Origin of the sequence: Hylemonella gracilis ATCC 19624 (assembly GCF_000211835.1) — a bacterium.
Classification (GTDB): Bacteria; Pseudomonadota; Gammaproteobacteria; order Burkholderiales; family Burkholderiaceae_C; genus Hylemonella; species Hylemonella gracilis.
Genome location: NZ_AEGR01000006.1, coordinates 1 through 57,671 on the forward strand (window position 1 = coordinate 1; position 57,671 = coordinate 57,671).

A 57,671-nucleotide genomic window follows, 5' to 3' on the forward strand; every position below is an offset into this window, starting at 1 on the left:
CCCTCGCGGGCTGGCTCGGCCATTGCGCGCGCGCGCGCCTTCGCCGAGCCACTGCTGGCCGGAGAGACGCTGGAGACCGGTGAAAACACCTTGGCCCATGCCGACGCCGTGGCGTCCATCTTGCGGACCATCGGGGGGGCAGAGGCCATGCAGGCCGCGACCTACCTGGTCTACGCCAGCGCCTACCTGAACAAGCCGCGCGAGGTCATCGCACAGGCTTTTGGCGAGAGTTACGCCGCGCTGGCGGTAGAGACCACGCAACTGGTGGTGGTGCAACGCCAGGCGCGCGCCAAGGCGCAGCGCGAGTTGCTCGAAAAAACAGGCAGTGAAGCCGCGGGCATGGATCTGGGGGCCGTCCAGATCGAGAACGTGCGCAAGATGTTGCTGGCGTTCTCGCGTGACCTGCGCGTGGTCCTCTTGCGCCTTGCCTCTCGCCTGCAAACCTTGCGCTGGTTCGCGGCCAGCAAGCGGCCTCTGCCGCCCGGACTGGCGGCGGAGTCGCTGCATGTCTTCGCGCCTTTGGCCAACCGATTGGGCATCTGGGAGATCAAGTGGGAGATGGAAGACCTGGCCTTCCGCTTCCTGGAGCCCGACACCTACAAGCACATCGCTCGCTTGCTTGACGAAAAGCGCATTGAACGCGAGGCGTACGTGGCGCAACTGCGCGACACCATCGAGCGTGAGCTGCGCGCCCAAGGCATGGAAGTCGAGGTGCAGGGGCGCCCCAAGCACATCTACAGCATCATCCGCAAGATGCGCGGCAAGTCATTGGACTTCGACCGCATCTACGACGTGCGCGCGCTGCGGGTGGTCGTGTCGGACGTGCCAGCGTGCTACGCCGCCCTGAGCTGGGTGCACAGCCACTACACCCCCGTGGTCGAGGAGTTTGACGACTACATCGCCCGCCCCAAGCCCAATGGCTACCAGTCGCTGCACACCGTGGTGCGAGATGCGGAGGGCCGTGCCATCGAAATTCAGATCCGCACCCAGGCCATGCATGAGCATGCCGAGCTGGGCGTGGCCGCGCACTGGGCCTACAAGGAAGCCGGGGCGAAAGGCTATGGCGGCGGCGTGACCGCCGACAGCGCCTACGACGCCAAGATCGCGGTGCTGCGCCAACTGCTGGCCTGGGAGCAGGACTTGTCCAGCGGCAAGGACGAGAGCGCGTCGGGCCTGGCGCGCGGCGCGGCCGGTGCCGTGCTGGACGACCGCATCTACGTGCTGACCCCGCAGGCCACCATCGTGGATCTGCCCCAAGGCGCCACGCCGGTGGATTTCGCCTACAGCCTGCACACCGACCTGGGCCACCACTGCCGCGGCGCGCGCGTTGACGGCGCGATGGTGCCGCTGAACACGCCGTTGAAGAACGGTCAGACCGTGGAGATCACGGCCGTGAAGGAGGGCGGGCCGTCGCGCGACTGGCTCAACCCCGAATTGGGCTACATGGTCAGCCCGCGCGCGCGCGCCAAGGTGCGTGCCTGGTTCAATGCCCAGGCCGCGCAAGAGACCATCGCGCGGGGGCGCGAGGCGGTGGAGAAAATCCTGCAGCGCGAGGGCAAGACGGCCATCAAGCTGGACGACCTGGCCGCGCAGTTGGGCTTCACGAACGCGCAGGCCCTGTTCGAGGTGGTCGGCAAGGACGAGTTGTCCATGCGCAGCATCGAGGCCGTGCTGCGTCCGGCCGAACCCGCTCCCGCGGTCGAGGCCGACGACGCCGTGCAGTCCATGCTGCGCCGCCCGCGCAGTGACGGCGCGGGCAAGGGCGGGGTGCTGGTGGTCGGCGTGGACTCGTTGCTGACCCAACTCGCCAAATGCTGCAAGCCCGCGCCGCCCGACGCCATACGCGGCTTCGTGACGCGAGGCAAGGGCGTCAGCGTGCACCGGTCTGACTGCGCCAGCTTGCAGGCCCTGATCAACACGCACGGCGAACGGGTGATTGATGTCGAATGGGGGCTCTCCAAGACCGGGGGTGAGGGCAAGAACAGTCCGGTCTACCCGGTGGATGTGCACATCGAAGCCGCCGACCGCCAGGGCCTGCTGCGCGATGTCAGCGAAGTCTTCGTCAAAGAAAAGATCAACGTCATTGGCGCCCAGACCCAGACCGTGCAGGGCGTGGCCCGCATGACGCTGACCGTGGAAGTGGCCAGCACCAGCCGCCTGGGCAAGGTGCTGGCGACGGTGGCGGCGCTGCCGGGCGTGTGGAAGGCGAAGCGGCGCTAGCACCCGCCGGCTCGGTCCTAGCGCTGCGTGGTCAGGGTCTTTGAGTTAGCGTCGCCGCAGCCGGTGATGCTCCAGCCGCGCCATCCAGCGCGTCAGCGGCCACAACAACACCAGGTACATCAGCGCCGCCAGCACCACGGGCGAGGGGTTGTAGACCAAGGACTGCGCGTCACGCGCCGCGCGCAACAGCTCGGGCAAACCCACCACGCTGGCGATGGTGGTGAGCTTCACCACTTCGATGCTGTTGCTGACCAGATCGGGCAGCACGTTCTTCACGGCCTGCGGCACGACCACATGGCGCAGCGCCTGCATCCGTGTGAGCCCGGTGGAGCGCGCGGCTTCCATCTGGCCGCTGGGCACCGCTTCGAGACCGGCCCGGAACACTTCCGCGTAATAGGCCGCGTTGTTCAGCAGGAAACCCAGCAGCACGGCGCCGAGTTTGGGGATTTCCCAGCCCAGGAAAGGCAAGCCAAAGTACACGAACACCAGCAGCACCAGCGGCGGGAAAGCACGGAAGAAGTCGATGAAGGCCACGGCCGCCCACCGGGGGGCGCGACGCGTGCTCTGGTTCAGCACCAGGGCGAGGCCCAGTCCGCCCGCCGCGCCCAGTGGTATCACCAGTGCCGACAGCCAGACCGTGGTCCATAGCCCTTGCAGCAGGTAAGGAAACACCTGGCCGTAGATCGGCAGGTTGAAGAAGTTCTGCAGTAGCGCGTCCATGTTCAGCGGTTCTTTCCGCGGCGTTCGATCCAGCGCGCTAGCATCACCACCGGCAGGAACACCACCAGGTAGGCCAGTGCGCCCAGCGTCAGGGGCGTGGGATTGCCCGAGGTGCTGCTGGCGGCCTGGGCCTGGTTCAGGATTTCGCTGAGCGCGACCACCGAACCCAAGGCGGTGTTCTTCGTGATGGAGATCACGCGGTTGGTCAGCGGCGGCACGGAGCGCCGCAGGGCCTGGGGCAGCACCACCCAGCGCATCGCTTGCCACCAGCTCAGCCCGGTCGAGCGCGCGGCTTCCATCTGGCCGTCAGGCAGCGAAACGATGCCGGCCCAGATGCTTTCCTCGGCGTAGGCCGCGAGCACCAGCGACAGCGCCAACCAGGTCGTGGCGAAGGCTGACAGGGGCAGACCGATCGAAGGGAAGCCGAAGTACACCACGATGAGGAGGATCAGGGGCGGCAGGGATCGCATCACATCGGCGTAAGCCACCACCACCAGGCTCAAGACGCGCAAGTGCAGGGCGCGCAGCACGGCCAGTCCCAGGCCCAGCAGCAAGCCCGTCAGCACCACCGCCAGGCCCACGGCGACGGTGACGCCCATGCCCTGAAGAATTTGTGGCCAGTAACGCGCGGCCACCTCCGGATTCAGGAAGGTGAAGACCAGGCCGGTGTGGGTCTCGCTCACGACGCCCGGGCCTCCGCGTAACGGCCGACGAAGCTGCGCGTGCGGGCCTCGCGCGGACGTTCGAATACGTCGGCCGCGCTGCCTTCTTCGATCACCACGCCGCCGTCCATGAACACCACGCGATCAGCTGCCGCGTGGGCGAAGGCCATCTCGTGGGTCACCACCAGCATGGTCATGCCGCCCTCGCGCAACTGGCGCATGACCTGCAGCACATCCTCCACCAGTTCCGGGTCCAAGGCGCTGGTCGGCTCGTCGAAGAGGATCACGCGGGGCTGCAGCGCCACCGAGCGGGCGATGCCCACCCGTTGTTGCTGGCCGCCCGACAGTTGGGCGGGGTAAGCGTCGGCCTTGTGGCTCAGACCCACGCGTTCCAAGGCGGAGAGTGCCGCCGCACGTGCCTCAGCCTTTGGGCGTCCCTGCACCACCCGCAGTGCCAAGGCCACGTTGTCCAGCGCGCTCAGGTGAGGGTAGAGGTTGAAGGACTGGAACACCATGCCGATCTGTTGGCGCACGGCGTTGATGTCGACATCGGCACGCGTGATGTCGCGGCCGTCAAAGATCACCTGCCCTGCGCTGGCCTCCTCCAGCCGGTTGCAGCAGCGCAGCATGGAGCTCTTGCCCGAGCCCGAGGGGCCGATCACGCACACCAGTTCGCCCGGCCGCACCCGCAAGTCCACGCCGCGCAGCACCTCGTTGGCGCCGTAGGATTTGCGCAGTCCGACGAGTTCAAGCAGGGGCGAGGGCGTGGGCATGGCTGCGAGCGTTCAGGCGTAGGTTGGGCGGGCGTTCAGGCGAGCAAGGTCAGACGCATTTCGGCGTGACAGGCGTCGGGTCGTAGCCACCCATGCCCGGCACACCGGTGCCAGGGGCGATCTTCACGGCGGCATCCTCGCTGCCCGGGGTGTAGCCGAACCACTTGAGGGCCAGCTTGGCGAGCGTCCCGTCCTGCTTCATGCATTTCAGGGCATTGGACGCGGCGGCGCGTCCCGCGGTGTCGTCCAGACGGAAGGGCAGGGCCCAGACCAGCCCTGTCTTGATGGTGTAGCCGGTCTGCAGCGCGGGATTTTGCTTGGCGGCCCAGGCCACCACGGTGGTGCCAGCCAGGTTGTAATCGGCCCGCGTCGCGAGCACGGCTTGCACGGCGTCCGCGTTGCTGCCGTAGACGTCGAACTTGAAGTCGTACTTGGCGGCGTTGTCACGCGCCCAGCCTTCGTAGTTGGAGCCCTTGTTGACGGCGATCGTCTTGCCCTTGAGGTCTTCGAGTTTCGTTGGCGCCGTTCCCTTGCGTCCCAGGAAGGTGTAGTCGGTGTCCAGGTAACCCTCGGTGAACAGCATGGCCTTGGCGCGCTCGGGTGTCACGGTCACGGGCGCCAGCAGGAAGTCGTAGCGCTTGCTGTTGAGGCCGGGCACCAGTCCCGAGAACTCCGTGGCTTCGATCTCGATCTTGCGCCCCAGCCGCTTGGCCAGTTCCTCGCCGAGGTCGATGTTGAAGCCTTGTGAGCCGCCGCCGAGCTTGGCCATGGCGTGCGGCGCAAAGGTCGCGTCCACGGCGGTGCGCAGCGGGCCGGTCTGCGCCCAGGCGCTACCCGCGCAAAACAGGGTGGCCGCGGCGCCGAGGGCCAGGGCGCGCAGCGAAACGGAAAGGAGGGGACGGCGTTGCATGTGAAGCACTCCTGGAGGACGGGTTGAACGAAAGAGATGAGGCGAAAACGATGGGCGTCAGTCCGCGCGGCCCAGGCCGACGAGCGCGCTGAAGGCACCGCGTGCCGGATCACGCTGTGTCACTGGGCGCAGGGCGCTGGACCGTCCCCGGGCAACAAACTGGCCACTGCCGCGCGCGGCCAGCAGCTTGCCTGCGCGCACCACGGGGCGGCCTCGGCTGTAGACCTCGGTGGGCCAGCCGGTGATGCGGCGGCCTTCGTAAGGGGTGTAGCCGACGTTGTCGTGGAGCATGTCGGCCCTGACCTCGACCACGCGGCTTGGGTCCCACAGCGCGATGTCGGCGTCCGCGCCCACGGCGATGCTGCCCTTGCGGGGCGCCAAGCCATAGAGGCGGGCGTGGTTGGTGGCCGTCAGCGCGACAAACTGTTCGATGCTCATGCGCCCGGTCATCACGCCCTCGGAAAACAGCAGGGGCAGGCGCAGCTCGATGCCGGGCACGCCATTGGCCATTTCCTTGAACGTGGTGGCCTCGCCCTTGGGCAGCTTGCCCGACACATCGAAGCGGTAAGGGGCGTGGTCCGACGAGAACACGCCCAGTGTGCCGTCGAGCAGACCGGTCCACACAGCCTCTTGCGAGGCCGCATCACGCGGGGGCGGGCTGCAGCAGAACTTTGCACCGTCCATTCCAGGTCGGTCGCTGTCGTGCGCTTTCAGAAACAGGTACTGCGGGCAACTCTCGGCCAGCACCGATGCACCCAACTGCTGGGCGGCGCGGATCAAGGCCACGGTTTCCTGACCAGCCACGTGGACGATCAACACCGGCACATCCACCAGCCGGGACAGCGCGATCGCCCGGTGGGTGGCCTCGGTCTCGGCCAGCGCGTCGTGCGCCACCGCGTGGAACTTGGGCGCGGTGTGTCCCCGTTCCAGCAGGCGGTGCGCGATCCAGCGGATCATGTCGTGGTTCTCGGCGTGCAGCATCACCAAGGCGCCGAGTTCGCCAGCGGTGGCCAGCACGTCCAGCAGCTGGTAATCGTCGAGCTTGAGCTTGTCGTAGGTCATGTAGACCTTGAGCGAGCTGATGCCATCGCGCACCGCCTGGGGTAAGTGCACCCGCAGCGCGGTCTCGTCGGGGTTGGTCAGGATCAGGTGGAAGCCATAGTCGATCACCGCTTTCTCGGCGGCGCGGCGGTGGTAGTCGGCCAGGACCGCGGGGATCTCGTCCTTGCGGTGCTGCGCGGCGAAGGACAGGATGGTGGTGGTGCCACCGAATGCCGCCGACACCGTGCCGCTGTAGAAATCGTCCGCGCACATCACGCCCATGCCCGACAGTTGCTCGATGTGGCAATGGCTGTCGATGCCGCCGGGCAGCACCCAGCGACCGGTGGCGTCCACGTCCTCGCGGCCCGCGGGCAGGGTCGGGGCCAGCGCGGCGATGCGGCCGTCACGGATGCCGATGTCGGCCTCGACGCTGCCGTCCGCGTTGCAGACGCGGCCATGGCGGATGGTCAGATCGAAGTCCATGGTCGATGTGGCTCAGAAGGTGCCGGGGTAGTGGCCGCCATCGAGCAGCAGGTTCTGCCCGGTGATGAACCCGGCTTGCGCGCTGCACAGGTAGGCGCAGGCATCGCCGAACTCGGCCGGGTCGCCCAGGCGGCGCGCCGGGTTGGCCGCGCCCCGTTCAGCGATCACAGCCTCGATGGTTTTGCCGCTCTTGGCGGCCCACTGCGCGGCCGTTTCCTTCAGGCGGTCGGTCACGAAGGGGCCGGGTAGCAGGTTGTTGATGGTGACGTTGTGGGCCACGGTGACGCGGGCCAGTCCGGCCACGAAACCAGTCAGGCCGCTGCGCGCGCCGTTGGACAAGCCCAGAATGTCGATCGGCGCTTTCACCGCGCCCGAGGTGATGTTGACGATGCGCCCGAAGCGCCGCGCGATCATGGTGTCCACCGTGGCCTTGATCAACGCGATCGGCGTGAGCATGTTGGCGTCGAGCGCGGCCAGCCAGGCCTCGCGGTCCCAATCCCGAAAATCACCCGGCTTGGGGCCGCCCGCATTGGTGACCAGGATGTCGGGTTCGGGGCAGGCCGCCAGCACGGCCGCGCGGCCTGCCTCGGTGGTCACGTCCGCGGCGACCGTGCTCACCGGGGCGCCGGTGCTGGCGCGGATGAAGTCCGCCGTGGCTTGCAGTGCCTCTTCGCCACGCGCCACCAGGGTCACGCGAGCACCTTCGCGGGCCAGGGAGATGGCGCAGGCGCGGCCCAGCCCCTTGCTGGAGGCGCATACCAGGGCGCTGCGTCCGGAGATGCCGAGGTCCATGTCGGTGTCCTCAGGCGATGACGTAAGGGCCGCGCTGGTCCAGCGACAAGCCCACGCGCCGCACGGTGGCCTCCAGTTCGCGGGCCGTCAGGGGGTCCATGCGCATGCCCGGCGCGCGGATGGCGTCGCAGGCGATCACGCCGCGGCGCATGTAGGTGGTCTTGCGCAGGGCCAGGCCGACCTTGGGCTGGAACTCGTAGCGGATCAGCGGGCAGTAGCGGTCGAAGGTGGCGGCCGCGGCGGCAAGGTCGCCCGCCGCATGGTGCGCGTAGATGCGCACGAGGATTTCGGGAAAGGCGAAACCGGTCATCGTGCCGACGGCGCCGCGCTGCAGTTCCTCGAGGAAGTAGACGCCGCCCAGGCCGCCGAACACCTTCATGCTGCCCTGCGCCAGTTCGAGGATGCGTGAGATCTTCTGTCCGACCGGCGGTTCTTCCATCTTGATCATGCCCACGCCGCCCTCGCGGCCCAGGCGCGCCACCAGATCGGCGCTGATCTCGGTGCCGAAGGAATCTGGGAAGTCATGGATGACCACCGGGATGCGCACGGACTGCGCGACCGTGCGGTAGTAGTCGAACTGCACCGCGTCGGCGGTGGTGTCCAGGGGCGCGACGAACACGGCCTGCGCGCCCAGGCGCTCGGCCTCGCGGGCTTGTTCCACCGCGCCAGCGATGCCCAGCGCACGCACGCCGACCCACACGGGGACGCGTCCGCGAGCTTGCGCGATGTAGGCCTTGATCACTTGGCTGCGCTCGTCCTGTGACAGCTTGTGCGATTCACCCAGGAAGCCCAGGATGGCCAGGCCGTGCACACCGGCCTCGATCTGGAAGTCCACCAGCGAGGCGATGCTGGCGAGGTCCAAGGCACCGTCGGCGGCAAAGGGGGTGGGGCAGATGGTGTAGACCCCGCGGGCGGAGGCAGAGGGTGAGGCAGAGAAAGAGGCGGTCATGAAGAGAGGCGCAAAGGTCAGTGAAGTTGGCGGCGATTATGGAAAGCAGCCCGGCGCCGTGTCGCGTGCTTTTTTGAGGCCAGTCATTAACATCGTGTTAAGCGATGCTGTCTACGCTGCGGCCTTCGGCTTCAAAGCCTTCGCTTTGCATCAGCTCACGCAGCACGCCCACGAAGGTCTGCGCGATTTGCGACAGCGGTTCGAAGCGCGAATGCACCAGGTTGGCGTGCAGGGCGGGCGCCTCGTGCAGGGGGCGCACCACGAGCTGGCTTGCGGGCCAGCTGCGCACTGAAAACTCGTCCACCAGCGCGATGCCGGCGCCGGCCTGCACCAAGGCGCAGGCGTTTTGCGGCGAGCCGACCTCGATGGCGGTGCGGTAGCCCTGGCCATGGGCCTCGAACCAGCCCGTGACCAGCACACCGAACGGCGAGCCACGGTCATAGGCCACCAGCGGAAAGGCCAGCAGGTCGTCCGCGCCCAGAATCGCGCGGCGTGAGAGCGGATGGTTGTAGGGGCAGATGCAGACCAGGCGCCCGCTGCCCAGCGGCGTGGTGTCGAGGTTGGGGTGCTCGACGGGAAGGATGGTCACGCCGAGGTCGGCCTGGTGGTTCAGCAGCCGCTCCACCAAGGGCGCGTAGCCTAAAAACTGAAAGCCTAACTTCACTTGTGGGTGGCTATGCCTGAAGGTGGCCATGGCCTGAGGAATCACCATCTGACCCACGCTGGGGCTCGAGACCACGTTGAGGATGCCCTCGCGGTGTTCCCCCAGTTCACGCGCCAGCTCGTTGACTCGCAGCACCCCGGCGTAGACCTGCTCGACCTCGCGGAACAGTTTCTTGGCCTCGGGGGTGGCGTAGAGCCGGCCCTTGATGCGCTCGAACAGCGCGAAACCGACCCGCGACTCGGTGTGCGACAGCAGCCGGCTGACCGCTGGCTGCGACACGAACAGCAGTTGGGACGCACCGCTGATCGAACCGGTGATCATGACGGCGCGGAACACCTCGATCTGGCGCAGGTTCATGGACATGGCAGGGGGCGAAGGCGGGCTTCGCATAACAAAGGGTTAACGGTGGCTCACAACAAAGCAAGGCCCATGCCGCGTCCGTCGACTTAGACTGCCTGGCACCCGGACAGCACGTGCCCGGCCCTCTGAACTCGCCATGCCCAACCCGATTTACGTCATCAATCCCAACAGCGACACGGCCGTGACTGCGGGGCTCGATGCCGCCGTGGCTCCGCTGCGCCTGGCGGGCGGACCGCCGATCGAATGCGTGACCTTGGCCGACGGTCCGCGCGGTGTCCAGACCCAGCTCGACGTGGACACGGCCGCCTTGTCAGTCCACCGTTTTGCCGTGGACCACCAAGGCCACGCCAGCGCCTTCGTGATCGCCTGCTTCAGCGACCCGGGTTTGCAACTCCTGCGCGAGACGGTGGGCGTGCCGGTGCTTGGCATCAGCGAAAGCGCGGTGCTGACTGCCCTGACCTTGGGCCAGACCTTTGGCGTGATCGCCATCCTGCAGGGGTCGATCCCCCGCCACTTGCGCAGTTGGAGCGCCATGGGCGTGGCTGGGCGTTGCGCTGGCGAGGTGGCGATCGGCCGGGGTGTGTCGGCCTTGGCCGATCGGCCGGCGACCCTCCAGGCTATGTGCGATGCTGGCCGCCGCCTGCGTGACGAGCGTGGCGCTCAGGTGCTGGTGATGGGTTGCGCCGGCATGGCGCCGTTTCGCGAGCCGGTGCAGCAGGCCACGGGCCTGCCCGTGGTCGAACCGACCCAGGCCGCCACCGCCATGGCGCTGGGGCGCGTTCAGCTGGGCTGGTAATCAACTGCCGTCTGCATCCATCTTCTTTACCTGCCCACCACGATGACACAGAACGCCGAGAACTTCGCCAGCGCGGTGGCCGCCGCTCACCCTGAGTTGCTGCAACGCCTGCATGCCGCGGTGGGCGACGCAGGTTTGGTGCTTGACCCCGAGGCCCAGGCACCCTACCTGCGCGACTGGCTTGGCAAGTGGCAAGGCCGCGCGCCTGTCGTGGTCCGTCCCCGCGACACCGCGCAGACCGCGGCGGTGATGGCCATCTGCCATGAGACCCATACCCCAGTGGTGACCCAAGGCGGCAACACTGGCATGAGCGGCGGCGCCACGCCGGACGGCAGTGGTGCTCAGCTTGTGTTGAGCACCGCGCGCATGAACACCATCCGCGAGGTGGACCCGTTGAACAACAGCCTCACCGTCGAGGCCGGCGTGCTGCTGGCCCAGGTGCATGCGGCGGCGGCGGAGGCCGGACGTTTTTTCCCCTTGAGCCTGGGGTCCGAGGGCAGTTGCACCATTGGTGGCAACCTCGCCACCAATGCCGGTGGTATCGCCGTGCTGCGCTACGGCAATATGCGGGACTTGGTGCTGGGCGTCGAGGCCGTGTTGCCCGACGGGCGTGTCTGGCACGGCCTGCGCGCGCTGCGCAAGGACAACACCGGCTACGACCTGCGCCATCTCTTCATTGGTTCCGAGGGCACGCTGGGCGTCATCACTGCGGCCGTGCTCAAGCTCTACCCGCAGCCGACAGCACGGGCCACCGCCTGGGTCGGTGCTGGCGACATCCAGTCCCTGGTGTCCTTGCAGGCGCAGCTGCGCTCGCGCTGCGGTGAGCGGCTGGTGGCCTTCGAGATGATGTCTCAGGCCTCTCTGGCCCTGGTGCTGAAGCATGTCACGGCCACGCGGGCTCCTTTGCAGGGTGAGCATGCGTACCACGCGCTGGTGGAATTGGCCGACACGCGCGCCGAGGGCCTGCCTGATTTGCTGGAACAGTCCCTGGGGGCAGCGCTGGAAGAGGGGTTGGTCCAGGATGTCGCGATCTGCGCGAGTACCGCCCAAGCCCATGCACTGTGGAAGCTGCGCGAAGGCATCTCGCAGGCCCAGGTGCGGGCCGGCAAGGCGGTCAAGCACGATATTGCGTTGCCTATCTCCGCCATCGCGGGTTTCGTTGCAGACGCCGATGCGGCGCTGCGCGCGCTGTTGCCGGGCGTGCGCATCGTCAACTTTGGCCACCTGGGCGATGGCAACCTGCACTACAACGTGCTGTTGCCGCTGGACACGCCATACGCCGAGTACGCCGCCCACACCGCAACCCTGAACCGGGAGGTGCATGATCGCGTGCACGCCCTGGGCGGCAGCATCAGCGCCGAGCATGGCATCGGCCAACTGCGCCGCGACGAATTGCCACGCTACAAATCTGCGCTGGAATTTGAATTGATGATGCGCATCAAGCAGGCGCTGGATCCGAACCAGATCATGAACCCGGGGAAGCTGCTCTAGGTCTTCCAGCTCCTCACACCCTTTGCTGGTTGAGGGCGGGTCTCGCCGGGGACCTGCTTGTCTTCAGCGCTTGCCCAAGATGCCGCCCAGCACGCCCCGGATGATCTGACGCCCGACTTCGCGGCCAATGGTGCTGGCTGCGCTCTTGATGAATTGCTCCCCCACGCTGGCGCGAGTGCGTTTGGGGCCGCCTCCCAGCAGGTCGCCCAGACCGCCAAGCAGGCCTGCACTGTCCTTGTCTTGCGCCTGGGCCTGGGCCTGGGCCTGGGCCTGGGCCTGTTGGACTTGCTGGACCTGTTTTTCCTGAGTGCGTTGCGCCAGTTTCTCGAAGGCCGATTCGCGGTCCTGGGCTTTTTCGTAGACGCCCGCGACGAGCGAATTCGCCCGCAGCGACTGGCGTTGCGCTGGGGTGACAGGGCCGATCTGGCTGCCCGGCGGCAGCACCCAGGCCCGCTCCGTCACGCCCGGCCGTCCCTTGTCGTCCAGGAAACTGATCAGGGCCTCGCCGACGCCCAATTCGGTGATGGCGCGGGCCATGTCACCCAACGCGGGGTTGGGCCTCATGGTGTCAGCGGCCGTCTTGACGGCTTTCTGATCGCGCGGGGTGTAGGCGCGCAGCGCATGCTGCACGCGGTTGCCCAATTGGCCCAGGACCGTGTCCGGGATGTCCAGCGGGTTCTGGGTCACGAAATACACGCCCACGCCCTTGCTGCGCACCAGGCGAACGACGAGTTCGATGCGTTCCAGCAAGGCCTTGGGGGCGTCGCTGAAAAGCAGGTGGGCCTCGTCGAAGAAGAAGACGAGCTTGGGTTTGTCCAGGTCGCCGACTTCAGGCAGCTGTTCGAACAGCTCCGACAGCAGCCAGAGCAGGAAGGCCGCATACAGTCGCGGCGCGGTCATCAGCCTGTCGGCCGCCAGGATGTTGACAATCCCCTGGCCGCCTTCGGTTTGCATGAAATCCGCGATGTCCAGCATGGGCTCGCCGAAAAATTTCTCGCCGCCCTGGGCTTCGATCTGCAGCAGGCCGCGCTGGATGGCCCCAATGCTGGCGGCGCTGACGTTGCCGTACTGGGTCTTGAACTGCGCCGCGTTGTCGCCGACGAACTGGCACATCGCGCGCAGGTCCTTCAGGTCGAGCAGCAGCAGGCCCTGGTCGTCGGCGATCTTGAAGACCAACTGCAGCACGCCTTCCTGCGTGTCGTTCAGGTCCAGCATGCGGGCCAGCAGCAGGGGGCCGAGGTCGCTGACCGTGGCGCGCACCGGGTGGCCCTGCTCACCGAAGACGTCCCAGAGCGTGGTGGGGCAGGCGGCAGGCTCGGGGGCTTGCAGGCCGCGTTCTTGCAGCACCGCAGCCAGCTTGGCGGGGATGCTGCCGGGCTGGGACAGGCCGCTCAGGTCGCCTTTGACGTCGGCCATGAAGACAGGGACACCGATGCGGGAAAAACCTTCGGCCAGGGTTTGCAGGGTGACGGTCTTGCCGGTGCCGGTGGCGCCCGTGATGAGGCCGTGGCGGTTGGCCTTGTCGGGCCGCAGCACGCATTCAATGTCACCGTGTCGAGCGATCAGGAGGGGGGAGGTCATGTCAGGGCCAGGGAATACAATCGCAAACTTTTCCTAGCCTACCAAAAAACCCAAGGACCCCAGAAGGACACCTTATGGCTGGACACAGCAAATGGGCCAATATTCAGCATCGCAAAGGCCGCCAGGACGAGAAGCGCGGCAAGATCTGGACCCGCATCATCCGTGAAATCACCGTCGCCGCCCGTGCTGGCGGCGGCGATCCCAGCGCCAACCCGCGCCTGCGCTTGGCCATCGACAAGGCCAAGGCCGCCAACATGCCGGCCGATCGCGTCAAGTACAACATTGACAAGGCCACAGGCAACCAAGAGGGCGTGAACTACGAGGAAATCCGCTACGAAGGCTACGGCATCGGCGGCGCGGCCATCATCGTGGACACCATGACGGACAACCGCGTGCGCACCGTGGCCGAGGTGCGCCATGCCTTCAGCAAGCACGGCGGCAACATGGGCACGGAAGGGTCCGTGGCCTTCCAGTTCAAGCACTGTGGTCAGTTGATCTTCGCGCCCGGCACCAGCGAAGACAAGGTGATGGAAGTCGCCCTGGAAGCGGGGGCCGAAGATGTGATCGCCGACGAGGACGGTGCCATCGAGGTGCTGACCGCGCCGGCTGATTTTGAAGCGGTGAAGAACGCTCTGGAGGCTGCTGGCCTCAAGCCCGAGGTCGCGGGCGTCACCATGCGCGCCGAGAACACCATCGAGCTGTCGGGTGATGACGCGGAAAAGATGCAAAAGCTGCTCGACGTGATCGAGGACCTGGACGATGTTCAGGACGTGTACCACAACGCGTCCTTGTGAATGAAAGTACTCGCTTGAAAGTTCTAGTGATCGGCGGCGGCGGCCGCGAACATGCGCTGGCCTGGAAGCTGGCCGCCTCGCCCAAGGTGCAGGTGGTCTATGTGGCGCCAGGCAATGGTGGCACCGCGAGGGACAAACGCCTCGTGAATCTGCCGCATTTGAGCGCGACGGACGCGAAGGCCTTGTGCGAGTGGGCGCAGCAGGAAAAGATTGGGCTCACGGTGGTGGGGCCTGAAGCGCCGCTGGCCGCGGGCGTGGTGGACGAGTTCCGCGCGCACGGGCTGCGCATCTTCGGCCCGACCCGGGCGGCGGCACAGCTCGAAAGTTCCAAGGCCTTCTCCAAGGCCTTCATGAAGCGCCATGGCATTCCCACGGCCGAGTACGACACCTTCAGCGACCCCGTGGCCGCGCATGCCTACATCGACGAGATGGGCGCGCCCATCGTGGTCAAGGCCGACGGCCTGGCCGCGGGCAAGGGCGTGGTCGTGGCGACCACCCTGGCCGAAGCGCACGAGGCGGTGGACTTCATGCTGCTGGATAACAAGCTCGGCGTGAGCCACAACGAAGGCGGCGCGCGCGTGGTGATTGAGCAGTTCCTCCAGGGCGAGGAAGCCAGCTTCATCGTGCTGTGCGACGGCAAGAACGTGCTGGCGCTGGCCACCAGCCAGGATCACAAGCGCCTGCTCGACGGCGACCAGGGGCCGAACACCGGTGGCATGGGCGCTTATTCGCCCGCGCCGGTGGTCACGCCCGAGGTGCATGCCCGGGCCATGCGCGAGATCATCCTGCCCACCATCAAGGGCATGGAGAAGGACGGCATCCCCTACACGGGCTTCCTTTACGCCGGACTGATGATCGACGCTGACGGCCATCCGAAGACGCTGGAGTTCAACTGCCGCATGGGCGATCCGGAAACCCAGCCCATCATGATGCGCCTCAAGAGCGACCTGCTGGACGTGCTGCTGGCCGCCACCGAGGGCAAGCTGGATCAGATCGAATTGGAATGGGACCGCCGCATCGCCTTGGGTGTGGTGCTGGCTGCCCACGGCTACCCGCTGAATCCGCGCAAGGGTGACTTCATCACCGGCTTGCCCGTGGACACCGAGGAGGGCGTGGTGTTTCATGCGGGGACCACGCAGGAAGGCGAAGGCAAGGAAACAAAAGTGCTTGTGTCCGGCGGACGGGTCCTCTGCGCGACGGCCCTGGGCGGCACGACTCGCCAGGCCCAGATGCGCGCTTACGAGTTGCTGGAGAGCATCCGTTTTGACGGCATGCAGTACCGCAAGGACATTGGCCACCACGCCATTCGCAAAGGCTGAGGGCCCTGGGCCCAACCTTGTTCCATGACTGATTTTCCTCCTCCGCAAGCGGTGCAGTTGCCCGGCAGCGCGGTCGGTCGCTGGGTGCTGCGTCGCCTGGGCTGGCGCGTGCATTGCGACGGTCTGCCCGCGCTGCAAGGCGTGCTGATTGTCTATCCGCACACCAGCAACTGGGACCCGGTTTTCGCCTATGCGGTCAAGTGGGCACTGGGCCTGCGCCTGCGCTACTGGGCCAAGGCCAGTCTGTTTCGCATTCCCTTGCTCGGCACCTGGTTGCGCTCCTTTGGTGGCATTCCGATCGAGCGCGGCAAGGGTGCTCAAGGCATGGTGGGAGACACCGTGGCGCAAATGAAGCAGGCCCAGGAGCGAGGCGAGTATTTCTGGCTGGCGCTGGCGCCCGAGGGCACTCGCAAATACATGCCGGGCTGGCGCAGCGGCTTCTACCGCGTGGCGGTGCAGGCCGGCGTGCCCCTGGGCATGATGGTGCTGAACTACCAAAAGCGCGAGGCGCGGGTGTTGGACTTTCTGCGCCTGACGGGTGATGAATCCGTGGACATGGCGCGCATCGCGGCGGCCTTGGAGCCGCACGCCGTGGCCTACCACCCCCAGGACGCTGCGCCCGTCCGCCTGTTGGACAGCGCCGCGCCGCGCGAGGATGGCAAGCCATGAGCGCGGCTTGCGGCATGAATGCGGAGGCCTCCGCGACCGACATCGAGGCCGTGCGCGGCTATCTGCAAGGCTTGCAGCAGCGCATCACCGAGGCGATCGAGCGTGTCGATGGGCAGGCGGTTTTCCTGGCCGATGCCTGGCGCAAGGAGCCCGGCGAGTCGCTGCAAGGGGAGGGGCTGACCAAGATCCTCGAGGGCGGCGCGGTCTTCGAGCGCGCGGGCTGCGGGTTCTCGCATGTGCGTGGACCAAAGCTGCCGCCCTCGGCCACCCAACATCGACCAGAACTCGCGGGCGCTCCATTCGAGGCCATGGGGGTGTCGCTGGTGTTCCATCCGCGCAACCCCTATGTGCCCACGGTCCACATGAACGTGCGCATGATCGCGGCCACGCCCGCCGGCCGAGAGCCCGTCTGCTGGTTCGGCGGGGGCATGGACCTCACGCCTTATTACGGCTTCGAGGAGGACGCGGTGCATTTCCACCGCAGCTGCCGCGAAGCGCTCGTGCCCTTCGGGCCGGATCTGCATGCGCGCTTCAAGCAGTGGTGCGACGAGTATTTCTTCCTGAAGCACCGCAACGAACAACGCGGTGTGGGCGGCATCTTCTTCGACGATTTTTCTGAGCTGGGCTTCGAGCGGAGCTTCGCGCTCTTGCGCAGCGTGGGCGACGCCTTTCTGGGCGCCTACCTGCCTATCGTCGAGCGGCGCCGCGGCATGATCCATGGCGAACGTGAGCGAGAGTTCCAGCTCTACCGTCGCGGTCGTTACGTCGAATTCAACCTGGTTTGGGACCGTGGCACCCATTTTGGGTTGCAGTCGGGCGGACGCACGGAATCCATCCTCTTGTCCATGCCGCCGCTGGCGAGCTGGTCCTACCAGCAAACCCATGAGCCCGGTTCGCCCGAGGAAGCGCTCTACCGCCACTTCCTGCCGCGCCGGGACTGGTTGAAGGACGCGGTCTGATGGCCCTCAAAGTCGGCGTGTTCGGTGGGGCTTTCGACCCGCCGCATCTGGCGCACCAAGCTTTGGCCGAGGCTGCCTTGACCCAGCTCGGACTGGACGTGCTGCACATCGTGCCTACCGGACAAGCCTGGCACAAGGCACGGAGCCTGAGCGACGCCAGGCACAGGCTCGCGATGTGCCGCCTGGCGTTTGGTGAGCTGGCACAAGGCGCGGCCCGACTGGTGTTCGACGAGCGCGAAATCCAACGCGCCGGCCCCAGCTACACCATTGACTCGCTGCGTGAGTTGCATGCCGAATACCCTGGCGCAGAGTTCTTTCTCGTGCTCGGTCAGGACCAAGCCGAGGCCTTGCCCCATTGGAATGACTGGCAGAGCGTCGTGGCCTTGGCTTGGATCTGCCATGCCGACCGCGACTGGGAGGGGCGCGCGCAGAGCTTTGAGCCGCCGCCGTCGCACGAGTCCCGTTACCGCAAGCTGCACATGCCGCTGATGCGCCACAGTGCCACCGGTGTTCGCGCTGAAGTCGCGGCAAAACCCGATGTTTCCCCGGATTTGCGCTCGCTGGTCAGCCCCGCCATTGCGGGTTATATTGAAACCCACCACCTTTACCAGAAGACTTGATGAAGCCTGAAACCACGATGACCGACAACGCCGTCAAAAAAGACATCCAGAAACTCCAAAGGGCCATCGTCGATGGCTTGGAAGACGTGAAGGCCCAGGACATTCAGGTGTTCAACACCGAGCATTTGTCTCCCTTGTTCGAGCGTGTGGTCGTTGCCTCAGGTACCAGCAACCGGCAGACCAAGGCCCTGGCGGTGAGCGTGCGCGACGCGGTGCGTGAAGCGGGCTTCCCCAAGCCGCGCACCGAGGGAGAAGACAACGGCGAGTGGATCATCGTGGACTGCGGCCAGGCCGTGGTGCATGTGATGCAACCGGCGATACGCCAGTACTACCACCTGGAAGACCTCTGGGGTGATAAGCCCGTGCGCCTGAAACATGGGGCCGAGAAACCCATGGCCCAGGCCGCGCCGAAGAAGACTGAGGAGACTCGCGCCAGCGCCAAGCCCGCCAGCCTGAAGCGTTCCAGTGCGGCCAAGAAGGGCGCGGCCGACGCCTTCCCGTCCAAGGCGCAACTGCAGAAAGCGGCGGCCAAGTCCGCTGGCAAGAAACCCGCTCCCGCCAAGACTGCGGCGGGTAAAACGCCCGCTCGTAAGGCGGCCAAGCCTGCCGCGCCCAAGGTCGTGAAAGTCAATGCGACCAAGCCCGCTGGCAAATCGACGGGGGTGAAGTCCGCGCCCGCGAAAAAGGCCTCCACCGCGAAACCGGCGGCCCAGCGGTCCCAGGCCTCCAAATCACCGACCCCGAAGGCTCCGGCAAAGAAGGTGGTTGCCAAGAAGGCGCCGGCCAGGAAGGTGCCTGCTAAGAAGGCAACGGCCAGCAAGAGCGCGGCCCGCAGGGGCTGATGTCCGCCCATGAGGCTGCTGATCGTCGCGGTCGGCCAGCGTGTGCCTGACTGGGCCCAGACCGCCTGGGACGATTACGCCAAGCGCTTTCCCAACGAGTTGAAGGTCGAGCTCAAGGCCGTGAAGACCGAGCCGCGCGGTTCGCGCACGGTGGATCAACTCATGGCGGCCGAGCGCAGGCGCATCGAAGAGGCTGTGCCCAAGGGCGCGCGCCTCGTTGCCCTGGATGAGCGTGGCACGGCGCTCACTACGGTGGCGCTGGCAGGCAAACTCAAGGACTGGCAACTGCAGGGGGACGACGTCGCCCTGGTCATTGGTGGGCCCGATGGCTTGGAGCCCGCCTTGCGCCAAGCGGCCCATGAACGCATCCGGCTGTCCGACCTGACCCTCCCGCACGCCATGGTGCGTGTGCTGTTGATCGAGCAACTCTACCGCGCTTGGTCGATCAACGCGGGGCACCCCTACCACCGAGAATGAAAGAACGGGCCTGACTGACAACGGGCACGCCACCATCATGGACCTTTGCGCATGGCCGATTTCATTTACCTTGCCTCCCAGAGTCCCCGTCGCCGGCAGCTGCTGGAGCAACTGGGCGTGCGCCATGAGCTGCTGCTGCCTGACGCCGACGAAGACGCCGAGGCGCTGGAAGCGGTGAAGCCGGGCGAGGCCCCCTCCGCTTATGTGCAGCGTGTGACTCAGCTCAAGTTGGACGCGGCCCTTGCCCGACTGCAACGACGTGGCTGGCCACCCGCGCCGGTGTTGTGTTCGGACACCACGGTTGCGCTGGGGCGTCGCATCTATGGCAAGCCCGCCGACGAGGCGGATGCGCGCCGCATCCTGAGTGAGCTGGCCGGTGGCGCGGGTACCACCGCTGCTCAGGCGCAAGGCCGCACGCACCGGGTGTTGACGGCTGTGGCCGTGGGCACGGCACGCAAGCGGCAGTCTGCGCTCAGCGATTCCCGCGTGCGTTTCGCCGCCATGAGCCGAGCCCAGATCGCGGCCTATGTCGCCAGCGGCGAACCCATGGGCAAGGCGGGTGCCTACGCGGTGCAGGGCAGGGCGGCGGCTTACATCGAGCACCTCAGCGGCAGCTACTCTGGCATCATGGGCTTGCCGATGTTCGAAACCGCCCGTTTGTTGCGCGCCTTCGGTTTCGCGCTCTGAACACCACTCCCACCCACATCTCCTTCGCCATGGAAGAAATCCTCATCAACTGGTCGCCCCAGGAAACCCGCGTGGCCGTGGTGGAAAACGCCGCGGTGCAGGAGTTGCATGTCGAGCGCACGGTGGAGCGCGGCTTGGTTGGCAATATCTACCTGGGCAAGGTGTCGCGGGTGCTGCCCGGCATGCAGTCCGCCTTCATCGACATCGGACTGGAACGGGCGGCTTTTTTGCACGTGGCCGACGTTTGGCATCCGCCCGCCGAGGGGGAAACGCTGAGCGCAGCGCGCGCGGCACAGCGGGATACCCCTCAACCCATCGAGAAGCAGGTGTTCGAGGGGCAATCCTTGATGGTCCAAGTCATCAAGGACCCGATCGGCACCAAGGGTGCGCGACTGTCCACGCAGATCAGCATTGCAGGGCGTTTGTTGGTGTTCCTGCCGCAGGACGATCACATCGGCGTGTCACAGAAGATCCCCTTGGCGGAGCGTGACGCGTTGCGGCAGCGTTTACAAAATATCGTGAGCCAAGCCGTGGGTGAGAAGAAGAGCGGCGGCTTCATCCTGCGCACCAATGCCGAGGAAGCGACCGATGCCGAACTTGCCGAAGACATTGCCTACCTGCGCAAGACTTGGGTACGCATCAAGGAAGCCTCGCAGCGCTTGGCGGCAAAATCTCTCCTGCATCTGGATCTGAACCTGCTTCAACGTGTGCTGCGTGATCTGGTTGGGGAGCGCACGGGGAGCATCAAGGTCGATTCACGCGAGCAATTCGAAGCCTTGCGCGCCTTCGGTCAGGAATTCATGCCGGGGGCAGCCACCAAGCTGGAGTTGTACAAGGGTGAGCGCCCCATTTTTGATCTGTATGGCATCGATGAGGAAGTTGCCCGTGCCCTGGGGCGACGTGTGGATCTCAAGAGCGGCGGTTACCTCATCGTCGATCAGACCGAGGCCTTGACGACGATCGATGTGAACACCGGTGGCTTTGTCGGTGCCCGCAACTTCGACGACACCATCTTCAAGACCAATCTGGAGGCTGCCGGGGCCATCGCGCGGCAGCTGCGCCTGCGCAATCTCGGGGGCATCATCATCGCTGACTTCATCGACATGACGCGCGAAGACCATCGCGAGGCCGTGCTGGCGGAGTTTCGCAAGCAACTCGCGCGCGACCGTGTGAAGACCATGCTCGGTGGGTTCTCGCAACTCGGCCTCTTGGAGATGACCCGCAAGCGCACCCGGGAGAGCCTAGCCCACATGCTGTGCGAGCCCTGCCCGCATTGCCAGGGAACAGGGCAGGTGAAGACGACCCGCAGCGTCGCCTATGAGATCCTGCGGGAGATCCTGCGCGAGGCGCGGCAGTTCAATCCGCGTGAGTTCCGTGTGCTCGCGGCGCCCCAGGTGATTGAACTCTTGCTGGACGAGGAGAGCCAGCATTTGGCGGGCTTGAGTGACTTCATCGGCAAGCCGATCTCGCTCCAAAGCGAGACATCAATGTGGCAAGGGCAGTACGACATCGTGCTGTTGTGATGGACAACCTGATGCCGTCGGTGTCCTCATTCGGCGTCGTCATGTAGCCCCAGTTTGTACAGGCGGGCGTACAGGCCATTGCGGTCCAGCAATTCTTTGTGCGTGCCGCTTTCAACGATTCGACCTGCATCCAGTGTGACGATGCGGTCCGCGTGCTGAACGGTCGAGAGCCTGTGGGCAATGACGATGGTGGTGCGGTTCCTCATCAAGCGCTCCAATGCCTCCTGGACGGCGCGTTCGGACTCCGTGTCCAGCGCGGAGGTGGCCTCATCCAGTATGAGGATGGGAGCGTCCTTGTAAATCGCCCTCGCGATGGCCAAACGCTGGCGCTGACCGCCCGACAGCTGGGTGGCGTTGTGGCCGACCGCCGAGTGGATACCGTTCGGCAGGCTTTTGACCAGATCCGCGAGGTTCGCGGCTTCCAGGCTGCTCAGCACTCGGGCCTCGTCGATGTGTCTGTCGCCAAGCGCCACGTTCGCTGCGATGCTGTCATTGAACAACACAACGTGCTGGTGGACAAACGCGTATTGGTTGCGCAGCGCCTGCAGATCCCAGTCCGGCAGGGGCACACCATCGAGCAAGATGCGGCCTTGAGTGGCCTCCATGAACCGAGGCAACAAATTCACCAGCGTGGTCTTGCCCGATCCGGAGGCGCCCACCAAGGCCACTGTCGTTCCCGGCGCAATCGACAGATCCAGACCATCGATGGCTGGCCTGGCCGCGTCTGGGTAGCTCAGACTAACTTGCTCGAAGCGTATCTCGCCGCGTGCTCGGCGCTCTGGCGCGGGTGGGCTATACGCCCCCCCTTTTTCCAGTGGCGTGTCTTCGACCAGGCTGATGGCGCGCTCGAGTGCGGCCAATCCGTTGGTGATGGAACTGGCCACGCCAGAGAGATGCTTCATGGGGGTCAACAGCATCAGCATCGCGGTGATGAACGACACGAAGTCACCAATGGTGGCTTCGCCGCGGATGCTTTGCATCAGTGCGATGCTGATGACCAAGGACAGCGCGACGGCCGCCAGCATTTGGGTCAGGGGAGTGAGCGCGGAAGAGGCGACGCGGGACTTGAACTGAAGGCGCAGCAGCGAGCGTCCCAGTTTTTCAAAGCGTTGTTGTTGAATGGTCTGAGCGCCATGCAGTCGCACATCCCGGTGTGCCAGCACGTTTTCCTCGACCGCGTAGGCCAGTTCTTCCGTGGCCCCCAGGCTGGCGCGCGTGAGTTTGTAGAGCCGCCGCGAGACCGTGCGCACCACCCAGGCGATGGCCGGGAAAAGTAGCCCCACGATGAGGGTCAGCTGCCAGTTCACGTAGAGCAGATAAGCCAGCAAGGCCACGAGCGTCAACACGTCACGGGAGGCGCTGATCAGTGTGGGGACAAGTTGGCGCGTTCCGGAGGTGATCTCGTAAACGATGGTGTTGGTCAACGATGTGGCTGACCGATTGCCGAACAAGGTCAAGCGCGCGTCGAGCATGTGCTTGAACAGATCGCTGCGCAAGCGGAACACGCCATTGCTGGTGATGTTGACGAGCGCCAAAGCCGCGATGTAGCCCGCGACGCCTCGCACGCCGAACAGCACGATGAGCGCCAAGGGCACCAACCAGGGGTTGAAGGTGGTGGTGGCGAAGCCATGATCCAGCAGTGGCTTCATCAGTGCCGGCAATACAGGCTCGCAAGCCGCGACCAGCAAAGTACACAGAACGAGGGCGAACCATGAGCCTTTGTCTTCGCTGAAGTAGGGCCACACTCGACGCAGGCGGGCGAAGACACTGCGCGCGCTGGCGGAAGGTCGTGATGAGGCTTTCATGGGATAGGGCACCGAGCAGTGGAAGCGCTCGCGGTAGCTTGCGCGAGGCGAATGCGAAATCCTTCGAGTCTAACTGAACGCCCCTTAACCTTATGGGGTTGTATGATCACAGACCCGCTTGTCGCGAGTACGTTCTGGTCTTCTTCTTTGGCCCATGCGATTGCGCGGGGTTGTCGGAGCGTCACATCGCAAGGTTTTAGTTGCTGGGCAATACGCATGTTGCATCGTCGGTCTAGGTTTCCCACTTTCTCTCTGTCCGCCATCTGGCTCTTTGCCTTGCTATTGAGTCAGCAAGTGCTCTTTGCGCCTGCGCACGCTCAGTTCCGTGTCGAGGTGGCGGGTGTGGGCTTGACGCAAGTGCCTTTCTCGGTCGCGCCGTTTCGCGGGGAGGCCGCTATTCAGCAGAAGATCAGCGCCATCGTGCTCGCTGACCTCGAGCGCAGCGGACAGTTTCGCAGCGTGGTTCTCAACAAGGCGGATGCTTTGGATGAAACGGCCCGCCCCGATTTGGCGGCCTGGCGTCAGGCTGGTTCGGATGCTTTGGTCGCCGGCAGTGTGACCCGCATGGCCGATGGTCGCTTTGACGTGCGTTTCCGTCTTTGGGATGTGGTCGCGGGCAAGGACCTCGGGGGCCAGAGCTTCTTGGTCAGCGCGGCGGATCTGCGTCTGTCCGCGCACCGAGTGGCCGACTATGTGTATGAGCAGCTCACGGGTGACAAAGGGGTGTTTTCGACCCGCATCGCCTACGTCACCAAGACGGACCAGCGTCACAGCCTGTGGGTGGCGGATGCCGACGGAGAGGCCGCTCAGCCTGCTCTCTCCAGTCCCGAGCCCATCATTTCCCCCACTTGGTCGCCCGATGGTCGGCAGTTGGCCTATGTGTCTTTCGAGTCGCGCCGGCCCGTGGTCTACATCCACGAAGTGTCCACCGGTCGCCGCCGGCTGGTGGCCAGCTTTCGCGGTTCCAACAGCGCGCCCGCATGGTCTCCGGATGGGCGCTTTTTGGCCGTCACTCTGAGCCGCGACGGTGGTTCACAGCTCTATACCTTGGACTTGAACAATCTCGCGGCCGAGCCCTTGCGTTTGACTCGCTCCAACGGCATCGACACCGAGCCCACGTATTCCGCCGATGGGCGCTTCATTTACTTCGTCAGCGACCGCGGGGGCAGTCCGCAGATTTACCGTTTGCCAGCCAAGGGCGGCAACCCTGAGCGAGTGACGTTCACCGGCACCTACAACATTTCCCCCGCGCTGAGTGCTGACGGGCGTTGGCTGGCCTACATTTCTCGCATCAATGGCGAATTCAAGCTGCATGTGATGGAGCTAGCCAGTGGCGCGGTGACGATGCTCACCAACACGGTCTCTGACGAGAACCCAAGCTTTGCGCCGAACAGTCGCTTGTTGCTGTATGCCACCAAGCAAAACGATCGAGAGGCTCTGATGACCACCACGCTCGACGGCGCCATCAAAGCGCGCTTGAGTGGGCAGGGCGGTGACATCCGCGAGCCGGATTGGGGACCCTTCGTGGGTGTCGCCGGTTCGGGTGGGGCCGCCTCGGTCAGTGCCGCTGGCGGTCAAACAAGCGCTCCGCGCTAATTGCGTCGATTCTCCCTGCGAGCGGCTTGAGCCGCATTCAGGAATGCATCCACCCTGCGATGTGATGTCGATCCAGTCCTAACGCAGCCCATAGCCCGCACGTGCGGCTGTGAGAATTTCATACTTATTAACATTTCAGCCCGCTTGTTTCGGGTAAAGTTTCCCCATCTCTGATAGCTGGAGCCCATCATGATCAAACTCAAATACTTGGGAATTGCACTGTTTTCCTTGACGCTGGCGGCTTGTTCGTCGGTCAAGCTCGACCCGCAGACGGGAAGCGATAAGGCGAGCGCTGGTCAAACAAGCGCGACCGTCGCGGACGGTGGTGCGGTGGGCTCGGTCCCCCAGCCCACTGCGACGCCGGAAACCGTGGTGCAGTCCGCGGGGCCCACGGCCGCGTCTTTGCAGTCGGCCGCGATGGCGGCTGGCCGCTTGGTTTATTTCGATTACGACAGCTATGTGATCAAGCCTGAGTTTCAGAAGCTGATCGAGGCCCAAGCACGGTATCTGTCGAGCGATCCCGCCCTGCGTGTTGTCATCGAAGGGCACACGGATGAGCGCGGAGGGCGTGAGTACAACCTGGCCTTGGGGCAGCGCCGCGCCGAAGCCGTCCGTCGCGCGCTGAGCCTGCTCGGCGTGGCCGATACCCAGATCGATGCAGTGAGCTTTGGCGAAGAAAAGCCTGTCTCCGAGGGGAGCAATGAGTCGGCTTGGTCGCAGAACCGTCGCGCCGAAATCAGCTACCGCTGAGCGGAACGCACGGTCCTTTCGCGCGACACAACCCTGAAAACTCAGTGAACTTGCTGAATAAGTCCTCGCGCTTCTTTGTTGCTCTCGATGAGCGAGTGCGTCTCGGCGCTGTTTGCCTCAGTGCCCTTGTCACGCTGAGCACCCCAGCGGCCGCGGCGCTGTTTGGCGACGATGAAGCGCGTGCCGCGATTCTGGAGCTTCGGCAGCGTGTCGATGTGTTGCGGTTGGACCAAGAGCAGCGCGCGACAGCGCAGCAGGAGCAGCTGCGGCGTTTGATCGATGAGAACATCCAGTTGCGCCGAAGCCTGATCGATTTGCAAACGCAAATTGACAATCTGCGGACCGACAATGCCCGCCTGATAGGGCGGGACGAAGTGTCCGCGCGCGCTTTGGTTGACGCTCAGCGTCAGTACAAGGAGGCCTTGGCTGCGTTGGAAGAGCGCGTGCGCGCCTTGGAGCCGGAGCGCGTGAGCGTTGACGGGCGAGAGTTTCTTGCTGAGCGCGCCGAAAGACGCGACTTTGAAACCGGTCTGGGCTTGTTTCGCAAGGGCGATTTCCCGGGCGCACAGAACGCATTTGCCGAGTTCATCAAGCGCTATCCGTCCAGCGGCTACGCACCCTCAGCCTTCTTCTGGCTGGGCAACGCGCAATATGCGACTCAGGACTACAAGGAAGCGATTGAAAATTTCCGCATCCTGCTCAGTCAGTCGCAGGACCATGCGCGTGCACCCGAAGCCGTATTGGCCATCGCCAACTGCCAGGTTGAATTGAAAGACACCAAAGGCGCCCGCAAGACCTTGGAAGAGCTGATCAAGGCCTATCCGAAGTCCGATGCAGCCGCCACGGCCAAGCAGCGCTTGCCACGCTTGAAAGACACTGCACCTGCAGTCTCGTCGACTCAGGGCAACACCAAGAAATAACTCGGTGACCAGGCCGGCGGCACGCAAGCCAACTCTGTGCATGAGTTGGCCGTGGCGCATCTCGGGCATTGGCGTATGAGATGCCTGACGTGATCAACTGATGATGCAAGCAGTGGATATGGAGCCACCAGATTTCGAGCGCCGTTTCGGCGGCTTGGCCCGTCTATACGGCCAGACTGGAGCAGCACGCATCCGCGCCGCGCACGTGGTGGTCGTGGGGGTTGGCGGCGTCGGCTCCTGGGCCGCAGAAGGCTTGGCCCGCAGTGGCGTCGGACGCCTGACGCTGATCGACATGGACCATGTGGCCGAGTCCAACATCAATCGTCAGATCCACGCGCTCGATGGCACGCTAGGGCAAGCCAAGGTGCAAGCCATGCGCGAGCGCATCGCGCAGATCAATCCTGCATGCGAGGTACGTTGCATCGAGGAGTTCGTCGAACCGGCCAACTGGCCTGCTTTGATTGCCCAAGGGCCCTGTGTGGATGCGGTGATCGATGCTTGTGATCAGGTCTTGGCCAAGACAGCCCTGGCAGCCTGGGCACGCGAACACTCGGCGAGTCACCACTACATCACGGTGGGTGCGGCGGGAGGCAAGATGCAAGCGCATCTTGTGGCCGTGGATGATTTGGCCAATGTGACGCACGACCCCTTGCTTGCGCAGTTGCGTTACCGCCTGCGCAAGCACCATGGTGCGCCCCGTGCGCCAGAAAGTTCACGAGGAGCGAAGAAGATTCCGCGCCAAATTGGCGTGGCCTGCGTGTACAGCAGGGAAGCCGTTCAAGGCCCACGTCAGGACGATGAGGCCTGCGATGTCAGCGGCGATGGCAGTCTCAACTGCAGTGGATACGGCTCAATGGTTTCCGTCACCGCAACCTTCGGCCTTTGTGCAGCAGGATGGGTGTTGAACAGGATCGCGACGAACGCGGCATGAACATCATTTGCCGTCGACCTTGGACGGGGTCTCATGGCGAGCGGTTGATGCGCAGCCTCGCCGTTGAGTTGAAAAAAAGAGCCATCAAATTCGAGCCTCGACCAAAAACCCAAAATATTCACGCTATAATCTTTGCTTTGTCGGGGCAGGCGTAACGCGCAGTAAAGCGTCCCGCTGAGTGGGACGTTAGCTCAGTCGGTAGAGCAGCGGACTTTTAATCCGTTGGTCGCAGGTTCGAATCCTGCACGTCCCACCACTGACCGACAAGCGACAATTTGTGAGACCGAATATTCCCCGATAGCTCAGTCGGTAGAGCGCCGGACTGTTAATCCGTAGGTCCCTGGTTCGAGCCCAGGTCGGGGAGCCAAAAGGCCATATGGCCAAAGCAAAGCCCGCTACAGAATCTGTAGCGGGCTTTTGCATTCCGGCTCTGCAAGATGGGCTTGCCATTGGGGTTGATGGTAGAGAGGTTCGAGGCTCGCTTGCTAAGCATGAAAGTGCAGTCCTTGAGAGAATCGGTACTTTGTATCTGATTTCTTTTTCCATGAGCAGTCTTACCTCCGTGCCTTCCCAGAACACCACGCGCCAGCACTTCGCCAGCGACAACTACGCCGGTGTTTGCCCCGAGGCCATGCACTGGTTCTTGGAGGCCAATGCCAGTGGGCATCAACCGGGCTATGGCGATGATGAATGGACGCAACGCGTCTGTGAGCAGCTACGGCAGTTGTTCCAGACCGATTGCGATGTCTACTTTGTGTTCAATGGGACGGCGGCCAACTCGCTGGCGCTGGCATCCCTGTGCCAGAGTTATCACTCGGTCATCTGCACCCCGGTGGCACACATCGAAACCGACGAATGCGGCGGGCCGGAGTTCTTCTCCAACGGCAGCAAGTTGTTGATCGCCGAGAACGAAAGCACTTCGGCCAAATTGGGCAAGCTGACGCCGGATGCCGTCGAGCAACTGGTCACTCGGCGCGCCGACATCCATTACCCCAAGCCCAAAGTGGTGAGCCTTACCCAAGCGACCGAGCTAGGCACGGTCTACTCGGTGGAGGAAGTGCGCGCGATCGCCGCCATCGCGAAGCGCCGCAAGCTCAAGCTCCATATGGACGGCGCGCGCTTCGCGAATGCGGTTGCTGCGCTGGGCTGCGAGCCCGCCGACATCACCTGGCGCGCGGGCGTCGACGTGCTGTGTTTCGGCGGCACCAAGAACGGTCTTCCGGTTGGCGAAGCCGTGGTGTTCTTCGACAAGGCCCTGAGCGAAGACTTTGCCTACCGTGTCAAGCAGTCGGGCCAGCTGGCGTCCAAGATGCGCTTCATCTCCGCACCCTGGATCGGCATGTTGCAAGACGATGTGTGGTTGCGCAACGCGCGCCATGCCAACGCCATGGCGCAACGTCTGTATGGCGCGATCAAAGACTTGGCTGGCGTGCGCGTTCCGCACGCGCCGCAGGTGAACTCGGTGTTCGCCTTCCTGCCGCAGCCCGCGATTCCAGCCCTGCGTGCTCAGGGCTGGAAGTTCTACGACTTCATCGCCGGTGGCGGCTGCCGCCTGATGTGCGCCTGGGACACCACGCCCGAGGCGGTGGATGCCTTCGCGGGCGACATTCGCCGCGCCTGCGCAGCGGCTTGATGGTCGAGCGCGACGTCACCATGCGATTCCCACGGTGGCGTCGCGCCTCAGCTGTCAGAAAGGTGGCCCGCATGCTCGAAGTCACGTGGATCCGCCCCCCGCCCCTCTGGCTCAGTCGTAAAGAAAATGCGGCAGCCACAGCGTGAGTTGCGGCCACAGGTACATCAGCACCATGCAGAGAATCACGATGAGCATGTAAGGCATCATGCCGGCGAAAATCTGATTCAGCGTGACGTGCGGTGGTGACACGCCCTTGAGATAGAAGGCCGACATCGCCACCGGCGGCGACAGGAAGGCCGCCTGCAGGTTCACGAACACGAGCACGCCGAAGAGCAGTGGATCGATCTGGAAATGCGCCAGCAGCGGCAGGAAGATGGGCACGAAGATCACGATGATCTCGGTCCACTCCAGTGGCCAGCCCAAGATGAAGATGATGGCCTGCGACAGCAGCAGAAACTGCAGTGACGACAGGTTCAGGGACATCACCCATTGCTCCACCAGCGCCTGCCCGCCCAGGATGGCGAACACGGCCGAGAACAGCGCGGATCCAACGAACAACCAACACACCATGGCGGTGGTCTTGGCAGTCAGGAACACCGCCTCCTTGATCTTCTTGAAATTCAATGTGCGGGCGTGCCAGGCCATGAGAAAGGCACCGGCCGCGCCGACCGCGGCGGATTCGGTGGCCGTCGTGATGCCGAACAGAATCACCCCGAGCACCACCAGCGTCAGCGTGCCCAGCGGCAACACCGAAGACACCAGCATGCGCAAGATCTCGAACTGCTCTGCATCGAGTGCTCGGTAATACCAGAATAGCAGCGCCAGCGTGAAGGCCACGGTGATCCAGAAACCCGTGTAAAAGGAGGGCGGAACCGTAGCCGCATGCGCGGGGGCGGCGGATTCGCCGAGGGTTTGCAGGCTGTCGCCGTGAGCGCCCTTTGGCGGATCACTGTCTCTTGGACCAGCCATAACCCCTGAAGCCGCTCCTGGCGGTTCTTGCAAGGCATCCTTGGACGTTGCGCTACCTGGAGGCTCCTGCAAACCACCGTCCAAGGACGTCGGTTCTTGTAAGCCGCTTTCGGCGGGGGGCTCTGCTAGATCTGACGAGTCGGCCGATGGCGACTCGGCGGACTGGGCTTGCTGAACCTGTTCCATGGTCTGAGGCTCGGGTACCTCGTTCTGCTGGGTGTAGATGACCATGTACCACCAAACCGTACCCAGAGTCACGGCCGCGAACAGCAGCGGTGTCAGTGCGCTTCCCAGGTTGCGCAGCAACAGCCACCAGCTTGCCTTCACGCCATCGATGCCGGCCGAGAGTGCGCGGCCCGGCGAGATCAGGGCCATCAACAGCGCGGGTAGCAAACGCGGCGAGTAGGTCGCTGCAAGGTGCGCGACCCAGGGCGAAACATCCGCACGCTGCAGCTCGGGCGGTAACTTGGGAGCCACTTTGGGTTGCAGCAAGGCCCAGCCGATGACATAGACCAGGTAGAGGAAGGCGAGAAAGAAGCCTGGGAACATGGCCGCGGCGTAGAGCTTCACCACCGATTGGCCGGCCACGGCCGCGTAAACGATGATCATCACCGACGGGGGGATGAGGATGCCCAGCGTGCCTCCAGCGGTGATCACGCCCGCGGCCAACCGTGTGTCATAACCGGCGTTGAGCATGGGCCGCATGGCGATCACACCCATCAGCACGACCACCGCTCCGACCAAACCACTGGCAATGCCCCAGAAAGTGCAGATGACCAATGTGGCCACCGCCAGAGAACCGGGCACGCGGCGGAACGCCAGCTGCACGGCGTGGAACATGCGATCCACCAGGGCGCCCCGTTCCATGATGTAGCCCATCAGAACGAAGAGTGGGATGGACAGCAGGGTCTCGTTGGTCATCGCGCCGAAGGCGCGCTGCACCATCAGGTCGAAAATGCGGTTGTCGAGCCAGTGCTGTGCCGGGTCGTAGAACGCGATGAAGCCGAAGAACATGCCCAGGCCCATCAGCGTGAATGCCGTGGGAAAGCCCATCAGGATCACGACGATGATCAGACCCAGCATCGTCAAGCCGAGTGCCGCGTTGCTCATGATGCGCTCCCGACGTTTCCCGTGCCGCGCTGGCGCGCGGCTTCGTCGATGGCATGGGCCTTTGCAATGGCTTCTTGCTTGGACTTTTCATCCACGTAAGTGCTGGCCGCGAGCTGTTCCTCCACCACATCCATTTCCTCGGCGTCCTTGAGGCGAGGCGTCCACGTGCCAGTCTTCAGGCAGACGATGCAGCGGATGATTTCAGCGATGCCTTGCAGCAGCACGACCGCACCGGACAGCGGGATGATGAACTTGAAGGGGTAGAGCGGAATCGGGGTGGCATTGAATGTTTGCTCACGCATGGCCAGAGAGTCTTGAAAGTAGCTCCAGCCGGACCAGGTCAGCGCGCAGACGCCTGGCAGGAAAAAAACGACGTAGAGCACGAGGTCCAGCGTGGCCTGGGTGCGCGGCTTCATGCTGCCGTAAAGAAAATCACCCCGCACGTGGGCATCTTGGCAGAGGGCATAGGCTCCGCACATCATGAACAACGTGCCGTACATCATGTTGTTGGCGTCGTAGATCCATGCCGTGGGTGCGTTGAGTGCGTAGCGCTTGAAGACTTCGGCGCACACCACGAGCATGAGCGCGACGATCAGCCAGGCAAAGGTCTTGCCGGTCCAAGTGCTCATGCGGTCCGCGGCGTGCAGCAGGCGCTGTACGTTGGGAAGTGAGGTCATGTCAGAAGGCGAGGGAACGCGGCGAAGAGGGGAGTGAGAGGTTGAAGCACACGCCAGGCGTGTTGAAAAAGCTCCACCATCGGGGGCGACGATGGCGGAGCTGCTTGCTTCGCGAAGATCAGGCCTTCTTGGCGCCGCGACCAAAGTAGCGGTTGTAGGCCATGTTGAAGTCCACCATGTAGTCGTTCTGCCACTGTTTGGTGCGTTGCGCGAAGGCCCTTTGCGAATCGAGCACCTTCTTGAACAGCGGGTTCTCGGCGCTCTTCTTCTCCATGATCTTGTCCCAGGCGTCGAGCTGGGCGCGCAGGATGGCGTCCGGTGTCTTGTAGAACTTCACGCCCTGTTTCTTCAGCTCCTGGTAGTCCTTGGAGTTGCGGTCAATCGCTTTCCAGCTCATGTCGGCGCTGGCGGCTTGCACGGCGTAGTCCACGATGGCACGCAATTCGGGGGGCAGCGTTTCCAACTTGCTTTTGTTGAACAGGATCTCAAACTGCTCACCGCTCTGGTGAAAGCTCTGCAGCATGCAGTTCTTGGCCACGTCGGGGAAACCGAGCACCCGGTCGCTGGAGGCGTTGTTGAATTCGGCGCCGTCGATGAGGCCCCGGTCGAGTGCCGCCACGATCTCGCCGCCTGGCAAGGGGTTCACTGCCGCCCCCATGGCCGTGTATATGTCCACCGCCAGGCCCACGGTGCGGAATTTCATGCCTTTCACGTCCTCCACCTTGGCGATCGGCTTCTTGAACCAACCAAAGGGCTGCGTGGGCATGGGGCCGTAGAGGTAGGACACGACGTCCATGTTGATGGACTTGTAAATCTCGTCCAGCAAGGCCTTGCCGCCCCCGTAGTTGTGCCATGCGAGGACCATATTGGGGTCCATGCCGAAGGCCGGGCCGGACCCCCACAAGGCCAGCGCGGATTGTTTACCGTAGTGGTAGGCGACGACGCCATGACCGGCGTCGAGGGTGCCTTTGTTCACGGCTTCCAGCAACTGGAAGGCCGGCACCACGGAACCCGCAGGCAGCACCTCGATCTTGAGGCGGCCGCCCGCCATGTCGTTGACCTTCTTGGCGAAGTCTTGGGCGTACTCATGGAAAATGTCCTGGGCCGGCCAGGTGCTTTGCAAGCGCAGCGAGGTGGTTTGCGCGTTGCTGATCATCGGCACCGACATGGCGCCGGCGGCCACCGCAGCGCCTTTGAGCAGGCTGCGGCGTCGGGTCGTCTTGCTCTGTGTCATCGCTGTCTCCTTCGTTGTGTGGAATGCCTGGACTCGCCAGACCCCGCATCTTTGACGCGTGCAGAGGTGTGACAAAGAGGGTTTTTACGCACGTCGGCGGGTCATTGCGGGCATGAGCGGGGGTTTTGCATGCACATCGCGCGTTTTTGCTCACGGGTTGGTCCTGACCCTCTGGCCTGCGGCCATGCGCGTGTTTTTGTGACGGAGCTTTCTGGTCGTGGCGGCGCGTGAAGTCCGCTGATCGGGCACACTTGCGGCATGAGCAGCAACCCTAACGCGGCAGATCCCTTGCAGGTGGTTTGCCTCTGCGCCGATTGGTGCAACAACTGTCGTGCTTACCAACCCTTGTTCGAATCTCTCCAGAGTCAGTTCAACGGCGCGGTTCGCTTTGCCTGGATCGATATCGAGGATGAAAGCGAGGTCTTGGGTGAGGTCGACGTGGAAAACTTTCCAACGCTCCTGGTCCTACGCGCGCAGCATCCGCTTTTCTTGGGGCCAGTCACGCCACAGTTAGGTGTCCTGGTTCAACTGGTGCAGACGGCGCTCGACGGGCGCATGCAAGCATTGACCGGTTCCACTGAATGCGCCCTGGCTGTCCGGGTGCATCACCATCTGTCGCAGTTGCAAGCCTGATGAGGCCGCTTGGCGGATCGGTCATGGACGGCTGAACCGCGCTTCCCCGTCTTGAACCCTGCGGTTCATGCCGGCAGGTTATGAGCTAACAGCGAGATATTCGTTGGAATCTCGAGTGGGCACGTCCAGAATGGGCGCCATACCACATCAGGAGATTCCTCATGGCGACGCTACGACTGGGCGACACGGCCCCCGATTTCACTCAGGATTCCAGCATCGGACTCATCAAGTTCCATGAATGGGCAGGTGACTCCTGGGTCATCCTTTTTTCGCACCCGGCTGACTTCACGCCAGTCTGCACCACGGAGTTGGGGCGAACCGCTGCGTTGTCCGGTGAGTTTGCCAAGCGCGGTGTCAAACCGATTGCCATCAGCGTGGACCCCGCCGACAAACACCGGCAGTGGATTCCCGACATCAATGAAACCCAGCACACCACGGTCAACTTTCCGATCCTGGCCGACGCGGATCGCAAGGTGTCCGAGCTGTACGACTTGATCCACCCCAACGCTTCCGTCACGGCCACCGTGCGCAGCGTGTTTTTCATCGATCCGAAGAAAACCATTCGCGCCACGCTCACCTATCCGGCCAGCACGGGACGCAACTTCGACGAACTCTTGCGCGTCATCGATTCACTCCAGTTGACCGACAGCCACAAGGTCGCGACGCCAGCCGATTGGAAAGATGGTGACGATGTGATCATCGTGCCCAGCTTGCAGGATACCGACGAGATCGCACGGCGCTTTCCCAAGGGCTACAAAGCGGTCAAGCCCTACCTGCGTGTCACGCCGCAGCCGAACAAATAAGGGGGCCAAGGGCAGCCGTACGCCAAACGCAGAGAAAGCAGGACCAACGTGACGGAAGCCGTGCGCATTGTCATCGTGCCGGGGTGGCGTGACTCAGGGCCTGGGCACTGGCAGTCCTTATGGGCTCAGCGTTACGCCGATACCGTGCGCGTGCAGCAGGACGATTGGCAGACCCCCGCCCGGGCGGCTTGGGTGGAGCGCATACGGCAAACCATCTTGGCCCAAGTGGACCAAGATGGCAGTGCGCTGCCGGTGGTCGTGGTGGCTCATAGCCTGGGCTGCATCGCGGTCAATCATCTGCCGGAGGATGCGCAAGCACGCATCCGCGGTGCCCTGCTGGTCGCGCCGGCAGACCCGGAGCGCCGCTCCATCCTCAGTGACTTTGCCCCAGTTCCGAGTCGCAAGCTCCCTTACCGGAGCATCGTGGTCGCGAGCAACAACGATCCCTATTGCCCGATTCGCTTGTGTGGCGCCTATGCCCGCAACTGGGGCAGTGAGTTTGTCCGCGTCCCAGAGGCCGGGCACATCAACGTCGAATCGGGCCATGGCGAGTGGCCGCTGGGGGTGGCGCTCCTGCAGTCCTTGGTGGCAAGCGATGGGGGCGAGGGCGGCCTGCGCCGGTGCGAAGCTGCGGCAAGTTTGCCCTCTTAGCCTGGGTTTAGATGCATTGGTTATGAGCTAAAAAGATAATCATCTTTTGAGTTTGAAAGACGGCCTGGGAAAATCCTGCCCACGTCGATTACGGATTTGTGGCCGTGCTGCCACCCCGCAGTTCCATTTGACCCCCATTCCAACCAGAGAGAGATCCATGAACCTGAAAAATGCCTTCACCTTGACCCTGGCGGCCCTGGCGTTGGGGGTGTCCCAACTGGCGAGTGCCCAGCAAGTCACTTTGCTCAACTCCTCCTACGACGTGGCACGCGAGTTCTACAAGGACATTAATCCCGCCTTCAGCGCTTGGTACAAGAAAAAGACGGGCAAGGACGTGAAGGTGGATCAGTCCCATGGCGGTTCCAGCGCGCAAGCGCGCGCGGTGGCCGATGGTCTGGATGCTGACGTCGTCACGTTCAATACCGTGACCGACGTGGAATTCCTGGCGGACAAGGGACTCGTCGCGAAAGACTGGACCCAAAAATTCCCCAATAAAGCCACGCCCACCCTGTCCACCCACATCTTCGTGGTGCGCAAGGGCAATCCCAAGGGCATCAAGGACTGGGATGACCTCATCAAGCCTGGCGTTCAGGTCGTGGTGGTCAATCCCAAGCTGGGTGGTAATGGCCGTCAGACTTATCTGGGGGCCTGGGGTTATGTGAAGAAGAAGGGCGGCACGGACGCACAAGCCGCCGAGTTCGTGGCCAAGCTGTTCAAGAACGCACCGGTGCTGGGCAAAGGTGGGCGCGATGCTTCCGGCATCTTCCTTCAGCGCAACATCGGCGATGTGCTGATCACCTTTGAGTCTGAAGTGATTTCCATCGTCAACGAATTCGGTGCTGGCCAAGTGGAAGCGGTCTATCCCAGCATCAGCGTGGTGGCGGAGAACCCGGTGGCAGTCGTCGAACGCACCGTGGCCAAGAAGGGGACCGCCGATGTGGCCAAGGCCTACTTGGATTTCCTGTACACCGATGAAGCACAGGAGATTGCCGCCAAGCATGCGCTGCGTCCGACCTCGCAGGCTGTGCTGAAGAAGAATGCCGCCACATTCAAGCCGATTCAGTTGTTCACCGTTTCCGAGGTGTTTGGCAGCGCCGCGGAAGCCCAGAAGGTGCACTTCAACGACGGCGGCAAATTCGATCAAATCTACACCGTCAAATAAGCACTGAATGACTGCGCTTGCTGTTCCCGCTGCCGAGCCGAACGGGCGCCCGGCAGTTGTTTCGCGCCGAAAGGCGCGGCGTGTCCTACCTGGTTTCAATTTGACGCTGGGCTACACGCTTCTTTACCTGAGCCTGATCGTCCTGATTCCGCTGTCCGCCTTGTTCTTCAAGTCATTCACGATGACTTGGGATCAGTTCTGGACCGCAGTGGCCTCGCCACGCGTGCTGGCCTCCTACCGATTGACTTTCGGGGCGTCGTTGATTGCCGCCCTGGTCAACCTGGTGTTCGGCCTGCTGGTGGCCTGGGTGCTGGTGCGTTACAAGTTCCCCGGCAAAAAGATCGTGGATGCCCTGGTGGATCTGCCATTCGCCTTGCCGACCGCCGTGGCGGGTATTTCCTTGACGGCCTTGCTGGCCGGCAACGGCTGGATCGGCCAGTACTTTGAGCCTGATGGGATTCTTGGTTTTCTGGGCATCAAGCTGGCCTACAACCCCACCGGGGTGGTGATTGCCTTGATTTTCATCGGTCTGCCGTTCGTGGTGCGCACGGTGCAACCTGTGCTGGAAGACACCGAGAAGGAGTTGGAAGAGGCTGCTACCTGTCTGGGTGCGACTCGCTGGCAGACCTTCCGCTACGTGATCCTGCCCAGCATCCTGCCGGCATTGTTGACGGGTTTCGCGATGGCCTTCGCGCGGGCGGTGGGTGAATACGGGTCCGTGATCTTCATCGCGGGGAACATGCCCATGATTTCCGAGATCACGCCGCTGATCATCATCTCTAAGCTGGAGCAGTACGACTACGCCGGCGCGACCGCCGTGGCTTTGGTGATGCTGCTCATTTCCTTCGTGATGCTGTTGGTCATCAACGGCCTGCAAGCTTGGCAGCGCAAGCGTTCTGGAGCCTGATGCGATGACGAAGTCGATTTCATCTTCTCCGAGTAATTCCGCTGCCTTGGACGTGCGCAAGAAGCGCGTTCTGACCACCGAGACGCCGCTCGTGCGCTGGACGTTGACCTTGGTAGCCCTAGGTTTCATCGCACTTTTCCTGGTGTTGCCGCTGGTGGCGGTCGCGACGGAGGCCTTGCGCAAGGGCTGGGACGCCTACTTTGCGGCCCTGTTGGAGCCGGATGCTTGGTCAGCCATCAAACTCACGCTCATTGCCGCGGGTATCGCCGTGCCCCTGAATCTGGTGTTTGGCGTCGCCGCGGCTTGGGCCATCGCCAAGTACGAATTCCGTGGCAAGGCCTTTCTCACCACCTTGGTGGATTTGCCATTCTCGGTGTCACCCGTGGTGTCGGGCCTGATCTACGTGCTACTTTTTGGCGCGCAAGGCTGGCTGGGGCCCTGGCTGGCCGAGCATGACATCAAGATCATCTTCGCGGTGCCGGGCATCGTGCTGGCCACGGTTTTCGTGACCTTCCCCTTCATCGCGAGGGAGTTGATTCCGCTCATGCAGGCGCAAGGCAACGACGAAGAACAGGCGGCCATCGTGCTGGGTGCGAATGGCTGGCAGACCTTCTGGCATGTGACACTGCCCAACATCAAGTGGGGCTTGTTGTACGGCGTGATTCTCTGCAACGCGCGCGCGATGGGGGAGTTCGGCGCAGTGTCGGTGGTGTCGGGTCACATCCGTGGTCAGACCAACACGATCCCGCTGCATGTGGAGATTCTCTATAACGAGTACCAATCTGCGGCTGCCTTTGCCGTGGCCTCCCTTTTGGCCGTGCTGGCTGTGGTGACCTTGGTTCTCAAGACCTTTGCCGAGTGGAAGCACGAGCGAGACCGCGCGGCCGCGGACAACGCTCCGCCCGAGAATCCCGGCACGGCCGCCGCCAATTCCTTACCGGCAGCCTCTTCAGCCGCCTGAGAAAGCAGTTTTCCCATGAGCATTGAAATCCGCAAGGTCAACAAACATTTTGGCGACTTCCGTGCCTTGCACGATGTCGATCTGGACATCGCCTCGGGCGAGCTGCTCGCCTTGCTCGGCCCCTCGGGTTGCGGAAAGACGACGCTGCTGCGCATCATCGCGGGTCTGGAGACTGCGGACAGCGGCAGCATCTTTTTTTCCGGCGAGGACACCACGGACAAGCATGTGCGTGATCGTCACATCGGCTTTGTCTTTCAGCATTACGCCTTGTTCCGACACATGACCGTGGCCGACAACGTGGCGTTTGGCCTGCGCATGAAGCCCCGTGCCGAACGCCCCAGCGAAAAGCAGATCAAGGCGAAGGTCATGGATCTGCTCAAGCTGGTGCAGCTGGATTGGCTGGCCGATCGTTATCCGTCCCAGCTGTCGGGTGGACAGCGTCAGCGCATCGCGCTTGCGCGGGCCCTGGCCGTGGAGCCCAAGGTGCTGCTGCTGGACGAACCCTTTGGAGCGCTGGACGCGAAGGTGCGCAAGGAATTGCGCCGCTGGCTACGCCGTTTGCACGACGAACTGCACGTGACCAGCATTTTCGTCACGCATGACCAGGAAGAAGCGCTCGAAGTGGCCGACCGCGTGGTGTTGATGAACCGGGGTGTCGTGGAGCAGGTGGGGTCCCCGCAAGATGTCTGGGAGCACCCCGCAAGTCCTTTCGTGTACGGTTTCCTTGGGGATGTGAATCTCTTCCACGGACGTGCCCATGAGGGCACGCTGCACCTGGACGGCATTTCCAGCGACATCACGATTGCCGCACCTGAGCATGTCGATGCGCGAGATGCCCAGGCGTTCGCTTACGTGCGCCCTCACGAATTCGATGTACGCCGCTGGTCCAGCGGTGCGCCGGGCATCGCGGCGCGCTTGTCACGCGCCATCGTGGTCGGACCGATTGCCCGCCTGGAACTTTTGCCCGAGGAAAGCACTCCATCCCTGCGGCAAGCGGTGATCGAAGTGCAAATCCCTGCATCACAATACCGCGAGCTTGGACTGACGGAGGGTGAGTTGCTGGCGGTGACGCCGCGCAAAGCCCGCGTCTTCGTGGAAGGAAAACCGGATCTTGCTGCCTCGACAACTACTTGACATTCTGACGGCGCTGCGGCGCATTCTTTTTCTGATTTCCCTGGCCTGCTTGGGGCTCTTGGCCTTCGGGCTCTACTTGCAACACGTTGTGGGACTTGAGCCTTGCCCGATGTGCATCGTTCAGCGATACGCGCTGGTGTTGGTGGCCATCTTCGCGGGCGCAACCGCCCTGTTCAAGGGCCGATCCTGGCATGTGACGGGTGCGCTTTTGGTGTTGCTGTTCTCCGCATTCGGAGCTTTTGTCGCCGCGCGCCAGAGCTGGCTTCAATGGCATCCGCCGGAGATCCTCAGTTGTGGCCGCGATTTCTACGGAATGATCGAAGCCTTTCCTCTCCAGCGTGTCGTGCCGATGATCTTTCGCGGGTCTGGTGACTGCGCCGCCATCGATTGGACCTTCCTGGGCCTGAGCATTGCGAATTGGTCTTTCGTCTGCTTCTTGCTCATCACCCTGGCAACCCTGCTCGCAGTGATACGCCCCAAAACAATGCGCGCATAACAAGCTGCTACACCCGTTGCTTGCGATCAGCCGCTCGAGTTCAACGCGAGCGGCTTTTCCTTTTGGTGCCCCGGGAAAATACCACTCATCGCGTTTGCCGGCTGTTCGCGCCTCTTGTTACAGTGTGCGAAACGTAGAAAAAGAAGCGCTACTCGCACATACCCCTTACCTGGTAAGGGTTCAGTAAGGTCTGAATGCCGTTGAGGAGTTTCCCCGTGTTTCGATTCGCCACCATGAGCTTGGGTAAACGCCTGGGTTCCTTGATCGTCAGCGCCATCCTGGGTTTGATCCTCTTATTGACCTTTTCCATGGTGTCCGAACGCAGCCTGTTGCTGCAAGAGCGCAAAGATGCCGTTCGGCAAGCGACCGAGGTGGCGTATGGTCTGATGGCGCATTTCCACGATCAGGCCGTTAAGGGCCAGATGTCGATGGATGAAGCCAAGCAGCGCGCCTTGTCGGCGGTCAAGGCCTTGCGCTACAGCGGCTCGGAGTACTTCTGGATCAATGACATGCATCCCAGGATGGTGATGCACCCCATTCGCCCGGAACTGGATGGCAAGGACCTGACCGAGAACAAAGACCCGAACGGCAAGCATCTCTTTGTGGAGATGGTCAAAGTCGTCAAGGCTCAGGGCGCGGGGGACGTGGACTATATGTGGCCGAAGCCAGGGCACTCGACACCGGTTCAGAAGGTCTCTCACGTGAAGGGCTTCGAACCTTGGGGGTGGATGGTTGGCTCGGGGGTCTATATCGACACGGTGGATGAGTCCATCCGGCAGCGGGTGATTCAATCTAGCCTAGGCGCACTGGTCTTGGCTCTACTGATGCTTGGTTTCGGTTTGCTGATCGTCCGTAGCATCGTCCGGCAGCTTGGCGGCGAGCCCGCCGAAGTCAGCCAGATCATGCACAGCATGTCGCAGGGCGACTTGAGCGTGGATGTCCGATTGAAGCCGGGCGATCAGCAAAGCCTCATGCACGGCATCAAGGCCTTGCGTGATGCCATGGCGGCCACCGTTGATCGTGTGCGCCGTGGCAGTGAAACCGTGTCGGCCACGAGTGCGGAGATCGCGCAAGGCAACCAGGACTTGAGCTCTCGCACCGAGAGCCAAGCCAGTGCCCTGGAGCAGACGGCGGCGTCGATGGAAGAACTGGGTAGCACGGTGAAGCAGAATGCAGCGAATGCCATGCAGGCCAATCAGCTCGCTCAAAGCGCGAGCAGTGTGGCGATTCAAGGTGGCGAGGTTGTGACCGAGGTCGTTAAGACCATGAAGGGAATCAGTGAATCCTCCCGCAAGATCGTCGACATCATCAACGTGATCGATGGCATCGCCTTCCAGACGAACATCCTGGCCTTGAACGCTGCGGTTGAGGCCGCTCGGGCGGGCGAGCAGGGACGAGGCTTCGCCGTGGTGGCCAGCGAAGTTCGCACATTGGCTGGCCGTAGCGCCGCCGCAGCCAAGGAGATCAAGACGCTGATCACCGCCAGTGTGGAGCAGGTGGGACAAGGCGCCGCCTTGGTGGACCGTGCAGGCAACACCATGGAGCAGGTGGTGAGCAGCATCAGGCTGGTGTCCGACATCGTCGCCGAGATCAGCACGGCAAGCAGCGAGCAGAGTTCGGGCGTGATCCAAGTCGGCGAGGCTGTGACCAATATGGACCAGGCCACTCAGCAGAACGCGGCCCTGGTGGAACAATTGGCAGCAGCGACCAGCAATCTTCGTGCGCAGGCGGAAGCGCTGGTGTCCGCTGTTGCCGTGTTTCAGCTGGCTCCGGGCATGCATGCCGCGAGCCCATATGCGGGTGACCGGCCGCTTGCCATCGGGCAACTTGCCCCGGCGCTGGCGCTTCCCCGTTGAATTTCTCTCCGGGGCGCGACTGTTACCGTGTTTCAGGTAGGCAGCACGAGTGTTCTAAGATAGTCTCTCGCCTTGCTTTTCCTCGGCCTGTTTGCCGAGGATTGTTACAAAAAGCGCGATCATGAACACGGAAACCTCTGCCAATTTCACGACCGATCTGCTGCGTCGCCTCGAGCAGCTCAACACCATCGGCACGGCGCTTTCGCGCGAGCATGACACCACCCGTCTGCTGGAAAGCATCTTGCTTGCCGCCAAGGAAATCACCAATGCCGATGGTGGGACCCTCTACCGCGTGACCGACGATGAGCGCGCCTTGCGCTTTGAGATCATGCGAACCGACTCGCTCAACATTGCTATGGGCGGCACGACGGGCAAGAAAATCGAACTGCCCTTGGTGCAGTTGTTCGATGCTGAGGGGCGGCTCAATGATCGAGCCGTGGCGGCTTATGCCGCCAACCATGAAAGCACGGTGAACATTCCGGACGCCTACGACAACACCAAATTCGACTTCACCGGAACACGTTCCTTCGACCAGCGCACGGGCTATCGCTCGCAATCCATGCTGGCCGTGCCCATGAAGAACCACGAGGATCGGGTGATCGGTGTGCTTCAGCTGCTGAACGCCCGAAAGCCTGGCAGTGCGGAAGTCACGGCCTTCCTGCCCGCGGACCAAAGCTTGGTCGAATCGCTGGCCTCGCAGGCGGCCATCGCTCTGACCAACCGCCAACTGATCGCGCAGCTCGAGGAGCTGTTCGAGGCCCTGATCACCATGATCAACGAGGCCATTGACGAGAAATCGGAGTACACGGGCGGGCATTGCCAGCGCGTGCCTGAATTGACCATGCTGTTGGCCGATGCGGCCGCGGCCACGACCGCCGGGCCCTTGGCCGAGTTCTCGATGAACGACAAGGATCGCTACGAACTGAAGATCGCCGGCCTATTGCACGACTGCGGCAAGATCACGACGCCCGTGCATGTCGTGGACAAAGCCACCAAGCTGGAAACCATCTACGATCGCATCGGACTGGTGGACACCCGTTTCGAGGTGCTCAAGCGGGATGCCGAAATCGCGGCGTTGCGCGAGCAGCTGGCCTTGCGACCGCAGGTTGACGCAGGGGCCGAAGCCCGGGTCGGCGAGAAGTTGATTGAGAAGCTGAACCACCTGGATGCCGACCGCGACTTCCTGCGCAGGGCCAACAAGGGCGGGGAGGCCATGCGGGAAGACGACATTCAACGTGTGCGTCACATGGCCACGCACTACCGCTGGCGCGCGCCGGGGGACCTCGCTGGGCAGGACAGCGACTTCCTAAGCACCAACGAGGTCGAGAACCTCACCATTGCGCGTGGTACGTTGACGCACCCTGAGCGCGAAATTATCAACCACCACATCGTCGCCACGATCAATATGCTGGAGCAATTGCCCTGGCCGCGGCACCTGCGCAACGTGCCGGAGTACGCGGGTGGTCACCACGAGCGCATGGATGGCAAGGGTTACCCCAAGGGGCTCACGCGCGAGCAAATGTCGGTGCAGGCGCGTGTGATGGGCATCGCCGATATCTTCGAAGCTCTGACCGCCAGCGATCGCCCTTACAAGCCGCCGATGAAACTCTCTCAGGCCTTGTCCATCATGGCGAACATGAAGAAGGGGGGGCACATCGATCCCGATCTGTTCGAGATTTTCGTGCGCGAGCAGGTCTATCTGCGGTACGCCGAGCGCTTCCTAGCGCCCGAGCAGATTGACGAAGTCAATCAGGCAGCCGTTTTAGCCTGACAAAAGCCGGATCCGCGCTGATCCGTGCAGCGCCTTCACAGCGGCCAAAGCTTGAATTCATAATGAATCCAAGGGCATCCCCTCGGGGGGATGTTCCGGGTTCGGGGTGCAGCTCCATCGCCGAGCCTCGAAAGAATTCCGGCTTGCATCAACCGCGCGAGGTGCATCATGCAGATCAGGGTTCGGCTGCCGTTCACGATTGCGGCGCTCATTGTCTCCCTGCTGGGGGCCAGTTTTCTCGGAATCTACCGACTGAATCAATCCTTGCAGGTCTATGACGTTCAGGTGGCGCAGGTCCATCAGCATGAGCGCTTGGTCATGGGCATGCTGGTCAGCTTCAAGACCCAGGTGCAGGAGTGGAAGAACGTGCTGTTGCGCGGCACGGAGCCCCAACTGCTGGACCGTCATTGGACTGGCTTTGAAAAGACCGAGCAGGAGGTCGGCGCTGCGGGACGCACGCTGACCGGCACCTTGCCCGCAGGGGAGGCGCGTCGACTGGTGGAGCAGTTCCTGGCGGAACACCGCAAGATGGGGGAAGGCTATCGCCGAGGTCTCGAGGCTTACAAAACCTCGGGCTTTCTGGCTCCCGTGGGTGACAAATCCGTCAGTGGCATGGACAGAGCGCCCGCCCGCCTTCTGGATGAAGCCGCGCAGCAGATCGCCAAAGACGCGCAGGCGTTGGCCCTCGCGGCGCATGAGCAGGGGCGCCAAGCGGTGATGATCAGTCTGTCCATCATGCTGATCGTTTGCCTGGTCAGCGTGGTCTTGTCGATCTGGCTGACGCGCTCACTGATCCGCCCCATTCGCGAAGCGGTCGCCCATACCGAGGAAATCGCCCGTGGCAATCTGGGGCAGGAAATTCATGCGTCGGGCCGGGATGAGCTTGCGGATCTCTTGCGCTCACTCAACACCATGCGTACTGCCTTGATTGACGTGGTGACCAAGGTACGCCATAGCTCCGATTCCGTGTCCATGGCCAGCACCGAGATTGCTCAGGGCAATCAGGATTTGTCGGCCCGCACCGAACGCCAAGCCAGCGCATTGCAGCAGACTGCCGCCTCGATGGAGGAGTTGTCGTCGACCGTTCGGCAAAACGCCGACAACGCCCAGCAAGCCGACCAGCTCGCGCGCGACGCCAGCAGCGTCGCCGAGCACGGGGGCGAAGCCGTGGGGCAAGTGGTTCACACGATGAAAGGCATCAACGACAGCTCGCACCAAATTTCTGAAATCATTGGCGTCATCGACGGCATCGCTTTTCAGACCAATATCCTGGCCTTGAACGCCGCCGTGGAAGCCGCGCGAGCTGGCGAACAAGGGCGTGGTTTCGCGGTGGTCGCCGGCGAGGTGCGCGCGCTCGCCCAGCGTTCGGCCGACGCGGCCAAGCAGATCAAAACCCTGATTGGCGTCAGCGTGCAGCGTGTTCAACAAGGCAGCGTGCAGGCCGACCAAGCGGGTGGAACCATGGGAGAGGTCGTTGCCAGCATCCGGCGTGTTACCGCCATCATGGGAGAGATCAGCGCGGCGAGCAGCGAGCAGAGTTCAGGCGTCTCGCAGATCGGTGATGCCGTGGTTCAGATGGACCAGGCCACCCAGCAAAATGCGGCCTTGGTGGAGCAGATGGCGGCCGCAGCCAGCAGTCTGCGCATGCAGGCTCAGGAACTCGTTCAGGCTGTGGCTGTCTTCCGCTTGGCTCATGCCGGCGCTGGAGAGCGGCAAGAGCTAACTCAGCCGCTGGCGCTGATGGCCGCCTGAAGCAGTACTCAATCTGAACTGAATCAATCGCGCAGCGGCGCCCGACCACGCGACACCTCCAGCCACGGTCGGATGACCGTAATGCGTCACTTCAGGTCAGCTTCTTCACCAAGACCTGGCTGCGGCGGTCCCAGTTGTAGAGTCGGCGTCGGGCCTCGGGCAGCCAGTCTGGATCAACCTGCTGGAAGCCACGCTTGATGAACCAGTGCATGGTGCGCGTGGTGAGCACGAAGATGCTCTTGAGCCCCATGGCTCGGGCTCGCTGTTCGACGCGCTTGAGCACTTTTTCCCCATCGCCCTGGCCCTGGGATTCGCTGGAGACCGTCAAGGCCGCCATCTCGGCCGTGTGCGCCTCGGGGTAGGGATAGAGGGCTGCGCAGGCGAAGATCACCCCATCGTGTTCGATGATGGTGTAGTTGCCGATGTCGCGCTCGATCTCCGTGCGGCTGCGCTTGACCAGCGTCCCGTCCTTTTCATACGGTTCGATCAGGCGCAGGATGCCGCCCACATCATCCGCCGTGGCTTCGCGCAGTTCCTCCAGCTTCTCGTCCACGATCATGGTGCCGATGCCGTCGTGCACGTAGATCTCCAGCAGCAGGGAGCCATCGACCGCGTAGGGAATGATGTGGCTGCGTTCCACGCCGCCCTTGCAGGCGCGAATGCAATGCTGCAGGTAGAAGGCGGCGTCGCTGGGTTGTTCCGGCGGCGGCAATTCGGCCAGCAGTTTTTCAGCGGCGGCCAGGGGCAGCTCGGTGTCGATGGGGTTGTCTTCAGACTCCGGTTCGTTCGGTCGCAGGCGCAGGCCCGGAATCTCGGTGATGAAGATCAGCTTGTCGGCGTGCAAGGCCGTGGCCACCGAAGTTGCCACGTCCTCCATGGTCAGGTTGAAAGCCTCGCCCGTCGGTGAAAAACCGAAGGGCGAGAGCAGGGCCACGGCCCCCATGTCCAGGGTGTGCTGGATGGCGGCGACGTCGACCTTACGCACCAAGCCCGAACTCTGGAAATCCACGCCGTCCACGATGCCGACCGGCCGCGCGGTGATGAAATTGCCCGATAGCACACGCACCGTGGCGCCTGCCATCGGCGTGTTGGGCAAGCCTTGGCTGAAAGCGGCCTCAATCTGGTAGCGCAGCTGGCCCGCGGCCTCCTGCGCGCAATCCAGCGCGACTTCGTCCGTGATGCGCATGCCGCGGGAATACAGCGCGGCATGGCCCTTGGCCTTGAGTTGATCGTTCACCTGGGGGCGAAAGCCGTGCACCAGCACGATCTTCACGCCCATGCTCTGAATCAGGGCCAAGTCCTGAGCCAGGTTCGGCAATTTGCCCGCCGCGATGGCCTCGCCGCAAACGCCCACGACAAAGGTCTGGTTGCGGAATTTATGGATGTAGGGCGCGACCGAACGGAACCAGGGCACGAAGGTGAAGTTGAAGACGGCTGACATGCGTGGGCGCGAGGAAGAATGGACGGTGGAACGGCGTGCGGGCAGGGATAATCGCGGATTCTCCACGAAGTTTTCCCTTGAGTTCCTCCACGCTGAAAATCGAGTTTCCCGAGTCGCTGCCGGTGTCGGCCAAACGCGACGAGATCGCCGCCGCACTGCAGGCCCACCAGGTCATCATCGTCTGTGGCGAGACGGGCTCGGGCAAGACCACGCAACTGCCCAAGATCGCGCTGAGCCTTGGGCGCGGCAAGCTCAACTACCCTGCCGGCCAGCGCGGGCGGCTGATCGGCCATACCCAGCCGCGCCGCATCGCGGCATCCAGCGTGGCCAAACGCATTGCGGAGGAGCTGCAGACGCCGCTGGGCGAGGTGGTGGGCTACAAGGTGCGCTTCAACGACCGACTGGGCAAGGACGCCTCGGTCAAGCTGATGACGGACGGCATCTTGCTGGCGGAAACCCAGACCGATCCGCTGCTGAATGCTTACGACACCCTGATCATCGACGAGGCCCACGAACGCTCGCTCAACATCGATTTCCTGCTGGGCTACCTGCGGCAGATCCTGCCGCGCAGGCCCGACCTCAAGGTGATCGTGACGTCGGCCACGATCGATGCGGACCGGTTTGCAAGGCACTTTGCCTCGGCACCGAAAAACCGTTCGACCCCGGGTCGTTCAAGGTCGGGGGACCTCCCTGCGAGGGCCGGCGAAACTCATGAAGAGGGTGAAAGTTCGGCTCCCGTTCCTGCTCCGATCATCTATGTGTCCGGTCGGACCTATCCCGTAGAGATGCGCTACCGGCCCTTCGAGGAGTCGCGTGAATTTGACGTGAACGACGCGATCACCGATGCGGTGGACGAACTGTGGCAAGGCCACGCGGCTGGCGACATCCTCGTCTTCTTTCCCGGCGAGCGCGAGATTCGCGAAGCGGCGGACCACCTGCGCAAGCACCTGAGCCACGACCCCATCAAGCGCAGCGCCGAGGTGCTGCCGCTGTTCGCCCGGCTCAGCCAAGCCGAGCAGGATAAGGTGTTCGATGGCCACACGGGGCGCCGCATCGTGCTGGCCACCAACGTGGCCGAGACCTCGCTCACCGTGCCTGGCATACGTTACGTCATCGACACCGGCACGGCACGCGTCAAGCGCTACAGTTTCAGGAGCAAGGTCGAGCAGCTGCTGGTCGAGCCCGTCAGCCAAGCGGCCGCCAACCAGCGCGCTGGCCGTTGCGGACGGGTGGCCAACGGCATCTGCATCCGTCTCTATGACGAGCAGGACTTCAACGGTCGCGAGCGTTTCACAACGCCCGAGATCCTGCGGTCTTCGCTGGCGGGGGTCATCCTGCGCATGAAGTCCCTGCATCTGGGCTCGGTGGAGGATTTTCCCTTCCTTGAGGCGCCATCGGGCCGCGCCATTGCCGATGGCTACCAGTTGCTCGCTGAGTTGGGGGCAGTGGACGAGGCGAACGAACTCACGCCTTTGGGCCGCGAGCTGGCCAAGCTGCCGCTGGACCCGCGCGTCGGTCGCATGATTCTGGAAGCGCGGGACCGCCAGGCGCTGGAGGAGGTGCTGGTGATTGCCAGCGCCCTCAGCGTGCAGGACGTGCGCGACCGACCGTTGGAAGCGCAAGCCCAGGCCGACCAGGCGCACGCCAAGTTCGACGATGACAAGAGCGAATTCACCGGCTACCTCAAGCTCTGGAAATGGCTGCACGAGGCGCGCGGTGGCAAGCCGGACGTCGGACCGGCGGGTGCCGTGGCCGAACACAAGCTCAGCAACCGACAGTACGAGGCGCTGCTGCGCCAAAACTTCGTGAATGTGCGCCGCGTGCGCGAGTGGCGCGATATCCACAGCCAGTTGCTGACGGTGGTGACCGAGCATCAATGGCGTCTGAATCAGTCGGCCGCGACCTACGAGCAGATCCACCTGTCCATGCTGGCCGGTCTGCTGGGCAACGTGGGGTGCAAGCACGAGACGGAGGACATCTACCTCGGCGCGCGTGGCGTCAAGTTCCATCGCCATCCTGGCGCGCACCTTTCCAAGAAGCCAGGTCGCTGGATTGTCTGTGCCGAGCTGGTCGAGACCACCCGGCTCTTTGGCCGCGGCATCGCCGCCATCGAGCCGCAGTGGCTAGAGCAGGTCGCGGGGCACTTGCTCAAGAAGCAGTTGCTTGATCCGCATTGGGAAAAGAAAGCCGCGGAAGTGGTCGCGCTGGAGCGTGCGACGCTGTATGGCCTGCTCATCTACAGCGGGCGGCGCGTCAATTTCGGGCGGGTCGATCCCGTGGCTGCACGCGAAGTCTTCATCCGCGAGGCGCTGGTCGCCGGCGAATGGGATGCCCAGCTGCCATTCTTGGCCGCCAACCGCAGGCTCATCCGCGAGGTGGAGGAGCTGGAGCACAAATCCCGACGGCAGGACGTGCTGGTGGACGAAGAGCTGATCTACGCCTTCTACGACCAGCATCTGCCGGCCGACATTTGCAGCGGTTTCGAGTGCGAGCGCTGGTACCGTGAAGCAAGCCGCAACCAACCCGACCTGCTGCGCCTGAGCCGCGAGGAGTTGATGCGCCACGAGGCGGCGGGGGTCACCAGCAGCGCCTTTCCCAAGACCTTGCGCCTGGGGGGCGTGGATTGCGCGGCCAGTTACCTGCACGAGCCCGGAGACCTGCGCGACGGGCTGACGGTCACGGTGCCGCTGTTCGTGCTGAACCAAGTCAGCGAAGAACGTTGCGAGTGGCTGGCGCCAGGCATGCTCAGGGAGAAGATCCAAGCCTTGCTCAAGAGCCTGCCGCAGAAGCCGCGCAGCCGCTTCGTGCCCTTGCCCGAGTCGGCCGCCCGCCTGGCCGAGGAACTGGGGCAGCCAGAGAACTTTGGACGAGGCAGCCTCACCGATGCCCTGCTCAAACGGGTGCGCGACTTGACCAGCCTGGATGTGAAGCGCGCGGATTTCAAGCTCGACATGCTCAGCCCCCACTTGTTCATGAACCTGCGGGTCGTGGACGAGCATGGCCGTCAATTGGGCCAGGGCCGCAACCTCGGCGCCCTCAAGGCCGAACTGGGCGCGCAGGCCCGCGGCGCCTTCCAGGCGCTGGCGGCGCTCAAGGTGGCGGCATCGGCTCCGATGGCGTCGGATGCCCCGGCGCAACGCGCTGGGTCGAGTGTTGGACCGGGGCAGGCCGCCGCGGGCAAGGGGCTTGAGCCAGGCCAGGCTCCTGCTTCAAGCAAGAACACCACCCGCTTGCCTCGGGCCGCGGCATCCAGCAGCCCTGCGGCCGACGCGGCCCAGCGTTATCTGGCCTGGACGTTTGGCGAGTTGCCTGAGCTGATGGAAATCAGAAAAGGCGGGCAGACGCTGATCGGCTTCCCGGCCTTGGTGGACGTGAGCGACGCCGTGATGCTCGAGGTGTTCGATGAACCCGAGGTGGCCGCCGCCAAGCACCGCGCGGGGCTGCGGCGCCTCTTTGCCCTGCAAATCCGCGACGCACTCAAGTACCTGGAGAAGAACATCCCGGATTTGCAGAAGATGGCCGTGGCTTATCTGTCGTTGGGCACGTTGGAGGAACTGCGTGCGCAGATCTTGGATGTCGCGCTGGACCGCGCCTTTCTGCTGGAGCCCTTGCCGGCGAACGAGGTCGAGTTCAAGCGTCGCTTGGACGAAGGGCGCGGCCGCTTGACCTTGATCGCCAACGAGGTGGCGCGCCTGGCCGCGACCATTTTGAGCGAGTACGCGGTCGCGTTGCGCAAGATCAAGGACAACAAGAATGCGACCGATGTGGTTGCGGACTGTACGCAGCAACTGCAGCGCCTCTTACCCAAACGCTTTCTGGCGGGCACCCCCTGGCCAGCCCTGCAGCACTACGCGCGCTACCTCAAGGCCATCACCTTGCGGCTGGACAAATGGCGCGCCGACCCCGCCCGGGACGCAGCGCGCCTGGCCGAGCTCAAGCCCCAGGAGCAGCGCTACCTGCGCTTGTTGGCTGAGCGCAAGGGCGCGAGCGACGCGCGCTTGGAGGAACTGCGCTGGCTGCTCGAGGAGTTGCGCGTGAGTTTCTTCGCGCAGGAGCTGCGCACGCCACAGCCCGTCAGCATCAAGCGCATCGAGAAGGTGTGGCAGCAATTGAACGGTTAGGCTGAAGGGCCAGGCTGAAGAGTCTGGGCTGAACCTTCGACGCTGAATGTTCGAGGCGGTCGCGCATCTTCGAGAGTACGATCAGCTTGAGCCTGACGATGCGCCACGTCGCGCAACATCATCTGCCGCTTCATGGCTTTCCCTAGCTGACCATCTTTGCACTCAAGTCGAGCCACCGAAGGACGATGAGACAGAGTGGGGCCGTTGGGTGCATCTCTCTGTCGTCGTGCAATCCGTTCGTGATGATGGATTTCCACCACAGCTTGTTCATGTCCGGCCGAAATGGCGCGGATCATGAAGGAGAATGACAACGTTGTTGAGGAATGTCAGGACAGGAGGCTGGTAACAGCGCAGGAAGTGATCAAGACCGGAGTGTCGGACTCCACCACGGTTGAAAGAGTCATTAGGGAATGTGAAAGTTGAAGGGAAAGAGAGAGCGCCAGCAGAGCGCTTCCCTTCAAGCGCCCGACGAGGCGTGCAGAGGAGTCCATTTTGTCAGCAGAGGGTGATACGCCTGTGGCGGCGGCTTGGGGCGTTTCAGAGGTTGAGCGCAGACAGGCCAGTCGACTTTATGGCGCGGCGTGGGCAGACGCCTTGCAGAGCATGCGGCCGGTTTTGCAGGACCAGCTTCAGGTCATTGTTGAAAAACTGTTCCGCAGTCTCGCGGAGATTCCGTCGATCAGTGATCTGATTCTGACCATGGCGCCGCCGGAGCAGACGCAGTTCAAGGCACGCATGCGCGAATACCTGCTGACCTTGACGGCCCCAAACCTGGATGCGGAGAAGCATCGCGAGCTCGCGGGGCGCCTGGGATTGCAGCATGCGGTCATGGGCGTGGCCCGGGACGATCTGACCCTGGGCTCGGAAATTCTGCTTGCCCTGGTGCGTGATCACGTCGGAGGCGTGCAACACGGCCGTGCCCTCGCTGCGCTGGGTCAGCGGTTGATGCGTGACTTGTCCTTGCAGATGCAGGTCTATCAGGACGTGCAGATCCAGCGGCACAAGCTGACGCAGGAACTGACCCAGCTGGTTTGGCAGGTGGAGAGTTACACCGACCTGATAGACCGCATGACGCAGCGTCTGTCTGAACATGGGGAAATCGCCGCTTGTTCTTTTGGTCGGCTAGACAACCGAGGACTGTTCCGTTTCGAGGCCGTGTCGGGACAGGCCAATGATTTCCTTGTGCGATTCGAGCAGCTCGCGGGAGGTTCGCTGAGCGAGGTCAGCGAGGACCCGACCGCACGTGCTTGGCGCACCCGGGAGGTCCAGCGCTGCATCAATTTCGCCACCGACCCCGCCACCGAGCGCTGGCGTGGCCTGATGCGTGAGCGAGGGTATCGCTCCAGCGTGGCCATCCCGGTGGGACCCAGCGATGGACCGCCTTTCTTCGTGCTGACGCTTTTTTGCACCTTGCCAGGCGGCTTCAGTTCGACGCATCAGCAATCCTTCATCGAGCAACTGCAGACCTTGCTCGTGTTCGCCTTGATGTCCATTGAAGGTCGACATGGACCCGCGCGTGTCGTGCCGTATGCGACCCGCCAGCATTGGGCAAGCCTGCTGCGCACCGACGCACTCGAAATGCACTACCAACCCCTGCTGGATCTTCAGACCGGCAAGGTCACCAAGGTGGAAGCTTTGGCGCGCTTGCGCGAAGATGGCCGTTTGTTAGGGCCCGGTGAGTTTTTCGCGGCCTTGCTGCCGAGTGATTTTGTGGAACTTTACGCGCGCGGACTGCGCGAGGTGCTATGCCAACGCCGGCGGTGGCGGGACGCGGGTCTGGATCTGTCGGTGTCCTTGAACTTGCCGTCCAGTGCCTTGGTCGATCCCCGCTACTTCGACGTCACGCAAAGCATCCTGCTCGAGCAAGGTTGCGAGCCCGAGATGCTCACGCTGGAACTGCTCGAGACCGGCGCCATCGGCTATGGCGCCGACGCCGTGGGGGTGTTCCACAAATTCAAATCCTTGGGCGTGAAGCTGGCCGAGGACGACCTCGGGGCGGGCTACAGCGGCCTGGCGCGTTTGCGCGAAATGCCCTTTGACCTGATCAAGATCGACCGCAGCATCGTGCAGAACCTCGAGCGCGATACCTTCGACGTGCTGCGCTTCATCTACCAGCTCACGCGGCTCGGGCACGCCTTGGGCAAGCGCGTCGCGCTGGAGGGGGTGGAGGATCCTGGCCTGCTGGCGGCGGTACGCATCCTCGGGGTGGATGCCGTTCAAGGCTACGCGGTCGCCCAACCCATGCCGGGAGAAGCTTTGCTGCCTTGGCTGCAATCATTCCAAGCCAATTCGGTCGCGCCGTGCCCCCGCTCCAATAGCGTGCTGGCCAGATTGGCGCGACTGCTGGTCTGGGAGGAACGTCTGCATCTGCACTTGGAGCATGCCCAGACTTTGGGCGCGGACTCGGAGGAGGAGGCCACCGTCTCCAGTCCGCCATTGCCCACCTTGCTGGGCGAACGCGGGCGGGTGCATGCGGATCAGGCCGTGGCGGTGGCCCGTTTGCATGGCATGCTGAGCGTTCAGTACCAGCATGCGCGCCAGGGACTGATTCTGGCCATCAGCGCCAGCGACTGAGTCAGTCCACGTGTGTGCCCGCGCCCCTGCAAGGGCGCGGCGTCCTCCATTGCGCGCTGCTTGCCCGCGCGAGCGAGCCTCAGAGCCTGCTCAGGCGCTCCAGTGCCAGCTGGAGCGTCTCGTCCTTCTTGGCGTAGCAGAAACGGATGACTTTCTGGTCGTGGCCGTTGCCGTAAAAGGCCGACAGCGGGATGGCTGCGACGCCAATTTCGGCGGTGAGCCACAGGCAGAAATCTGCCTCGCTCAGGTTTCGCTCGGGCACCGACAGCTGGGAGATGTCGACACACTGGAAGTAGCTGCCCTCGCTGGGCAAGAGCCGAAACTTGGTTTTTGCCAAGCCCGCGCGGAACAGGTCGCGCTTGCGCTGGTAGAACGCGGGCAGAGTCAGGTAGGGCTGCGGGTCGGCCATATAGGTGGCCAGGCCGTGTTGCACCGGCGTGTTGACGGTGAAGACATTGAACTGGTGCACCTTGCGGAACTCCGCCATCAGCGACGCAGGCGCCGCCACATAGGCCACCTTCCAGCCCGTGACGTGATAAGTCTTGCCGAAACTGCTGACGATGAAGGAGCGTGCGGCGAGACCTGGGTACCGGGCCACGCTTTCATGCTGCTGGCCGTCGTAGACCATGTGCTCATACACCTCGTCGGCGATGACCAGCACGTTGGTGGGCGCGAGCAGTGCTTGCAGCTTCTCCATGTGCGCGCGCGACCAAACCGTCGCACTCGGATTGTGCGGCGTGTTGATGATGATGGCGCGGGTCTTGGGCGTGAGGGCCGCGGCAATGCGGTCGAAGTCGGGTTGGAACGAACCCGGCTCGCTGGATGAACCCAAAGGCACGCGCACCACGACGCCGCCAGCCAGTTCGATGTTGGGCACGTAGCTGTCGTAGCAAGGCTCCAACACGATCACCTCGTCGCCCGGATGCACCACCGCCAGGATGGCCGTGAGGATGGCCTGAGTCGCGCCCGCGGTGATGGTGATTTCGCTGTTGGCGTCGTAGGCGTGGCCGTACAGCGCCGCGATCTTGGCCGCCACGGCCTGGCGCAGGGCGGGCACGCCGGTCATCAGCGGGTATTGGTTCAGCCCCTTGCGCATGGCATCGGCCACTGCGTCAACCAGGCGCGGATCGCCTTCGAAATCCGGGAAGCCTTGCCCGAGGTTCACCGCGTTTTTCTCCGCCGCCAGCGCGGACATCACCGTGAAGATGGTCGTGCCCACCTTGGGTAGGCGACTCTGAAGAGACGGCGTCGTTGTATTCATAGGAAGGTTATCAAGGTGTGATCGATGTCTTGACCCGTGCTCACTTGGAACCGACTCTGTCGGGCCACCGAGAGCGTCCCTCGCCACCAAAGTTTGTGGCGTTCAGGGGAAGGCGCACCGCGCCTGAGGGGGCCATCTACAACTCATACTCCGTGTGCTCACCGCGCATCACGCGTTGCACCAGGTCGCGAGGCAGGCGAGCGCTTAAGAGCTCGGCGAATTCATAGACGAAATTGCGCAGGTATGCCCCGCGCTTGAAGGCCACGCGGGTGACGTTGTGCCCAAACAGATGGCCCAGAGGTCGCACGACCAATTCGCCAGTATCTCCGTGCGCGTCGGTGGGCGCTTCACGGTGGGTGAGTGAGGGCCGGTCGCGCACCGCCATCTCGGCCACCAGGCCCAGACCCATGCCCAGCTTGACGTAGGTGGTGATGACGTCCGAATCAATCGCCTCCAGCACGATTTGAGGGTTCAGCTTGCGTTGGGCGAAGGCCGTGTCAATGCGGGTTCGGCCCGTGAAGGTCGGGTGGTAGGTGATGAGGGGCACGGCAGCCAGGTCTTCCAGATGCAGGCGCTCTTTGCTGGCCAGGGGATGCTGGGCGGGAAGCACCAGCACGTGTTCCCACTCGTAGCAGGGCAGGGTGACCAGTTCATCGTAGTCGGCCAGGGATTCGGTGGCGATGCCGATCTCCGCCACTTCGTCGATCAACATGCGAGCGACCTGGTCCGGGTTGCCTTGGTGGAGCGATAGCTTGACCTGGGGCCAGGCCGAGCGGAGCTTGGCCACGGGTGCGGGCAGCACATAGCGCGCCTGCGTGTGGGTGGTGGCGATGGAGAGGGTGCCGCTGTCCTGGGCGCTGTACTGCTCGCCGATCCGCTTGAGGTTGCCCACCTCCCGCATGATGACCTCGATGCTGCGCAGCACTTGCTCGCCGGGCTCCGTGACGCGTTTGAGGCGTTTGCCGTGCCGAGCGAAGATGTCGATGCCCAGCTCTTCCTCCAACTCGAGGATGGCCTTGGACACCCCGGGTTGCGAGGTGTGCAGGGCTTTGGCCGCCTCAGTCAGGTTGAGCTGGCGCCGCACCGCTTCTTGCACAAAGCGAAATTGATGCAGGTTCATGGCGTAAAGAAGCTAAAGAATAACTTCATTATGCCTTTAATTCTTTATGACTTCCTGATCGCTTGACCGGCAGTCTTACCGGCGCTACAACGAGGCCGCCAACAAGCCCTCATAGTCTTCGGCGCTCGCCTCCCTAGGGTTGGTCTTGTGGCAGTGGTCGGCCAGTGCGCCGCGCACGATGTCCGCGAACTGATCCGACGTCACACCCAGCGCGGCCAGGCCCGTTGGCAGGCCCAGGCGGGCGTTCATCTCCTGGATTGCGACGGGAATGTCAGAGCTTGCGTGCAGCCCCATCGCGTGCGCCATGCGTCGCAACCGGTCTTCCCGGGCGACACTGTCTGCCCCGGCGTTGAACGCCACCACGGCCGGCAAGAACACGGCGTTCAGCGTGCCGTGGTGCAGGCGGGGGTTCAGTCCACCCAAGCTATGGCTCATGCTGTGCACGCAGCCCAGGCCTTTCTGGAAGGCCATGGCGCCTTGCATGGACGCGCTCATCAACTGGCGACGGGCTTCGCCGTCCCGGCCATCGCGGGTCGCACGCTCAATGTGGGTCCAGCCGCGCGCCAGGCCGTCGAGCGCGATGCCATCGGCCGGCGGGTTGAAGGCCGAGGCCATGAAGGTCTCCATGCAATGCGCGATGGCGTCCATGCCCGTGGCGGCGGTCAGCAGCGGCGGCAGTCCATAGGTGAGTTCTGGGTCGCAGATGGCGGCCTTGGGCACGAGGTGCCAGCTGTGAAAGCCGAGTTTGCGGTGGTCGTCCAGGATGAGCAGGGCGCCACGCGCCACCTCGCTGCCGGTGCCGCTGGTCGTGGGTACGGCGATCAACGGCGCAACGTGTTCGGTGATGAGGGCGGAACCTCCTTCGATGGTGGCGTAACGCTGCAGCGGCCCGTCGTGGGTGGCCATCAGGGCCACGCCCTTGGCGCAGTCGATGGCGCTGCCACCTCCCACGGCGATCAGGCCGTCGCAACGCTGTTCGCGGTACAGCGCCGTGGCGGCGCGCACGGCCGCCTCGGTCGGATTGGGCGGTGTCTGGTCGAAGACGGGGACCGCAGCCTTGCCGGGGCCGTGCGGGAGTGCCGCCAAGGCGCGATCCACGATGCCTGCGGCCCTGACTCCTGCGTCGGTCACAAGGAGTGGCCGGGTGATGCCGACCCGCTCACACTCTTGGGCCAGCAGCCGGATGGCGCCGAAATCGAACTGGACCTGGGTGACATACTGGATGAGTGCCATGTCGTCTCCTGTGCAGTGATGGCGCCTTGTTGTGTGTTTTAGGGCGGCGCGTTCGGACTCGACTCTAGCGGCCGCCGTGCCCGATGTCGCTGGGCGGCTGTCTCGCACGGTACTCGGTCCGCGGCCTGATTTTCCGAGGCGCTGTCTCCTGTAGGATGCACGCTCCGAGTTCGTGCCTCATGAGCCGTCCTCTCTGTCGGGCTGGGCGGCGCATGGACCGCGGCGTGTCCGCCGACCTTGCCATCGACCCATTCATCACTTCTTCCCCCGAGATGCAGCACACGCGTGCCCCGCAAGACCGCAATCCTCGCGACCTCCTGAGTCCGGCCATGCGGCAAGTCATCGACAACATCGCGCGCGCCCGGCAACCTGCCTTGCATGATTTGCCGCCCGATCAGGCGCGGCTCGCGTACGCCAAGGGCTCGGGCGTGTTGGATGTGCCAGGTCCCGTTCTCGCGCGCGTCGAGGATGTGCAGGTACCGACGCATGACGGAGCGCATCTGCCAGCCCGGCTGTACGCCCCGCAAACCGCCGCACAAACCGCCACGCAAGGACGCTTGCCCGCCTTGCTGTACTTCCATGGGGGGGGCTTCACCATCGGTGGCGTCGCCAGCCACGACGCCTTGTGCCGACGCTTGGCCGATCAGGCGGCGTGCGCCGTGCTGTCCCTGGATTACCGGCTTGCGCCCGAGCACAGGTTTCCGACGGCGGTGAACGATGCCTGGGACGCCTTGTCGTGGCTGGCCGATGCGGCTCAAGCCGATCGGCTGGGGCTCGACGCGTCGCGCCTGGCCGTGGGTGGGGACAGCGCAGGTGGCACGCTGGCCGCGGTCAGCGC

At 63.6% G+C, this 57,671-nt stretch carries 48 protein-coding genes and 2 tRNA genes (1 of these 50 running past the window's edge); 33 read left to right on the top strand and 17 right to left on the bottom strand.

Annotated features, from left to right (window positions below):
• Positions 1 to 2,220, top strand: a 2,220-nt coding sequence (locus tag HGR_RS00365) for a RelA/SpoT family protein (RefSeq protein ID WP_006296045.1), incomplete at its 5' end; no start/stop codon positions are given.
• A 45-nt stretch (positions 2,221 to 2,265) separates the two neighbouring features.
• Here HGR_RS00365 and HGR_RS00370 read toward each other — a convergent pair.
• From HGR_RS00370 to HGR_RS00405, 8 genes are all read right to left on the bottom strand, one after another.
• Complete coding sequence (locus HGR_RS00370) at positions 2,266 to 2,940, bottom strand: amino acid ABC transporter permease (RefSeq protein ID WP_006296046.1); 675 nt, start codon at positions 2,938 to 2,940, stop codon at positions 2,266 to 2,268.
• A gap of 2 nt (positions 2,941 to 2,942) precedes the next feature.
• Positions 2,943 to 3,623, bottom strand: coding sequence for an amino acid ABC transporter permease (locus HGR_RS00375; protein WP_006296047.1), 681 nt, complete (start codon positions 3,621 to 3,623; stop codon positions 2,943 to 2,945).
• Positions 3,620 to 4,375 (bottom strand): amino acid ABC transporter ATP-binding protein, encoded by a 756-nt coding sequence (locus tag HGR_RS00380; protein WP_006296048.1) that lies wholly within the window; start codon positions 4,373 to 4,375, stop codon positions 3,620 to 3,622. The genes HGR_RS00375 and HGR_RS00380 overlap by 4 nt, the downstream gene beginning before the upstream one ends.
• 49 nt (positions 4,376 to 4,424) lie before the next feature.
• Positions 4,425 to 5,285, bottom strand: a complete 861-nt coding sequence (locus tag HGR_RS00385) for a transporter substrate-binding domain-containing protein (protein WP_006296049.1) — start codon at positions 5,283 to 5,285, stop codon at positions 4,425 to 4,427.
• Between the two features lie 57 nt (positions 5,286 to 5,342).
• Entirely contained in the window at positions 5,343 to 6,809 is a 1,467-nt protein-coding gene (hydA, locus tag HGR_RS00390; RefSeq protein ID WP_006296050.1) for a dihydropyrimidinase, read from the bottom strand.
• A 12-nt stretch (positions 6,810 to 6,821) separates the two neighbouring features.
• Positions 6,822 to 7,601, bottom strand: coding sequence for an SDR family oxidoreductase (locus HGR_RS00395; RefSeq protein WP_006296051.1), 780 nt, complete (start codon positions 7,599 to 7,601; stop codon positions 6,822 to 6,824).
• Positions 7,602 to 7,611: 10 nt separating this feature from the next.
• A complete protein-coding gene (locus HGR_RS00400; protein ID WP_006296052.1) occupies positions 7,612 to 8,550 on the bottom strand; it encodes a dihydrodipicolinate synthase family protein in 939 nt (312 codons plus the stop codon).
• Positions 8,551 to 8,647: 97 nt separating this feature from the next.
• A complete protein-coding gene (locus HGR_RS00405; protein ID WP_006296053.1) occupies positions 8,648 to 9,577 on the bottom strand; it encodes a LysR family transcriptional regulator in 930 nt (309 codons plus the stop codon).
• 133 nt (positions 9,578 to 9,710) lie between these two features.
• Between HGR_RS00405 and HGR_RS00410 the strand changes: the two genes are divergently transcribed.
• Positions 9,711 to 10,370, top strand: coding sequence for an aspartate/glutamate racemase family protein (locus HGR_RS00410; RefSeq protein ID WP_006296054.1), 660 nt, complete (start codon positions 9,711 to 9,713; stop codon positions 10,368 to 10,370).
• A 42-nt stretch (positions 10,371 to 10,412) separates the two neighbouring features.
• Positions 10,413 to 11,861 (top strand): FAD-binding oxidoreductase, encoded by a 1,449-nt coding sequence (locus tag HGR_RS00415; RefSeq protein WP_006296055.1) that lies wholly within the window; start codon positions 10,413 to 10,415, stop codon positions 11,859 to 11,861.
• 63 nt (positions 11,862 to 11,924) lie between these two features.
• Here the strand turns inward: HGR_RS00415 and HGR_RS00420 are convergent, their stop codons facing one another.
• On the bottom strand, positions 11,925 to 13,442 hold the full coding sequence (locus tag HGR_RS00420) for a helicase HerA-like domain-containing protein (RefSeq protein ID WP_006296056.1): 1,518 nt from the start codon (positions 13,440 to 13,442) through the stop codon (positions 11,925 to 11,927).
• Positions 13,443 to 13,516: 74 nt separating this feature from the next.
• Between HGR_RS00420 and HGR_RS00425 the strand changes: the two genes are divergently transcribed.
• From HGR_RS00425 to rng, 9 genes are read left to right on the top strand one after another with little or no spacing between them, the layout of a single operon-like run.
• On the top strand, positions 13,517 to 14,236 hold the full coding sequence (locus tag HGR_RS00425; RefSeq protein ID WP_006296057.1) for a YebC/PmpR family DNA-binding transcriptional regulator: 720 nt from the start codon (positions 13,517 to 13,519) through the stop codon (positions 14,234 to 14,236).
• Between the two features lie 14 nt (positions 14,237 to 14,250).
• Positions 14,251 to 15,555 (top strand): phosphoribosylamine--glycine ligase, encoded by a 1,305-nt coding sequence (gene purD, locus HGR_RS00430; protein ID WP_006296058.1) that lies wholly within the window; start codon positions 14,251 to 14,253, stop codon positions 15,553 to 15,555.
• A 24-nt stretch (positions 15,556 to 15,579) separates the two neighbouring features.
• Entirely contained in the window at positions 15,580 to 16,224 is a 645-nt protein-coding gene (locus tag HGR_RS00435; RefSeq protein ID WP_039851816.1) for a 1-acyl-sn-glycerol-3-phosphate acyltransferase, read from the top strand.
• Positions 16,221 to 17,183 (top strand): oxygen-dependent coproporphyrinogen oxidase, encoded by a 963-nt coding sequence (gene hemF / locus HGR_RS00440; RefSeq protein ID WP_006296060.1) that lies wholly within the window; start codon positions 16,221 to 16,223, stop codon positions 17,181 to 17,183. The genes HGR_RS00435 and hemF overlap by 4 nt, the downstream gene beginning before the upstream one ends.
• Entirely contained in the window at positions 17,183 to 17,803 is a 621-nt protein-coding gene (gene nadD, locus HGR_RS00445; RefSeq protein WP_006296061.1) for a nicotinate (nicotinamide) nucleotide adenylyltransferase, read from the top strand. Before hemF ends, nadD begins: the two co-directional genes overlap by 1 nt.
• Complete coding sequence (gene rsfS / locus HGR_RS00450) at positions 17,803 to 18,645, top strand: ribosome silencing factor (protein ID WP_006296062.1); 843 nt, start codon at positions 17,803 to 17,805, stop codon at positions 18,643 to 18,645. The genes nadD and rsfS overlap by 1 nt, the downstream gene beginning before the upstream one ends.
• A 9-nt stretch (positions 18,646 to 18,654) precedes the next feature.
• Positions 18,655 to 19,122, top strand: a complete 468-nt coding sequence (rlmH, locus tag HGR_RS00455; protein WP_006296063.1) for a 23S rRNA (pseudouridine(1915)-N(3))-methyltransferase RlmH — start codon at positions 18,655 to 18,657, stop codon at positions 19,120 to 19,122.
• A gap of 51 nt (positions 19,123 to 19,173) precedes the next feature.
• Entirely contained in the window at positions 19,174 to 19,809 is a 636-nt protein-coding gene (locus tag HGR_RS00460; RefSeq protein WP_006296064.1) for a Maf family protein, read from the top strand.
• A gap of 29 nt (positions 19,810 to 19,838) precedes the next feature.
• Positions 19,839 to 21,332 (top strand): ribonuclease G, encoded by a 1,494-nt coding sequence (gene rng / locus HGR_RS00465; protein ID WP_006296065.1) that lies wholly within the window; start codon positions 19,839 to 19,841, stop codon positions 21,330 to 21,332.
• 26 nt (positions 21,333 to 21,358) lie between these two features.
• Here rng and msbA read toward each other — a convergent pair whose 3' ends face one another.
• The gene (msbA, locus tag HGR_RS00470; RefSeq protein ID WP_039851819.1) at positions 21,359 to 23,137 is read right to left on the bottom strand and encodes a lipid A export permease/ATP-binding protein MsbA; all 1,779 of its coding nucleotides are present in this window, start codon (positions 23,135 to 23,137) and stop codon (positions 21,359 to 21,361) included.
• A gap of 216 nt (positions 23,138 to 23,353) precedes the next feature.
• Between msbA and tolB the strand changes: the two genes are divergently transcribed.
• The 7 genes from tolB (at position 23,354) to HGR_RS00505 (ending at position 28,967) form a co-directional block, all read left to right on the top strand.
• Positions 23,354 to 24,733 carry a Tol-Pal system beta propeller repeat protein TolB gene (gene tolB / locus HGR_RS00475; protein ID WP_081463396.1) on the top strand — a complete coding sequence of 460 codons (1,380 nt, stop codon included), beginning with the start codon at positions 23,354 to 23,356 and terminating at the stop codon, positions 24,731 to 24,733.
• Positions 24,734 to 24,922: 189 nt separating this feature from the next.
• Positions 24,923 to 25,483 (top strand): peptidoglycan-associated lipoprotein Pal, encoded by a 561-nt coding sequence (gene pal, locus HGR_RS00480; protein WP_006296068.1) that lies wholly within the window; start codon positions 24,923 to 24,925, stop codon positions 25,481 to 25,483.
• 44 nt (positions 25,484 to 25,527) lie between these two features.
• Positions 25,528 to 26,403, top strand: coding sequence for a tol-pal system protein YbgF (ybgF, locus tag HGR_RS00485; RefSeq protein WP_006296069.1), 876 nt, complete (start codon positions 25,528 to 25,530; stop codon positions 26,401 to 26,403).
• Between the two features lie 118 nt (positions 26,404 to 26,521).
• Positions 26,522 to 27,334 carry a tRNA threonylcarbamoyladenosine dehydratase gene (locus HGR_RS00490; RefSeq protein WP_039851841.1) on the top strand — a complete coding sequence of 271 codons (813 nt, stop codon included), beginning with the start codon at positions 26,522 to 26,524 and terminating at the stop codon, positions 27,332 to 27,334.
• A 180-nt stretch (positions 27,335 to 27,514) separates the two neighbouring features.
• Positions 27,515 to 27,590: transfer RNA gene (locus tag HGR_RS00495), tRNA-Lys, on the top strand.
• 35 nt (positions 27,591 to 27,625) lie between these two features.
• Positions 27,626 to 27,701: transfer RNA gene (locus HGR_RS00500), tRNA-Asn, on the top strand.
• A gap of 177 nt (positions 27,702 to 27,878) precedes the next feature.
• Entirely contained in the window at positions 27,879 to 28,967 is a 1,089-nt protein-coding gene (locus HGR_RS00505) for a threonine aldolase family protein (protein WP_050797348.1), read from the top strand.
• A gap of 111 nt (positions 28,968 to 29,078) precedes the next feature.
• Here HGR_RS00505 and HGR_RS00510 read toward each other — a convergent pair whose 3' ends face one another.
• From HGR_RS00510 to HGR_RS00520, 3 genes are all read right to left on the bottom strand, one after another.
• On the bottom strand, positions 29,079 to 31,046 hold the full coding sequence (locus tag HGR_RS00510; RefSeq protein ID WP_006296072.1) for a TRAP transporter large permease subunit: 1,968 nt from the start codon (positions 31,044 to 31,046) through the stop codon (positions 29,079 to 29,081).
• A complete protein-coding gene (locus tag HGR_RS00515; RefSeq protein WP_006296073.1) occupies positions 31,043 to 31,723 on the bottom strand; it encodes a TRAP transporter small permease subunit in 681 nt (226 codons plus the stop codon). The genes HGR_RS00510 and HGR_RS00515 overlap by 4 nt, the downstream gene beginning before the upstream one ends.
• Before the next feature lie 118 nt (positions 31,724 to 31,841).
• Positions 31,842 to 32,957 carry a TRAP transporter substrate-binding protein gene (locus tag HGR_RS00520; RefSeq protein WP_006296074.1) on the bottom strand — a complete coding sequence of 372 codons (1,116 nt, stop codon included), beginning with the start codon at positions 32,955 to 32,957 and terminating at the stop codon, positions 31,842 to 31,844.
• A 258-nt stretch (positions 32,958 to 33,215) separates the two neighbouring features.
• Here HGR_RS00520 and HGR_RS00525 point away from each other — a divergent pair, with 258 nt between their 5' ends.
• From HGR_RS00525 to HGR_RS17915, 11 genes are all read left to right on the top strand, one after another.
• Positions 33,216 to 33,590, top strand: coding sequence for a thioredoxin family protein (locus tag HGR_RS00525; protein ID WP_081463397.1), 375 nt, complete (start codon positions 33,216 to 33,218; stop codon positions 33,588 to 33,590).
• Positions 33,591 to 33,751: 161 nt separating this feature from the next.
• Positions 33,752 to 34,393, top strand: coding sequence for a peroxiredoxin (locus HGR_RS00530; RefSeq protein WP_006296077.1), 642 nt, complete (start codon positions 33,752 to 33,754; stop codon positions 34,391 to 34,393).
• 48 nt (positions 34,394 to 34,441) lie between these two features.
• On the top strand, positions 34,442 to 35,044 hold the full coding sequence (locus tag HGR_RS00535) for an RBBP9/YdeN family alpha/beta hydrolase (RefSeq protein ID WP_006296078.1): 603 nt from the start codon (positions 34,442 to 34,444) through the stop codon (positions 35,042 to 35,044).
• A 157-nt stretch (positions 35,045 to 35,201) separates the two neighbouring features.
• On the top strand, positions 35,202 to 36,206 hold the full coding sequence (locus tag HGR_RS00540; protein WP_006296079.1) for a sulfate ABC transporter substrate-binding protein: 1,005 nt from the start codon (positions 35,202 to 35,204) through the stop codon (positions 36,204 to 36,206).
• Between the two features lie 7 nt (positions 36,207 to 36,213).
• Positions 36,214 to 37,113 (top strand): sulfate ABC transporter permease subunit CysT, encoded by a 900-nt coding sequence (gene cysT / locus HGR_RS00545; RefSeq protein ID WP_039851821.1) that lies wholly within the window; start codon positions 36,214 to 36,216, stop codon positions 37,111 to 37,113.
• 4 nt (positions 37,114 to 37,117) lie between these two features.
• Positions 37,118 to 38,074 carry a sulfate ABC transporter permease subunit CysW gene (cysW, locus tag HGR_RS00550; protein WP_039851823.1) on the top strand — a complete coding sequence of 319 codons (957 nt, stop codon included), beginning with the start codon at positions 37,118 to 37,120 and terminating at the stop codon, positions 38,072 to 38,074.
• Between the two features lie 15 nt (positions 38,075 to 38,089).
• Positions 38,090 to 39,208, top strand: coding sequence for a sulfate/molybdate ABC transporter ATP-binding protein (locus HGR_RS00555; protein ID WP_006296082.1), 1,119 nt, complete (start codon positions 38,090 to 38,092; stop codon positions 39,206 to 39,208).
• Positions 39,189 to 39,704, top strand: coding sequence for a disulfide bond formation protein B (locus HGR_RS00560; RefSeq protein ID WP_039851849.1), 516 nt, complete (start codon positions 39,189 to 39,191; stop codon positions 39,702 to 39,704). The genes HGR_RS00555 and HGR_RS00560 overlap by 20 nt, the downstream gene beginning before the upstream one ends.
• Positions 39,705 to 39,919: 215 nt before the next feature.
• The gene (locus HGR_RS00565) at positions 39,920 to 41,560 is read left to right on the top strand and encodes a methyl-accepting chemotaxis protein (protein WP_006296084.1); all 1,641 of its coding nucleotides are present in this window, start codon (positions 39,920 to 39,922) and stop codon (positions 41,558 to 41,560) included.
• Between the two features lie 121 nt (positions 41,561 to 41,681).
• A complete protein-coding gene (locus tag HGR_RS00570; protein WP_006296085.1) occupies positions 41,682 to 43,331 on the top strand; it encodes an HD family phosphohydrolase in 1,650 nt (549 codons plus the stop codon).
• Positions 43,332 to 43,499: 168 nt separating this feature from the next.
• Positions 43,500 to 45,083 (top strand): methyl-accepting chemotaxis protein, encoded by a 1,584-nt coding sequence (locus HGR_RS17915; RefSeq protein ID WP_006296086.1) that lies wholly within the window; start codon positions 43,500 to 43,502, stop codon positions 45,081 to 45,083.
• A 91-nt stretch (positions 45,084 to 45,174) separates the two neighbouring features.
• On the opposite strand, the gene argA is transcribed toward HGR_RS17915, so the two are convergent.
• The gene (argA, locus tag HGR_RS00580) at positions 45,175 to 46,524 is read right to left on the bottom strand and encodes an amino-acid N-acetyltransferase (RefSeq protein WP_006296087.1); all 1,350 of its coding nucleotides are present in this window, start codon (positions 46,522 to 46,524) and stop codon (positions 45,175 to 45,177) included.
• Between the two features lie 35 nt (positions 46,525 to 46,559).
• Here argA and hrpA point away from each other — a divergent pair, with 35 nt between their 5' ends.
• Together hrpA and HGR_RS00590 are read left to right on the top strand one after the other, a co-directional pair.
• Complete coding sequence (hrpA, locus tag HGR_RS00585) at positions 46,560 to 50,645, top strand: ATP-dependent RNA helicase HrpA (protein ID WP_406564747.1); 4,086 nt, start codon at positions 46,560 to 46,562, stop codon at positions 50,643 to 50,645.
• A 603-nt stretch (positions 50,646 to 51,248) separates the two neighbouring features.
• Positions 51,249 to 53,219: an EAL domain-containing protein gene (locus HGR_RS00590; protein ID WP_006296090.1), complete on the top strand. Its 1,971-nt coding sequence runs from the start codon at positions 51,249 to 51,251 to the stop codon at positions 53,217 to 53,219.
• A 79-nt stretch (positions 53,220 to 53,298) separates the two neighbouring features.
• On the opposite strand, the gene HGR_RS00595 is transcribed toward HGR_RS00590, so the two are convergent.
• From HGR_RS00595 to HGR_RS00605, 3 genes are all read right to left on the bottom strand, one after another.
• Positions 53,299 to 54,480: a pyridoxal phosphate-dependent aminotransferase gene (locus HGR_RS00595; RefSeq protein WP_039851826.1), complete on the bottom strand. Its 1,182-nt coding sequence runs from the start codon at positions 54,478 to 54,480 to the stop codon at positions 53,299 to 53,301.
• 136 nt (positions 54,481 to 54,616) lie between these two features.
• Positions 54,617 to 55,600, bottom strand: a complete 984-nt coding sequence (locus tag HGR_RS00600; protein ID WP_006296092.1) for a CysB family HTH-type transcriptional regulator — start codon at positions 55,598 to 55,600, stop codon at positions 54,617 to 54,619.
• An 84-nt stretch (positions 55,601 to 55,684) separates the two neighbouring features.
• Positions 55,685 to 56,833: an iron-containing alcohol dehydrogenase gene (locus HGR_RS00605; RefSeq protein WP_006296093.1), complete on the bottom strand. Its 1,149-nt coding sequence runs from the start codon at positions 56,831 to 56,833 to the stop codon at positions 55,685 to 55,687.
• Positions 56,834 to 57,105: 272 nt separating this feature from the next.
• Between HGR_RS00605 and HGR_RS00610 the strand changes: the two genes are divergently transcribed.
• Positions 57,106 to 57,671: the 5' portion of an alpha/beta hydrolase gene (locus HGR_RS00610; protein ID WP_039851860.1), read on the top strand. Its footprint extends 433 nt past the window's final position; only the first 566 of its 999 coding nucleotides appear in the window; its start codon is at positions 57,106 to 57,108; the stop codon falls past the right edge of the window.

What these genes read in the sequence shown, in the direction of transcription:
- hydA (WP_006296050.1), bottom strand. Translation starts at nt 6,809, where the DNA reads ATGGACTTCGATCTGACCATCCGCCATGGCCGCGTCTGCAACGCGGAC.
- tolB (WP_081463396.1), top strand. Translation starts at nt 23,354, where the DNA reads ATGTTGCATCGTCGGTCTAGGTTTCCCACTTTCTCTCTGTCCGCCATC.
- HGR_RS00460 (WP_006296064.1), top strand. Translation starts at nt 19,174, where the DNA reads ATGGCCGATTTCATTTACCTTGCCTCCCAGAGTCCCCGTCGCCGGCAG.
- rng (WP_006296065.1), top strand. Translation starts at nt 19,839, where the DNA reads ATGGAAGAAATCCTCATCAACTGGTCGCCCCAGGAAACCCGCGTGGCC.
- HGR_RS00540 (WP_006296079.1), top strand. Translation starts at nt 35,202, where the DNA reads ATGAACCTGAAAAATGCCTTCACCTTGACCCTGGCGGCCCTGGCGTTG.
- HGR_RS00380 (WP_006296048.1), bottom strand. Translation starts at nt 4,375, where the DNA reads ATGCCCACGCCCTCGCCCCTGCTTGAACTCGTCGGACTGCGCAAATCC.
- HGR_RS00490 (WP_039851841.1), top strand. Translation starts at nt 26,522, where the DNA reads ATGGAGCCACCAGATTTCGAGCGCCGTTTCGGCGGCTTGGCCCGTCTA.
- HGR_RS00425 (WP_006296057.1), top strand. Translation starts at nt 13,517, where the DNA reads ATGGCTGGACACAGCAAATGGGCCAATATTCAGCATCGCAAAGGCCGC.
- HGR_RS00605 (WP_006296093.1), bottom strand. Translation starts at nt 56,833, where the DNA reads ATGGCACTCATCCAGTATGTCACCCAGGTCCAGTTCGATTTCGGCGCC.
- argA (WP_006296087.1), bottom strand. Translation starts at nt 46,524, where the DNA reads ATGTCAGCCGTCTTCAACTTCACCTTCGTGCCCTGGTTCCGTTCGGTC.
- HGR_RS00525 (WP_081463397.1), top strand. Translation starts at nt 33,216, where the DNA reads ATGAGCAGCAACCCTAACGCGGCAGATCCCTTGCAGGTGGTTTGCCTC.
- HGR_RS00385 (WP_006296049.1), bottom strand. Translation starts at nt 5,285, where the DNA reads ATGCAACGCCGTCCCCTCCTTTCCGTTTCGCTGCGCGCCCTGGCCCTC.
- HGR_RS00520 (WP_006296074.1), bottom strand. Translation starts at nt 32,957, where the DNA reads ATGACACAGAGCAAGACGACCCGACGCCGCAGCCTGCTCAAAGGCGCT.
- HGR_RS00555 (WP_006296082.1), top strand. Translation starts at nt 38,090, where the DNA reads ATGAGCATTGAAATCCGCAAGGTCAACAAACATTTTGGCGACTTCCGT.
- HGR_RS00435 (WP_039851816.1), top strand. Translation starts at nt 15,580, where the DNA reads ATGACTGATTTTCCTCCTCCGCAAGCGGTGCAGTTGCCCGGCAGCGCG.
- HGR_RS17915 (WP_006296086.1), top strand. Translation starts at nt 43,500, where the DNA reads ATGCAGATCAGGGTTCGGCTGCCGTTCACGATTGCGGCGCTCATTGTC.
- hemF (WP_006296060.1), top strand. Translation starts at nt 16,221, where the DNA reads ATGAGCGCGGCTTGCGGCATGAATGCGGAGGCCTCCGCGACCGACATC.
- HGR_RS00420 (WP_006296056.1), bottom strand. Translation starts at nt 13,442, where the DNA reads ATGACCTCCCCCCTCCTGATCGCTCGACACGGTGACATTGAATGCGTG.
- cysT (WP_039851821.1), top strand. Translation starts at nt 36,214, where the DNA reads ATGACTGCGCTTGCTGTTCCCGCTGCCGAGCCGAACGGGCGCCCGGCA.
- HGR_RS00415 (WP_006296055.1), top strand. Translation starts at nt 10,413, where the DNA reads ATGACACAGAACGCCGAGAACTTCGCCAGCGCGGTGGCCGCCGCTCAC.
- HGR_RS00515 (WP_006296073.1), bottom strand. Translation starts at nt 31,723, where the DNA reads ATGACCTCACTTCCCAACGTACAGCGCCTGCTGCACGCCGCGGACCGC.
- HGR_RS00600 (WP_006296092.1), bottom strand. Translation starts at nt 55,600, where the DNA reads ATGAACCTGCATCAATTTCGCTTTGTGCAAGAAGCGGTGCGGCGCCAG.
- HGR_RS00400 (WP_006296052.1), bottom strand. Translation starts at nt 8,550, where the DNA reads ATGACCGCCTCTTTCTCTGCCTCACCCTCTGCCTCCGCCCGCGGGGTC.
- nadD (WP_006296061.1), top strand. Translation starts at nt 17,183, where the DNA reads ATGGCCCTCAAAGTCGGCGTGTTCGGTGGGGCTTTCGACCCGCCGCAT.
- HGR_RS00395 (WP_006296051.1), bottom strand. Translation starts at nt 7,601, where the DNA reads ATGGACCTCGGCATCTCCGGACGCAGCGCCCTGGTATGCGCCTCCAGC.
- HGR_RS00510 (WP_006296072.1), bottom strand. Translation starts at nt 31,046, where the DNA reads ATGAGCAACGCGGCACTCGGCTTGACGATGCTGGGTCTGATCATCGTC.
- HGR_RS00595 (WP_039851826.1), bottom strand. Translation starts at nt 54,480, where the DNA reads ATGAATACAACGACGCCGTCTCTTCAGAGTCGCCTACCCAAGGTGGGC.
- HGR_RS00570 (WP_006296085.1), top strand. Translation starts at nt 41,682, where the DNA reads ATGAACACGGAAACCTCTGCCAATTTCACGACCGATCTGCTGCGTCGC.
- HGR_RS00405 (WP_006296053.1), bottom strand. Translation starts at nt 9,577, where the DNA reads ATGTCCATGAACCTGCGCCAGATCGAGGTGTTCCGCGCCGTCATGATC.
- HGR_RS00505 (WP_050797348.1), top strand. Translation starts at nt 27,879, where the DNA reads ATGAGCAGTCTTACCTCCGTGCCTTCCCAGAACACCACGCGCCAGCAC.
- rlmH (WP_006296063.1), top strand. Translation starts at nt 18,655, where the DNA reads ATGAGGCTGCTGATCGTCGCGGTCGGCCAGCGTGTGCCTGACTGGGCC.
- cysW (WP_039851823.1), top strand. Translation starts at nt 37,118, where the DNA reads ATGACGAAGTCGATTTCATCTTCTCCGAGTAATTCCGCTGCCTTGGAC.
- rsfS (WP_006296062.1), top strand. Translation starts at nt 17,803, where the DNA reads ATGAAGCCTGAAACCACGATGACCGACAACGCCGTCAAAAAAGACATC.
- msbA (WP_039851819.1), bottom strand. Translation starts at nt 23,137, where the DNA reads ATGAAAGCCTCATCACGACCTTCCGCCAGCGCGCGCAGTGTCTTCGCC.
- HGR_RS00590 (WP_006296090.1), top strand. Translation starts at nt 51,249, where the DNA reads ATGCGGCCGGTTTTGCAGGACCAGCTTCAGGTCATTGTTGAAAAACTG.
- HGR_RS00370 (WP_006296046.1), bottom strand. Translation starts at nt 2,940, where the DNA reads ATGGACGCGCTACTGCAGAACTTCTTCAACCTGCCGATCTACGGCCAG.
- HGR_RS00530 (WP_006296077.1), top strand. Translation starts at nt 33,752, where the DNA reads ATGGCGACGCTACGACTGGGCGACACGGCCCCCGATTTCACTCAGGAT.
- pal (WP_006296068.1), top strand. Translation starts at nt 24,923, where the DNA reads ATGATCAAACTCAAATACTTGGGAATTGCACTGTTTTCCTTGACGCTG.
- HGR_RS00410 (WP_006296054.1), top strand. Translation starts at nt 9,711, where the DNA reads ATGCCCAACCCGATTTACGTCATCAATCCCAACAGCGACACGGCCGTG.